Source organism: Nocardioides sp. (genome assembly GCF_035503875.1).
GTDB lineage: Bacteria > Actinomycetota > Actinomycetes > Propionibacteriales > Nocardioidaceae > Nocardioides.
The window spans coordinates 111,148-153,862 of record NZ_DATJTA010000091.1; the positions used below are offsets into that span (position 1 = coordinate 111,148).

Sequence of the window (42,715 nt, forward strand, 5' to 3'; positions counted from 1 at the left end):
GTCGTCGGGTACGTCGGCTCCACCGGCTGGTCGACCGGCTGCCACCTGCACTTCACCGTGCTGGCCAACGGCAACGCCGTGAACCCGATGAACTGGATCTGAGTCGCTGGTTGAGGTGCTCCGGGACGCTGGTTGAGGTGCTCCGGAGCGACGGGTCGCTGGTTGAGGTGCTCCGGAGCGACGCAGGAGTGGAGGAGCCTCGAAACCCGGTGAGTCGAGAAGCGGCGCCGATCGGGGCCGTCTGTCGTCGTACCGGGTTTCGAGGCTCAGGACTTCGTCCTTCGCGCCTCAACCAGCGTCGGGGCCTGCTTCGGGACGCTGGTTGAGGTGCTCCGGAGCGACGAAGGAGTGGAGGAGCCTCGAAACCCGGTGAGCCGAGAAGCAGCGCCGATCGAGGCCGTCTGCCGGCGCACGGGGTTTCGAGGCTCAGGACTTCGTCCTTCGCACCTCAACCAGCGTCAGGGCCTGCGTCGGGACGCTGGTTGAGGTGCTCCGGAGCGACGTAGGAGTGGAGGAGCCTCGAAACCCGGTGAGCCGAGGAGCAGCGCTGATCGGGGCCGTCTGTCGTCGTACGGGGTTTCGAGGCTCGGGACTTCGTCCTTCGCACCTCAACCAGCGTCGGGGAGCGGTGACTATCTAGGGTGTCCCCTGTGAAGCAGCGTGTGGTGGCGGTGGTGGTGACCTTCAACCGCCGGGAGCTGCTGGAGCGGCTGCTCATCCGCCTGGGCGAGGTCGAGGGGCTGGTCGAGGTGCTGGTGGTCGACAACGCCTCGACCGACGGCACCGGCACCTGGCTCGCGTCGTACGACGACCCGCGGGTGCAGGCCCGCACGCTTCCGGAGAACCGCGGTGGCGCGGGCGGCTTCCACGCCGGCCTGGCCTGGGCGATGGAGCGCGGGGCCGACCTGGCCTGGCTGATGGACGACGACGGGCTGCCCGACCGCGACTGCCTGGCGCTGCTGCTGGCCGAGCGCGACCTGGACTTCTGGGGCCCGGTCGTCGTCGACCAGGACGACCCCGAGCGGCTGGTCTTCCCGATCCGGCTGCCCGGCTCGGCGAGCGTCGCGCACCGGGTGTCCGACGTCGACCGCGCGGCCCGGGGCGGCCGCCTCGACGACATCGTGATCCCGTTCAACGGCGTCCTGGTGACCCGTGAGCTGGTCGAGCGGATCGGCCTGCCCCGCGAGGAGTTCTTCATCTGGGGCGACGACCACGAGTACCGCCTGCGCGCCGAGGCCGCCCACGCCCGGATCGCTACGGTCCCCGCCGCGCGGGTCCGGCACCCCAGCGTGGGCGAGCTCGGCACCCCGATGGCGTTCGGGCGGACGACGTACAACCACAGCCCGAGCGACCTGAAGCACTACTGCATGGCCCGCAACAACCTGGTCAACCTGCGCACCTACCGCGGCTGGCCGCACGCGCTGGCCTTCGTGGCCAAGACGCTGTGGTTCTACACCCTGACCCGCCCCAGCGCGGCGCGGCTGCGGCTCAGCGCCCGCGGCATGTACGCCGGCCTCCGCGGCGACTTCACCGGACACCGGAGGTACCTGTGAGTGAGACCGTCGCGGTCGTCGTGGTCACCTACAACCGCGCCGACCTGCTCGAGGGCATGCTCGCGGGGCTGGCCGCCCTGGAGCGCCTGCCGGACGGCATCGTCGTGATCGACAACGCCAGCACCGACCACACCCCCGACGTGCTGGCCCGCGCCACCAACCCCGGCCTGGTCGTGCTGCGCACCGACGAGAATCTCGGCGGGGCTGGCGGCTTCCACCTCGGCGTCCAGATCGCCCACGAGAAGGGCTTCGACCGGTTCTGGCTGATGGACGACGACGTCGTCCCCGCGCCCGACTGCCTCACGGTGCTGATGGCCACCGACGAACCCTGCCTGGCCGCCGTCCGCGAGGACCGGAACGGCCACCTGGTCGAGAAGGCCGCGCTCCGCTTCGACCTGCGCAACCCGCTGGCGATCAAGCCGAAGACCGCCATGGTCGAGACGACGTACGGCGAGCGCTCGCGGATGCCGGAGCGCGTGGAGCTCGAGAACGTCGCGTTCGAGGGGTTCCTGGTCCGCCGCGAGGTGATCGACCGGGTCGGGCTGCCAGACCCGTCGTACTTCATCTTCTACGACGACGTGGACCTGGCGATCCGCGCGCGGCGGGCCGGCTACCGGATCTGGGGGGTGCGCGACGCGGTCCTGGTGCGCCAGCTGGACTTCGACCAGCAGCACGACCTCTCGGGCTGGAAGGGGTTCTACATGTACCGCAACCTGTTCGTCGTGCACTTCCGGTACGGCGAGAACCTCCCGGTCCGCCTCAAGCCGTGGCTGGTCGCGGCGGTGGTCGTGGCGCTCAGCCCGGTGCGCGGGGGGCGGGGTGAGGCACGCAACGTGATCCGTGCCATCCGCTCGGCGCGCGGAATGCGGAGGCTTCCCTCGTCGTCCGTAGACTGACGGATCGTGTCCACCGCTGATCTCTCCGACCTCCCCGACCTCGTCGTCGTCGGCTCCGGCTTCTTCGGCCTGACCGTCGCCGAGCGCTGCGCGACCGAGCTGGGGCTGCGGGTCCTGGTCCTGGAGCGTCGTTCCCACCTCGGCGGCAACGCCTACTCCGAGCGGAACGCCGAGACCGGCGTCGAGGTGCACAAGTACGGCGCGCACCTGTTCCACACCTCCAACGAGAAGGTGTGGGAGTACGTCAACCGGTTCACGAGCTTCACCGACTACAAGCACCGCGTGTTCGGGAAGTACCAAGGTCAGGTCTACTCCTTGCCCATGAACCTGGGGCTGATCAACCAGTTCTTCGGTCAGTCCCACACCCCCGACGAGGCCCGGGCGCTGATCGCCGAGCAGGCGGCCGAGTTCGAGACGTCGGAGGCGACCAACCTCGAGGAGAAGGCGATCAGCCTGATCGGGCGCCCGCTGTACGAGGCGTTCATCAAGGGCTACACCGCCAAGCAGTGGCAGACCGACCCCACCGAGCTGAGCGCGGACATCATCACCCGCCTCCCGGTGCGCTACACCTTCGACAACCGGTGGTTCAACGACACCCACGAGGGCCTGCCGGTCGACGGCTACACGGCCTGGCTCACGCGGATGGCCGAACACCCCAACATCGAGGTCCGCCTCGAGACCGACTTCTTCGACGTGGCCGACACGTACAAGGGCCAGGTCCCGATCGTCTACACCGGCCCCGTCGACGAGTACTTCGGCAACGCCGAGGGCCGGCTCTCCTGGCGCACCGTCGACCTGGAGGAGAGCGTCGTCGACGTCGACGACTTCCAGGGCACGGGCGTGGTCAACTACAACGACCGCGAGACGCCGTACACGCGGATCATCGAGTTCAAGCACTTCCACCCCGAGCGGACCACGACCCACCTGCCCGGCAAGAGCGTGATCGTGCACGAGTACAGCCGCTTCGCCGAGGAGGGCGACGAGCCGTACTACCCGGTCAACACGGCCGAGGACCGCGCCACGCTGCTGAAGTACCGCGAGCTGGCCAAGCGGGAGCCGATGGTGCTCTTCGGCGGCCGGCTGGGGACCTACCAGTACCTTGACATGCACATGGCGATCGGCTCGGCGCTCTCCATGTTCGAGAACAAGCTCAGGCCGCACTTCGCGGAGGGTGCCCCCCTGACGAGCGGAGGAGTCGACGAGTGAGCAGCCCTGACATCAGTACCGCCACGACCACGAGGCTGCTGCAGCGGCAGATCATGCCGCTCGACCGGGACTTCGACGTCCTGGCGCTCTACCTCGACCCCGAGGAAGCCCGGCTGGACGCCGACAAGTACGAGGTCGGCGGCAACCAGGCCGCCAAGGACCTCAACAACGCGGCGCTGCGCCAGTCGACCTCGACCGGTCGGACCATGCATCCCGACCAGATCGAGTCGCGCACGGCCTTCCGGGTCCGGTCGGGGGAGCGGGTCTCGTTCGGCAGCTACTTCAACGCCTTCCCCGCCAGCTACTGGCGGCGCTGGACCATCGTCGACGAGGTCTCCCTGACGGTGCGGCTCGTCGGGCGCGGAGCCACGGTCCTGGTCTACAAGTCGACGGCCAACGGCCGCTCGCAGCGCATCGACGCCGCGACCACCGAGTCCGCGGAGGGCGGCTCCTTCACCTTCGACCTGACGCTCAAGCCGTTCGTGGACGGCGGCTGGTACTGGTACGACGTGGTCGCGAGTGACGAGGACGTCGTCGTCGAGTCGGCCGAGTGGACCGCGCAGGTCCCCGCCGACCGCGCCGCCCACGGGACGGCCGACATCGCGATCACCACGATGAACCGGCCCGACTTCTGCGCCAAGCTGCTGGGCCAGCTGGGCGACGCCGAGGAGCTCCAGCCCTACCTCGACACCGTCTTCGTGATGGAGCAGGGCACCGACAAGGTCGTCGACTCCGAGCACTACGCGAAGGCCGCGGGCGCCCTGGGTGACACGCTGCGGATCGTCGAGCAGGGCAACCTCGGCGGGTCCGGCGGCTATGCCCGCGGCCAGCTGGAGTCGGTCCGCAAGGGCACCGCGACGTACGCGCTGATGATGGACGACGACGTCGTCTGCGAGACCGAGGGCATCATCCGCCAGGTCACCTTCGGCGACCTGGCTCGCCGCCCCACGATCGTGGGCGGCCACATGTTCAGCCTGTTCTCCCGTTCCAGCCTGCACAGCTTCGGCGAGATCATCCAGCCGTGGCGGTTCTGGTGGCAGACGCCGACCGACGGCTACAAGGACTGGGACCTCGCGGCGCGCAACATCCGCTCCGCCCGCTGGCTGCACAAGCGGGTCGACGTCGACTTCAACGGCTGGTTCTCCTGCCTGATCCCGCGGGTCGTGCTCGAGGAGGTCGGCCTGTCGCTGCCCCTGTTCCTGAAGTGGGACGACTCCGAGTTCGGCCTGCGGGCCAAGGCGGCGGGCTTCCCCACGGTCACCTTCCCGGGCGCGGCGGTCTGGCACGTCCCGTGGGTCGACAAGAACGACGCCCTCGACTGGCAGGCCTACTTCCACGTCCGCAACCGGTTCGTGGCGGCGCTGCTGCACTCGACGTACCCCCGCGGCGGGCGGCTGATCCGGGAGAACCTCAACCACTCGATCGCCCACCTGGTCTCGATGCAGTACTCCACGGTCGCGATCCGGCACCTGGCCCTGGAGGACGTGCTCGCCGGCCCCGACGGGCTGCACGCGATGCTGCCGACCCGGCTGGCCGAGATCAACGCGTTCCGCAAGGAGTACCTCGACGCGCAGCTGCACGAGGACCTCGACGACTTCCCGCCGGTACGCCGCGACAAGCTGCCGCGCAAGGGTCGTGACATCTCCGAGGTCCCGAGCCGGCTGTCCCGCCTGATCACGGCCGGCCTCGCCCCCGTGCGCCACCTCAAGCCGGCCCGGGCGCTGTCCCGGTCGCACCCCGAGGTGGAGGTGCGCGCGATGGACGCCAAGTGGTACCGCCTGGCGGCCTTCGACTCCGCGATCGTGTCCATGAACGACGGCACCTCGGCCGCGCTCTACCGGCGCGACCCGGAGCAGTACCGCGACCAGCTCAAGCACACGCTCGAGATCCACGAGCGGCTGCGGCGCGAGTGGCCGCGGCTGGCGCGCGAGTACCGCGAGAAGCTGGGCGAGGTGACCTCGCCGGAGGCCTGGGACCGGACGTTCGCGCCCTGGACCGGCGAGGAGCAGACGGAGGCACGATGACCACCGACACCGTCACCCAGCGCCACGACCTCGCGCACGTCCCGCTCGCCCCGCCGGGGACGACCAGCGGGCTGCTCGAGGCCTTCCGCCGGCGCTACCTGCTCCGGCTGATGGTGCGCCGGGAGATCCAGGCGCGCTACGCCCGGTCGTTCTTCGGCCTGGCCTGGTCCTACATCAACCCGGCCATCCGGTTCATGACGTTCTACTTCGTCTTCGGCATGGTGCTGGGCCGCGGTCTGGGCGTCGAGAACTTCGCCATCCACCTGTTCGCGGGGATGGTCCTGGTGCACTACTTCACCGAGACGGTGATGTCCGGCACCCGCTCGCTGCTGAAGAACAAGGCCGTCGTGCAGAAGATGGCGATGCCCCGCGAGCTCTTCCCGTTCGCCTCGATGCTGGTCTCGCTCTACCACACGCTCCCGCAGCTGATCATCCTCAGCGGGGCCTGCATGATCGCCGGCTGGGACCCGGACCTGGTGGGCTTCGCGGCCGCCCTGCTGGGCTTCGCGCTGATGCTCGTCATCGGCACGGCGCTGGGCCTGATGTTCTCGGTCTTCAACGTGCTGCTGCGCGACTTCGGCCGGATCGTGCAGACCTTCATCAACATGCTGCCGTTCACCGTGCCGATGATGTACCCGTACTCCCTGATCGACGAGCGGTTCGGCGGCGACCTCGGGCACACGATCTACATGCTGAGCCCGGTCACGGAGGCGGTGCTGCTGATGCAGCGGGGCTTCTGGTACACGACGACCGACGAGACGACGTACGCCGAGTCGTTCCCGCCGGACCTGTGGTCGCGCGGGTTCATCATGCTGGCCGTGGGTCTGGTGCTCCTGGCCGTCGCCCAGTGGGTCTTCACCCGGCTGGAGAGCAAGGTGCCGGAGATGATGACGTGAGCGTGACCTCGATCGTCGTCGACGACGTCTCCAAGCAGTTCTCGCTGCAGTACCAGCGCACGCTGAAGAAGAAGATCATGGCCCGCATGCAGGGCGCGGAGACCGGCGACACCTTCTCCGCGCTCTCGAACGTCTCCTTCGAGGTGCCGCAGGGTCAGTCGATCGGACTGATGGGGCTCAACGGCTCCGGCAAGAGCACCCTGCTGAAGCTGATCTGCGGCGTGATGCGGCCCGACCAGGGCCAGGTGCTGACCCGGGGGCGGATCTCCGGGCTGATCGCCACCGGCGCCGGCTTCCACCCGCAGCTCACCGGGCGCGAGAACATCTACATGAACGCCGCCATCCTGGGGATGAACCAGCAGGAGACCGACGCCAAGTTCGACGACATCGCGGGCTTCGCCGACGTCGGGCGGTTCCTCGACACCCCCGTCGGCAACTACTCCTCCGGCATGTTCGCGCGGCTCGGGTTCTCCGTCGCCGTCCACGTCGACTGCGACATCTTCGTCGCCGACGAGGTGCTCGCGGTGGGGGACCGGCCCTTCAAGCGCAAGTGCCTCAAGCGGATGCAGGAGATCCGCGAGAGCGGCATCACGATGTTCTACGTCTCCCACTCCGCCGGCTCGGTCCGCCGGATGTGCGACCGGGTGATCGTCCTGGAGAAGGGTCGCGTCGGGTACGACGGCGCGGTCGCCGAGGGCATCCGCTACCTGCACTACGACGGCTCCGACGACGAGCCGGACACCGAGGACCAGATGGACGAGGAGCTCGCCTCGGATATCTGAGGCAGAGCTCGACAACGCCGGCCCGGCGCGCAGACAAGCGCGCTGGGCCGGCGTTTTTCGCGTCTCCGGACCCCCTCCGGCTTGACAAATCTGAAACTCGTCGGCGTGTCGACTGGAAATTACACGATTGTAGTTACTCAGTTCTCCTTCCTTCGTGCCTGTTACTCATGTGAAAGTTGCGTCACGTGTGAACTTCCCCGCGCACTAGAAGGACCCCCGCATGCCTGCTTCCAAGACCCGGTTCGTCACCGCCTGCCAGCAGCTCCTGGCGCTCGGTGTCGTCCTCGCCGTACTCACCCCCGCCGCCAGCGTGGTCACGCTCGACGTGATCCACAACGACCCCGCGGTGAGCTCCTCCGGCCCCGCGACCGCCGGCCTGGCGGCGTACACCGCCGCGTCCGCGGAGCCCTCCCTGGTGCCGACCGCGCCGGTCGAGGCCACCGTGGAGGAGATCCCGCTGACCGCCCCGGAGACGTCGGTCGTCGGGCGCGCCAAGGCCGCCAAGGCGCCGGCGCTCCAGGCCCGCCAGCGGGCCGCCGGCGCCGGCCGCGCCGCGCTGGTCAGCACCCCCCAGGACGTCACGGGCTACGGCACCGTCGGCGTCACCTGGGGGCACGGCGAGCAGATCCCCGAGGAGGAGATCAGCCTCGAGGTCCGCACGCTCGAGGCGGGCGCCTGGTCGGACTGGAAGCCGCTGACCTACCACGACGAGCACGCCCCCGACCCCGGGAGCGCCGAGGCGCTGCGGGCACGTCCCGGCACCGACGAGCTGATCGTGGGCGACGTCGACCAGGTCCAGGTCCAGGTCACCTCCGAGACCGGCACGATGCCCGCCGACATGCGGCTCGCGGTCATCGACCCGGGCGTCGCCGCGGGCGAGGAGTTGGAGAAGCCGGCGATCGACACCGGCAAGGACGTCGCCCCGTCGTCCGCGCCCGAGCCGTCGGCCGCTCCCGACGGCGAAGCCGCCGACGGTGCCCAGGACGGCCTGCAGCTGCAGGCGGCGCGGTTCACGCCGAGGCCGACGATCTACTCGCGCGCCCAGTGGGGGGCCGACGAGCGTTTGCGTGACAAGAGCTCGCTGCGCTACTACGAGGTGCACGCCGGCTACGTCCACCACACCGTGAACGCCAACAACTACAGCAGGGCCGAGGTCCCGGGCATCCTGCGCAGCATCTACGCGTACCACACGAAGTCGCGGGGCTGGAGCGACGTCGGCTACAACTTCCTCGTCGACCGGTTCGGCCGGATCTGGGAGGGCCGTGCCGGTGGCGTCGACCGACCCGTCGTCGGCGCGCACACGCTCGGCTACAACGACTACTCGTTCGCGATGTCGGCCATCGGCAACTTCGACGTCGTCAAGCCGACGGCGGCGATGGTGCAGGCGTACGGCGCCCTGTTCGCCTGGAAGCTCTCGCTGCACGGTGTCTCGGCGGGCTCGACGAGGCAGCAGGTCGGCCCGAAGGTCTTCCAGGCCATCAACGGCCACCGCGACGCGGGCTCCACGGCCTGCCCGGGCAGGTACCTCTACGCCCAGATCCCGCAGATCCGGGCGCTGGCCGCCGCGGCCCAGCAGGGCTGGAGCGGTCGCGAGCTCGAGTCCAACCTCGCCCGCACGCCCCAGCCGGACCTCGTCGTACGGCGGGCCTCGGACAAGCAGCTGATGGTCTGGCCGATCAGCCTCAACCGCGGCAAGGTCAAGATGGGTACGCCGCGCGACTCCGGCCGCCGGGTCGGTCGTGCCGACACGCTGCTCAACGCCGGCGACTGGAACCGCGACGGCTTCGGAGACGTGATCATGCGCCGCAAGTCCGGCGTGCTGGTCCTGCTGCTCGGTGATGGCAAGGGCCGGTTCCCGAAGGCCGTGCGGATCGGCAGTGGGTTCAAGGGCGTGAAGCTCCTAGCAGCGGTCGGCGACATGACCGGCGACGGCTACCCGGACCTGATGGGCCAGAGCGGCAGCACGATGAAGCTCTGGCCCGGGCGAGGGGCGACCGCGCTCGGCGCCCCCTACGTCGCCAGCAAGGCGATCTCGGCCCGCAGCCAGGTCGGCATCGGCAAGTGGGACGCGGACGGCGCGCCCGACACGTTGACCCGCCGGGGCGGCAAGCTCATCTCCTACTCCGGCAACGGACCGGGTGGGCTGACCTCCGCGCGGGTGGTCCCCGGCATCAAGCTCGGGCCGTACGACTGGATCATCGGGATCTCCGACGTCGAGCTCACCGGGCACGCGGACGTGGTGGTCCGGGGCCGGAAGTCCGGCCGGATCTACCTGCTGCCCGGATCGACCACCGGGGTCGGTGCCCCGATCCGGCTCGGTGCGGGGGGCAAGGCCTTCGACCTGGCGGGCTGACCAGGTCGGCCCGACCGATCTTCCCCGATCAGTCCTGGTCCGCCGTGCGTGGGAAGCGGGCCGTGGCGCGCTCGGCGACGTACGTCGTCTCGAGCCGCTCCGGCGCGGCGCGCGCGACCAGGACGAGAGAGCCGCTCCTCGCGAGCGGCTCCGTGAAGGAGGCGATCCCCGGTGGGGAAGCCGGGTTCGCCTCCGACAGGAGGCGGCCGCCGTCGGTGAGATGACTCCCGGCGGCGGCTGCCTCCCAGACCTCCGCCTGGGTGGCGGTCGCCCCCGCCCAGGCCAGCGCGGCGTCGTCGTCGGTGGCGGGGTCCCACGGGATGAACGAGTCCGGCTGCGACCAGACGTCCACCCCGACGTCGTACACCCCGTCCGGCAGGGGCTCGCGGAACCGGACACCGAGCGGCAGCAGCGAGCAGGCCAGGACCGGCAGGTCGGCGGCGTGCGGCGCCCAACGCGCCAGGCCGTCCGGGCCGCAGACCACGGCGTCGGGTGCCTCGTCGTCGGTGACGACCAGACCGGCGGTCCAGGCGGCGCCGAGGAAGACGGTGCCGAGCCAGTGGGGCGGCAGGTCGACGCGCAGGCGCGCGCCGCGCTCGAGGTCGTGCTCCTCGACGAGCAGCGAGGCGACCTTCGCGACCCAGTTGGCGTACGTCGTCACCGAGAGCTCGACACGCTCGTCGGTGCTGTGGTCGTAGAAGGTCACCAGGGGGCGGCCGCCGTCGCGGCGCAGCTGGTCGGCGAGCAGCTGGGAGAAGGTCGTCACACTGGCCAAGACTAGGGACCGGTGGCTGCGGCGAACCCCTAGGCTCCTCGCCATGACGACCGGGGGAGACGCGTTGGCGGAGATCGACGGCTTCTGGGCGGTGATCCCCGCGGGCGGCGCCGGCACCCGGCTCTGGCCGCTGTCGCGGTCCTCCTCGCCGAAGTTCCTGCGCGACCTCCGCGGCAGCGGACGCTCGCTGCTGCAGGAGACGTACGACCGCCTCGCCCCGCTCGTCGGCGACCGCTTCCTGGTCGTCACCGGGGCCGCTCACCGGGACGCGGTGATCGACCAGCTCGACGGGCTGGAGGCCGGCTCGATCCTCGGCGAGCCGTCGCCGCGCGACTCGATGGCCGCGATCGGCCTGGCCGCGGCCCTGCTGGAGCGCACCGACCCGGACGCGGTGATGGGATCGTTCGCCGCGGACCACGTGATCGCCGATCAGGCGGCGTTCGGCGCGGCGGTCGCCACCGCGACGGCCGCCGCCCGGGACGGCTGGCTGGTCACCCTCGGGATCGAGCCGACCTTCCCGTCCTCGGCGTTCGGCTACATCCACCTCGGTGACGGCCTCGCCGGCCACGACGGCACCTTCCGGGTCGTCGAGTTCGTCGAGAAGCCGGCCACCGACGTCGCCGAGACGTACCTCGCCACCGGCCGCTACCGCTGGAACGCCGGCATGTTCGTCGCGCGCCCGACGGTGCTCCTGGACCTGCTCGCCGAGGGCGACCCGGCCTTCGCGGCCGACCTGCGCGCGATCGCCGCCGACCCCGCGCTGCTGGAGGAGGTCTGGCCCCGGCTGCCGAAGATCGCCCTGGACCACGCCGTCGCCGAGCCCGCAGCCGCCGCCGGCCGCGTGGTCACCGTCCCCGCGGCCTTCGGCTGGGACGACATCGGCGACTTCGACTCCCTCGCCACCCTCCTCGCCAACGACTCGGCTGCCACCACGGTCCTCGGCGACGACGCGCTCGTCCACGCCCTCGACTCCACCGGCCTGGTCGTCCCCCGGACCGGCCGCACCATCGCTGTGGTGGGTCTCGACGACGTCGTCGTCGTCGACACCCCCGACGCCCTGCTGGTCACCACGCGCGCCCGCGCGCAGGAGGTCAAGCAGATCGTGGCCGCGCTGAAGGACAGCGGCCGGGCCGACCTGACCTGAGGTCGTCGTTCGGGGGCGGACCCCTCAAGCACCACGCGGCCCCGGTGGCATCGCCACCGGGGCCGCGCGTCAGGCGGCTGAGCCGGGCTACATCACGTTCGGCTCGGGGGAGTCGAGGTACGGGTAGTCGACGGTGAACTTCTCGAAGGCGGCGCCGGAGACGTCGCTGCAGTACTGCCAGACGCCGACCTGCTTGGAAGTGTCGGTGACGCCGACGCCGCCGACCGACCAGTGCGTGAAGGCGATGTGCTGACCCTCGGGGAACTCGCCGCCGTGCTCCTTGTCGTCCTCGGCGGTGAACGGCGCGACGATGACCTTCTGGCGGAAGTTGCCGGTGCCGGCGTACTTCTTCGCGATGGCGCGCAGGTCCTTCATCGCGTCGTCGTCGTCGGCGATCGTGTCGTCGTACCAGATGATGTTGTAGCCGTGCTCGGAGTTGTGCACGAGGGACTCCAGCTCGGGCCGGTCCGCCTCGGTGTAGAACTTCCGCTCGAACGGCGCGGGCGAGCCGATCGCGTTCCAGTGCGGGCCGAAGGCCGGCGGGGAGTGGTCGTAGGTGACCTGCTGGCCCTCGGGGACGTGGTCGCCGGAGCCGGCCGCGCTCGCGGTGGTGACCGGCTGGCAGACGTCGGCGGCCGCGCCGATGTCCTTGAGTGCGACGTCGGTGTACTCCCGCTCGTCCCACTTGTCCTTCAGCGGTCCGTACGCCGCCGCCCCGATGATCAGGAGAGCAACGGCGGCGCAGACGCCGACGATGGCGAAGCCACGGCGCTTCTCGGCGCCCTTCTGCTTCTTACGGATCTCGTCGATGACCGCCTGGCGGTCGGACTTGGCGGACTTGGTTGTCTTGGCCACGGCTGAGCATTCCTCGCGGTCGGTGATCGGCAGGGACGTCCAGGCGTTGCCGCAGTGGGGTCCAGCGGGAGAGTCTACGGACCCGGCGGTAGCAGATGTGCAACGTTCGGATCTTGGTTGTCACCGACCACCCATCCGTGGGCGAAAGCCAGGGCCGCCACGGCTCCCGGCCAGGCCCCGGAGTGGGGTACGGCGACCCGCAGCCCGCCGTCCTCGAGGCGTACGTCGGCGCCGGTGACGAGCCGCAGCGCGTCGGCCAGCTCGTCGGCGCTCGCGGGCGCGCCGAACGGGCGGCGGTCGGCCGGGTCGCCGGCCAGGGCGCGCACCACCGCCTCGCGCGCGCCGAAGCCGAAGAGGTCGCCGCCCTCGGCCCGGACCAGGGCGACGGCGCCGGGACCGTCCTCGCCCGCGGGCAGCACCAGGTCGGCCCGCCCGCGGACGAGCGCGAACGGCCGGCCCGCGAGCTTGCCCTGCGCGAGCTCGGCTGCGCCCGCGATCTCGTCGGCGACGGCGGGTGCCGTCACGGCCAGCGGGTTGCCGTGCGGGTCGGTGCGGCCGGCGTACTCCTCGGCGACCAGCAGGCCCGCGGCGCCGACGGCCATGTCGGTCTGCCCCTCCCGCCAGGCCCGCCCGGCGGTGTCGGTCACGATGACGCCGACGTTGCGGCCGGTGCGCTCGCGCAGCGTCGCGCGCAGCGCGCGAGCCGACGCATCGGGATCCAGCGGCAGCAGCACGATCGAGCCGAGCTCGACGTTCGAGGCGTCGATGCCGGCGGCGGCCATGGTGAAGCCGTGCCGGGTGCGGACGATCGTCGTCGGTCCGCGGCGCGCGACGACCCGTGCGGTCTCGGCGGCGAGCGCGCCGTCGCGGTCCCCGCTGCGGACCCGGCCCTCGGCCTTGCTCACGACCTTGCTGGTCACGACGACGACGTCGCCGTCCGCGACCTCGACCTCGCCGTCGATCGCGGTCAGGAAGAGGTCGACGAGGTCGTCGCCGGCGCGGACCTCGGGTACGCCGTCCGGCGAGAGCACCTCGAGCCGGTTCACGCGCGTCCCTGCCCGGTGACGAGCCCGACCGCCGCGGCGGCCATCGCGGCGGTGGCGTCGTGGTCGGTCATCATCAGGGGTACGGCGGCCGCGGCCAGCCCGGCCTCGTGCAGCCGGGCCAGCTGCCCGGCGTCGCGCTCGTCGACGAGCCAGCCGTCGAGGACGCCGCCGGCCGAGCGGGCGCCGTAGTGCAGCCCGACACCGGCGGCGCTGACCTCGACGCCGATCGAGGTCAGCATCTGCTCGGCCATGCCCCGCACGTGGCTGGTGCCGACGATGGGGGAGAGCCCCACGACCGGGGCGCGCGTCGCGGCGAGCGCCTCGCGCACCCGCGGCACGCCGAGGATGGTGCCGACGCTGACGACCGGGTTCGACGGCGGCAGCACGACCAGGTCGGCGTCGGTGATCGCGTCGATCACACCCGGCCCCGGGGTCGCATCGTCGAGACCGACCACGATCACCGCCTCGGCGGGGACCGAGGCCCGCAGGCGCACCCAGTACTCCTGGAAGTGCACGACCTTCCGGCCGCTCGGGGAGTCGGGGTCGGCGATCGCGACGTGCGTCTCGACCCGGTCGTCGGTCATCGGGAGCAGGCGTACACCGGGCTCCCAGCGCCGGCAGAGCGCCTCGGTCACCTGCGACAGCGGGTAGCCGGCGTCCAGCATCTGGGTGCGGACGAGGTGGGTCGCGACGTCGCGGTCGCCGAGGCCGAACCAGGTCGGCTCGACGCCGTACTCGGCGAGCTCGGTCTTGACGCTCCAGGTCTCCTCGCGCCGGCCCCAGCCACGCTCGGGGTCGATGCCGTCGCCGAGGGTGTACATGACCGTGTCGAGGTCGGGACAGACCTTCAGGCCGTGCACCCAGAGGTCGTCGGCGGTGTTGGCGACCACCGTCACGGTGGCGTCGGCGGCGATGCCCGGCAGGGTCCCGGTGGCGATGCCGTGGAGGAGGCCCTGCAGGAAGCGGGCCCCGCCCATGCCCCCGGAGAGGACCGTGATGTTCTGCATGCGCCTACTCTCTCGCACCGGCTCGTCGCGACCGGTGTCGGGACAGGGGTCCGGACCAGTGCGGCCCATACCAGATGCGCGCTTGACTAAGTGGGTACGACAGGCATGTAATTCCACCAGTGTTGTGAGGATGTTGGGTCCGTGCACCACCAGGTCGCTGGGTCGACGTAAGAAGGGGCGATAGCCGTGAGAGAACTTTTTCTCCTCGACGGGAACGCCGAGGAAGAGGCGGGATGGCAGGAGCGCGCGTTGTGCGCTCAGACCGATCCCGAAGCGTTCTTCCCCGAAAAGGGAGGATCGACGAGGGAGGCCAAGAAGGTCTGCCTCACCTGCGAGGTGCGTGACGACTGCCTGGAGTCCGCACTGATGAACGACGAGCGCTTCGGCATCTGGGGCGGCCTCTCCGAGCGGGAGCGGCGCAAGCTGAAGAAGCGCGCAGTCTGAGCATCACTGAGAGGGAGCCCCGGTCGACGCCCGGGGCCTTCTCTCATTTCGGGGTCCCTCCACGGACCCTCTAGGGTCGGTGACCGTGCCTGGTCCCCGTTCCGTCGCCGTGCTGCTGGTCAGCCACGACGGTGCCCGCTGGCTGCCGGCCGTCGTCGACGGGATCCGCAGCCAGACCGTCCCGGTGGACCGGGTCGTGGCGATCGACACCGGCAGCAAGGACGAGAGCGCCGAGCTGGTCGAGCAGGCCTTCGGTGCCGTACGCCGCGTCGGCGGCGGCACGTCGTACCCCGAGGCCGTGCGGCTGGGGCTCGAGGCGCTGGGGGCGGCCGGGGAGGACGGACCCGAGTGGGTCTGGCTGCTCCACGACGACAGCAACCCCGACCCGACCTGCCTCGAGGCCCTGCTCGCCGCCGCCGACGAGGATCCGGGTGCCGACGTGCTCGGGCCGAAGCTGCGCGAGTGGCCCTCGCTGCGCCGGCTGCTGGAGCTGGGCGTCACGATCTCAGGGACCGGCCGGCGCGAGACCGGGCTGGAGCGCGGCGAGTACGACCAGGGCCAGCACGATGAGGTCCGCACGGTGCTCGCCGTCAACACGGCCGGGATGCTCGTGCGCCGGTCCGTGCTGGAGGCCCTCGGCGGCTTCGACCCGCACCTGCCGATGTTCGGCAACGACCTCGACCTCGGCTGGCGCGCGGCGCAGGCCGGGCACCGGACCCTCATCGTGCCGCAGGCCGTCGTCTTCCACGCCGAGGCCGCCCACCGCGGCATCCGCCGGACCCCGCTGACTGGGCGGCACACGCACTACCAGGAGCGCCGGGCCGCGTTGTGGACCCTGCTCGCGAACGCCCCCGGGCGCACCCTGCCGTTCCAGGTGGTCCGGCTGGCCCTCGGGACCGTGCTGCGGGTGCTGGGCTTCCTGCTCGTCCGCTCGGTCGGCCAGGCGCTGGACGAGCTCGCGGCGCTGGTCTCGGTCTACTCCCACCCCGGCGAGCTCCGCGCGGCCCGCCGGTCGCGGGGGGCGGGCCGGGTCGCGGAGCACGAGGAGGTACGCCGCCTCCTCGCGCCCTGGTGGCTCCCGTACCGGCACGGCCTCGACTTCCTCGGCGATCTCCTCTCGGCCGCGACCGACCAGGCGGCCGATGTCGCGGAGCGCCGGCGCGCGGCCCAGGCCGAGGCCGATCCCTCCTCGTTCGCCGCCCGACGGGTCGCCGTCGACGACGAGGACGCGCTGGGCGAGGACACCGGTCTGGTCGCTCGCTTCTTCACGAACCCGGTCGCCCTGCTGCTCACCGTCTTCCTCCTGGTCGCCCTGGTCGCGGTCCGCGAGGCCTTCGGCCACGTCTCCGGCGGCGGCCTCTCGCCGGCGCCGGACTCCGCCGGCGACTGGTGGGACCTGCACCTGGCCACCTGGCACCCGCTGGGCGTCGGCACCGCCGTCCCGGCCCCGGCGTACGTCCTGCCCCTGGCGCTGCTCGCGACGCTGCTGCTCGGCAGCGCCGGGGCCGCCGTCAGCGCCGTCCTCGTCCTTGCCGTGCCGGTCGGACTGTGGGGTGCCTGGCGCCTGCTCCGGGTGGTCGGCCGCCTGGTCTCGCCGCAGGGCGCGCCGCGCTGGCTGATCCTGTGGGGTGCGGCGACGTACGCCCTGGTGCCGGCGGTGAGCGGCGCCTGGGGCGACGGGCGGCTCGGCCTGGTCGTCGCCGGCGCGCTGCTGCCCTGGCTGGTCCATGCCGCGCTCGGCTTCGCCGACCCGGACGCCGACCGGCGCTGGCGGGCCGCGTGGCGCGTCGGGCTGCTGCTGGCCCTGGTGTCGGCCTTCGCCCCGGTCGCCTGGCTGCTGGCCGTGGCCGTCAGCCTCGTCGTGGTCGCGACCGCGACGCTGGTGGTCCGCTCGGCCGTCCGGGACCGGTCGGTCTGGGGACCGCCCGCGACCGCGATCGGGGTCGTGCCGGTGCTGCTCGCGCCGTGGTGGATCCCGGCGATCCTGGAGCGCGCCGCCGAGGGCCTCGTGCTCGACGCCGGTCGGCTCCCGGGCCTGACGGCCACCGGCCTGGACCTGCTGACCGGGCGGTTCCACGACCTCGGTGCGCCCGCCTGGGTCGGGCTGGTCCTCCCGGTCCTCGCCGCCCTCGCCCTGGTGCCCCGCGCGACCCGGATCCCCGTGCTCGTCTGCTGGGTGGTCGCGCTCGTCACCGCCGTGTTCACCGTCGTGCTGTCCGCGGTCACCCTCGACCTGGCCGCGGTGTCCGTGCCCGCGGCCACCGGCCTTCCCCTGATGGTGGTGCAGGGCGTCCTGGTCGTCGCCGCCACCCTCGGCGGGCAGGGCCTGGTGATGGCGGCCCGTCGCGACGGATGGCCGGGGCTCCTCCGCGGCACGGCCGCCGTGCTCGCGGCCGCCGCCGCGCTCGTCCCGCTGGTGGGCCTCGGCTGGTTCGCGGCCGGCGGCCACGACGAGCTGACGACCGAGGCGGAGGGCGGCATCCCGGCGTACATGGTCCAGAGCTCCGAGACCGGACCCGAGCACGGCATCCTGGTGATCCGCGGTGACGTGGCGACCGGCCTCGACTACGTCGTACGACGCGGGGACGGGGTGACGATCGGCGAGGACGAGGTCCTCGCGCTGACGCCCGAGGACGAGGACCTGACCCGGGTCGTCCGCACCCTCGTCTCGCGGCCCACCGGCGGCGAGGTCGCCGAGCTCGCCGGCTTCGGGATCGAGTACGTCGTCCTCCCGAGCCCCGCCGACCCCGAGGTGGCCGGCACCCTCGACGCGACGGCGGGGCTGGTGCAGGCCAGCGCCGAGAACCGCTCGACCCGCGCCTGGCAGGTCGAGCAGGCGCTCGACCCGGACGCCGTCGACGGGCCGCGCTCCTGGCTGCGGGTCGTGCTGCTCGTGGTCCAGGGGGTGGCGATCGTGGTCGTCTTGGTGCTCTGCGCGCCGACCACGGACCGGAGGAGGCAGTCGTGACCGAGACTCCCGCACCCGGCCGCCGCAGTCGCGCCGGCTCGTCCGGGCGACGCCTCGACCTCACGGTCGTGCTGGCGGTCCTGCTGCCCGTGGCCGCGGTCGGGCTGCTCGCCACGGCGGGCACCGAGCCGGTCGAGCCGGAGCCGCGGCCGCCCGCGACCGTCGAGCTGACGAGCGCGACCCTGGGCTGCCCGACCGGGCTGCCCGGCGCGCCGGGCGTCCGGGTCGCGAGCACCGGGGACGTCGCCGGCGAGGTGAGCGTCGGCGAGGAGCAGGCCACGCTCGAGGCCGGTCGCTCCCTCCGGGTGGACGCGCCCGATCCCGCCGTCGTCCGGGCGGGCGGCGACCTCGCGCCCGGCCTGGTCGCCGGGCGCAGCGGTACGGCGCCGCTCGTGGCCACGGACTGCCCCCGGCCGGTCGCCGAGCAGTGGTTCACCGGCGTCGGTGCCGGCGCGCGCCACTCCTCGGTGCTGGAGCTGGTCAACCCCAACACCGGTCCCGCCGTCGCCGACGTCGTCGTGCTCGGCAGCGCCGGCCAGGTCGAGGCCCGCGAGCTGCGCGGTGTGCTCGTCCCGGGAGGAGCCACCCGCCGCCTGGAGCTCGCGACCCTGATCCCGCAGGAGGGCGAGCTGGCGCTGCAGGTCTCGACCACGCGCGGCCGGCTCACCGCGTCGGTCGAGGACACCGAGGACCGGCTCGGGTCGGCCGAGCCCGTCACCGACTGGCTCGGGGGACAGTCGGAGCCACTGGCCACGAGCACGCTGCTCGGCCTGCCGTCCGGGCCGGGGCAACGCAGCCTGGTGCTCGCGAACCCGGGCGACGACGAGCTCCGCGCCGAGCTCCGGATCGTCACCGCCGACTCGGTCTTCGCCCCGCAGGGCCTGGACGAGGTGCGCATCGCCCCTCGGTCCACGACCCGGGTGCCGCTGACCTCCCCGCTCCAGGGCGCGATCGCCGACGGGGCGTACGGCGTCCAGGTCGATGCCACCGGACCGGTGACGGCCAGCCTGCGCAGCGTCGTACGACGCGACGTGTCGCACGCCGTCCCCGCCGACCCGGTCAGCGGCCGCACGGTCGCGGTCGTGCCCGAGGGACGCAAGCAGCTCCAGCTGGCCGGCGCGTCGGCGGTCGGTGCGGTCGGGGTGGTCGCGCGGGACGCCGACGGTCGTGAGGTCGCGAGCGAGAAGGTCGAGGTCACCCCGGGGGCGGGCGGGACGCTCGACCTGCCGGACAGCGCCGTCGTCGTCGAGGTGACGCCGCGCCGGGTCTCGGTGCTGGGCTCGGTGCTGGTCACCGGCACGGGCGCGGCCGTCATCCGGCTGCACGAGCCGACCACGGCCGGTCTGGTGCCGCAGGTCGACCCGGGCCTGCCCGCTCGCTAGTCGTCGCCCTCGTATCGCGGGTCGACCTCGGAGGCGTCGATGCCGAGCAGCTCCGCGACCTGCTCGACGACCAGGGTGAGCACGAGTGCCTCGAGATCGCCGCGGGTCTCGCAGCGGTGCTCGATCGGGCGGCGGAACAGCACGAGCCGGGTCGGGGCGCCTCCCGTGCCCCGCACCAGGGACGCCAGCGGGACGGTGGGGGAGTCCCAGTCGTCGGGCACCTGGGGCGTGTCCTCGACGGCGTACTCCACCAGCCCGAGGCGGTCCTGCCAGCGGCCGTCGACCTCGGTGACGATGCCGAGCACGAGGTCGTCGAAGCGCTCCCGCTTCGTCCGCAGCGCCGGGGTGCCGGGGTCGCTCGGCAGCACGCCGGGACCGCGCATGCCGCGTCCGCGGCGGTCGCGGGTGCGCCGCTTCCGCTCCGGGGGGAGGGTGCCGGTCCTGTCCACGCCGCGAGCCTAATCGGGGCCGCTCGGGGAGGAAGGTAGCGTTCGCCGCGTGAGTCCCACCCGTCGCTGTTCGCGCACCGCGTGCGGCCGTCCCGCGGTCAACACGCTGACGTACGTGTACGCCGACCAGACGGCCGTCCTCGGCCCGCTCGCGACGTACGCCGAGCCGCACGCCTACGACCTGTGCGAGACCCACTCCGAGCGGCTCTCCGCACCCCGCGGCTGGGAGGTGCTCCGGCTGGCGCCCGACCCGAAGGCCCAGGGGCCGTCCAACGACGACCTGCTCGCCCTGGCCGACGCCGTCCGCGAGGCCGCCCGCCCGGCTCCGCCGCCGCGGACCGCGCCCACCGAGGAGACCGGACGCGAGACGGGCCGCAAGGGTCACCTGCGCGTCCTCAGCACCGACTGATCCCCAGCCGACCCATCAGCCCCGCTAGGGTTCGGCGCATGGCCGACACCCTCGACCCCGCCAACGTCCAGGCGATCTTCAAGGCGTACGACGTCCGGGGGCTGGTCCCCGAACAGATCGACGAGGAACTGGCCCGGGCGACGGGGCGCGCCTACGTCCAGGTCGTGGGGGCCGAGACCGTGGTGGTCGGGCACGACATGCGACCCAGCTCGCCCGGCATGGCCGGCGCGTTCGCGGAGGGCGCGACCGAGGCCGGCGCCGACGTCGTCCTGATCGGGCTCGCCTCGACCGACCAGCTCTACTTCGCCTCCGGCCACCTCGGCCACCCCGGCGTGATGTTCACCGCCAGCCACAACCCGGCGCAGTACAACGGCATCAAGATGTGCCGCGCCCACGCCGTCCCGATCGGGCTGGAGACCGGCCTGGCGGAGATCCGCGACCTCGTCATCGAGCCGAAGCCCGTCGACGGCGCCCCGGCGGGCGCGATCTCGGAGCACGACGTCCTCGAGGCGTACGCCGCCCACCTGCTCTCGCTCGCGCCGGTCCAGGGCCGCCCGCTGAAGGTCGTCGTGGACGCCGGCAACGGCATGGCCGGCTACACCGCGCCCGCCGTGTTCGACCGGCTCGGTGCCGACCGGGTCGAGGTCGTGCCCATGTACTTCGAGCTCGACGGCACCTTCCCGAACCACGAGGCCAACCCGATCGACGCCGAGAACCTGCGGGACCTGCAGGCCAAGGTGCTCGAGGTGGGGGCCGACGTCGGCCTCGCCTTCGACGGCGACGCCGACCGCTGCTTCCTGGTCGACGAGCGGGGCCAGGCGGTCTCGCCCTCGACGCTGACCGCGCTGATCGCCGCCCGCGAGCTGGCCAAGGAGCCGGGCGCGACGATCATCCACAACCTGATCACCTCGCGCGCCGTACCCGAGATCGTCGCGGAGCTCGGCGGCAGGCCGGTGCGCACCCGGGTCGGCCACTCGTTCATCAAGGCCACCATGGCCGAGACCGACGCCGTCTTCGGGGGCGAGCACAGCGGCCACTTCTACTTCCGCGACTTCTGGCGCGCCGACTCGGGCATGCTCGCCGCGCTGCACGCCCTCGCCGCGCTCGCCGAGACCGACCGGCCGCTGTCGGAGCTGCTGGCGTCGTACGAGCGCTACCCGGTCAGCGGGGAGATCAACTCCGAGGTCGCCGACCAGGTCGGGATGATGGCCGCCCTGGAGGAGGAGTACGCCGGACGCCCCGGGGTGAGCACCGACCGACTGGACGGGCTTACGGTGTCCCACGCGGACTGGACGTTCAACGTGCGGCCCTCCAACACCGAACCGCTGCTCCGGCTGAACGCCGAGGGGAAGGACCAGGACACCATGGCGACCATGCGCGACGAGGTGCTGACGAAGATCCGGGGTGCCCGGTGAGCGAGCAGGGCGGCGCGGCCGCGCAGCTGGACCCGGCGCTGCTGGCGATCATCGTGTGCCCCCAGTGCCACGGCCGGCTGGCCCCGGTCGCGGACGAGTTGGCCTGCCAGGGCGAGTGCGGACTCGTCTACCCGGTCCGTGACGGCATCCCGGTCCTGCTCGTAGACGAAGCCCGCAAGCCGGGCTGAGCGCGGGCGGACGAGGCATGGCGACCTGGTTCGACGAGTCCCGCCTGGACGACGAGCGGGCGATCGGCGCGGCCGACCTCCGGCTGCGCACGTTGGCCGAGTCCGGCGCGCGGGTCCGCCGGGAGGTCGGCGCGGCCGCGGAGGCCATCGAGGAGGCCGTGTCGCGCAGCCTCTCGCAGGCCCGGCCCCGTGCGGTGATCGCCGCCGGGCCCGACTCCCGCCTCCTGCGGGCGGTGCTGGAGCCGTGGTGCCCGGTGCCGTTCGTCGCGTGGCCCGGTCCTGCCCTGCCCGGCTGGGCGGGCAGCCTCGACCTGGTGGTCGTGCTGGCGCCCGAGGGCTCCGACACCGGGACGGCGTCCGCCGTCGCCGAAGCCGTACGCCGCGGCTGCCAGGTCGTGGTCGCGTGCCCGCCCGGCTCGCTGGTCGCCGAGCACGCCGCCGGCCGCTGGAGCACGATCCTGCCGACCGCGACGGCCGACCAGCTCGCGACCGCGGTGGCGATGCTGACCTTCCTGGACCGGGTCTCGCTGGGTCCGGCCGCCGACCCCGAGCAGGTCGCGAACGCCCTCGACGAGGTGGCGACCAGCTGCTCGCCGCACCGCGACATCGCGGTCAACCCCGCGAAGGTGCTGGCGATCGCGCTGGCCGACGCCAACCCGCTGGTGTGGGGCGGCTCGGTGCTCGCGGCCCGCGCCGCGCGCCGGGTCGCCGAGTCCATCCGCCGGGCCAGCGGCCGCGCGGCCCTCGCCGGGGACGCCGAGCACCTGCTGCCGGTCCTGGAGGCCGCCCGCCCGCGCGACGTCTTCGACGACCCGTTCGCGGGGGAGGGCGGCGAGCTGCGGCCGGTGCTGCTGGTGCTGGACGACGGCGCGGAGGACCCCGTCGTACGCGAGCAGCGCGGACGGCTCCAGGCCGCCGCGAACGCGCGCGGCGTCCGCGTGGAGACCGTGACGACCGAGGCCCCGAGCGAGGTGGCCCGCTACGCGTCGCTGCTGCTCAGCGGCACCTACACCAGCGAGTACCTCCGCCTGGGTCTCACCGAGGACTGACCGCTTTCGGGAACGGGTACCCCTGTACCCGTGCCATCGCCCTCGACCGCCGCCTCGAAGCCCCGGACCCGGGACCCCTGGTTCGACAACGCGAAGATGGCCCTGGTCACCCTCGTGGTGGTCGGGCACACCATCCCGCTGCTGCCGAGCACCGGCCTCAACGACCACCTCTACGACTTCCTCTACGCCTGGCACGTGCCGGCGTTCGTCCTGGTCACCGGCTACCTCTCCCGCTCCTTCGAATGGGAGCGCCGCCGGATGTGGCAGCTGGTCCGCACCGTCGTGGTGCCCTACGTCATCTTCGAGTGCGCCCTCGCGCTGTTCCGGATCCACGTCGGCGGTGAGCAGCTGGAGGATCTGTTCTCCGATCCGCACTGGCCGATGTGGTACCTCTCCGCCCTCTTCTTCTGGCGACTGCTGACGCCGGTGTTCAAGCGGCTCCCGGCGGCACTGCCGGTCGCGCTCCTGATCAGCCTGGCCGCGGGCCTGTACGCCGGCGACACCCTCGACCTCGCGCGCGTCCTCGGCCTGCTGCCGTTCTTCGTGATGGGCCTGCTCGCGACTCCCGAGCGCTTCGAGCGACTGCGCACCGCGAAGGTGCAGGTCGCGGCCGTGCTGGTCTTCGCGGGGATCTGGGTGCTGACCACCTGGACCGACCGGTGGGCGGCCACCGAGTGGCTCTACTACCGCTCGCGCTACGCCGACCTCGACGTCAGCGACTCCGAGGCCTTCGTGATCCGGGCCGTCGTCCTGATGGTCGGCACCCTCGGTGCCTGGGCCTTCCTCGCGCTGGTGCCGCGGGTCGGCGGCTGGTTCACGCGGATGGGTGCCTGGACGCTCGTGGTCTACCTCTTCCACGGCTTCGCCGTGAAGGGCGCCGACTACGCCGGCTACCCGGACTGGGCCGCCGACCACGGCACCTTCGCGCTGCTGGTCACGGTGGTGGCCGCGGTCGCCCTCTCGTTCCTGCTGGCCTGGGAGCCGGTCGCCCGCCGCCTGAACCACCTCGTCGACCCCGTCGGGTACGCCGAGCGGCACCTGCACCAGGCGCACGCGACCGCGAATGCCAAGGCCGAGGCGGACGTCATCAGCGAGGCGGTGGAGGACGCCGCTACGATGCGCGCCATGCCTGTTGACGCCTCCTCCACCCGAGCCTCGCGGTGAGCGCCGGTCTCTTCGGGCTCCTCGACGACGTCGCCGCGATCGCCCGGCTCGCCGCGGCCTCGGTCGACGACGTCGGTGCGGCCGCCGCCAAGGCGACCGCGAAGGCGGCGGGGGTGGTCGTCGACGACACCGCCGTCACGCCGCAGTACGTCCACGGCGTCACCGCCGACCGCGAGCTGCCGATGATCAAGCGGATCGCCATCGGCTCGATCCGCAACAAGCTGCTGATCATCCTGCCGGTGGCGCTGCTGCTCAGCCAGTTCCTCCCGGACCTGCTCACCCCGATCCTGATGCTCGGCGGCGCGTTCCTGTGCTACGAGGGGGCGCACAAGGTCTGGGGCAAGATCCTCGGGCACGAGGGGCACGCCGTCCCCGTCGCCGAGGCGGGGCCGGAGGCCGAGAAGACGATGGTCGCCGGTGCTGTCCGCACCGACCTGATCCTCTCAGCCGAGATCATGGTCATCGCCCTCAACGAGGTCGCCGACCAGAGCTTCTGGTCCCGGGCGGCGATCCTGGTGGTGGTCGCCCTCGTCATCACCATCGTCGTGTACGGCGTGGTCGCGGTGCTGGTGAAGGTCGACGACGTCGGCCTGCGCCTGGCCCAGCGCTCCTCGCCGACCTCGCAGAAGGTCGGTCGCGGCCTCGTCACGGCCATGCCGCGGGTCCTGACGGTCATCTCCGTCGTCGGCACCGCCGCGATGCTCTGGGTCGGTGGCCACATCCAGCTCGTCGGCCTCGACGACCTGGGCTGGCACCCGCTCTACGACTTCGTCCACCACCTGGAGGAGGACGTCGAGCACGCCGTCGCCGGCATCGGCGGGGTCCTCGGCTGGCTGGTCAACACCGCGGCGTCCGCGGTGTACGGCCTGGCCCTCGGCTCGGTGATCGTCGGCGTGCTGCACCTGCTGCCGTTCGGGAAGAAGAAGCACGCCGCTCACTGATCCGGCTGAGCGGGACCCGCTCGACCTGTGCGGGGGCGCGACCGAGGATTCCTCGTTGACCGGGGGGCCGTTCTAACCTCGGACGAAGCGAACCGCCGCCACCACAGGAGCACTCCATGGACTACAAGGTCGCCGACCTCAGCCTGGCCGACTTCGGCCGCACCGAGATCCAGCTCGCCGAGCACGAGATGCCCGGCCTGATGGCGATGCGCGAGCGCTACGGGGCCGAGCAGCCGCTGGCCGGCGCCCGGATCGCGGGCTCGCTGCACATGACGATCCAGACCGCCGTGCTCATCGAGACGCTGGTCGCGCTGGGCGCCGAGGTGCGCTGGGCCTCCTGCAACATCTTCTCCACGCAGGACCACGCGGCCGCCGCGATCGCGGTCGGCCCGAACGGCACCCCCGAGAACCCGCAGGGCGTCCCGGTCTTCGCCTGGAAGGGCGAGACCCTGGAGGAGTACTGGTGGTGCACCCAGCAGATCCTCGACTGGCCCGGCGACCAGCTGCCGAACATGATCCTCGACGACGGCGGTGACGCCACCCTGCTGCTGCACCTCGGCGTCCAGGCCGAGAAGTCCGGCCAGGCGCCCGACCCGGCCACCGCCACCAGCGGCGAGCAGCGGATTATCTTCGAGGTGCTCAACGAGGTGCTCGCGAAGAGCTCCAACCACTGGACCCCGATCGCGAACTCGGTCAAGGGCGTCACCGAGGAGACCACCACCGGCGTCCTGCGCCTGTACGACATGATGCGCGACGGCACGCTGCTGTTCCCGGCCATCAACGTCAACGACTCGGTCACCAAGTCGAAGTTCGACAACAAGTACGGCTGCCGGCACTCCCTCATCGACGGCATCAACCGTGCCACCGACGTCCTCATCGGCGGCAAGGTCGCGGTCGTGTGCGGGTACGGCGACGTCGGCAAGGGCTGCGCGGAGTCCCTGCGCGGCCAGGGCGCCCGGGTCATCGTCACCGAGATCGACCCGATCTGCGCCCTGCAGGCCGCCATGGACGGCTACCAGGTCGACACCCTCGAGAACGTGCTCGACATCGCCGACATCATCATCACGGCGACCGGCAACAAGGACGTCGTCACCCTCGACCACATGCGGTCGATGAAGCACAACGCGATCGTCGGCAACATCGGTCACTTCGACAACGAGATCGACATGGCCGGCCTGGAGGCCGAGGGCGTCGCGACCCGCAAGAACGTCAAGCCGCAGGTCGACATCTGGACCTTCCCGAACGACAAGGCGATCATCGTCCTGTCCGAGGGCCGGCTGCTCAACCTCGGCAACGCGACCGGCCACCCGTCGTTCGTGATGTCGAACTCCTTCACCAACCAGGTCCTGGCGCAGATCGAGATCTTCACCAAGACCGAGGAGTACCCCACCGGCGTCTACGTGCTCCCGAAGCACCTCGACGAGGAGGTCGCCCGGCTGCACCTCGGCGCGCTGGGCGTGAACCTGACGACACTGAGCGACTCGCAGGCGTCGTACCTCGGCATCCCGGTCGAGGGCCCGTACAAGACGGAGCAGTACCGCTACTGAGCACCACGCTCGCCGCGGTGGCAGGATTGGGGACATGAACCAGTCCGTCGGAGGTCAGACCGGCCTGTCCGCCGGGCAGCCGAGCAACCTCACCAGTGACTACGCGACCAAGGGACGCGTCCTCGTCGTCGACGACGACGCGTCCCTCGCGGAGATGCTGACGATCGTCCTGCGCCAGGAGGGCTTCGACAGCCGGATGTGCGTGCGCGGCGACCAGGCGCTCGCCGAGTTCCGCGACTACAAGCCCGACCTGGTCCTGCTGGACCTGATGCTGCCGGGCAAGGACGGCATCGACGTCTGCAAGGAGATCCGCGCGGAGTCGGGCGTCCCGATCGTGATGCTCACCGCCAAGGGCGACACCGTCGACGTGGTCGTCGGGCTCGAGTCGGGCGCCGACGACTACGTCGTCAAGCCGTTCAAGCCCAAGGAGCTCATCGCCCGGATCCGGGCGCGGGTACGCCGCCACGAGACCACGCCGCAGGAGACGCTGACCATCGGCGACCTGGTCATCGACGTCGCCGGCCACGCGGTCGCCCGGGACGGCGTCCCGATCAGCCTGACGCCGCTGGAGTTCGACCTGCTGGTCTGCCTGGCCCGCAAGCCCTGGCAGGTCTTCACCCGCGAGGTCCTGCTCGAGCAGGTGTGGGGCTACCGGCACGCCGCCGACACCCGGCTGGTCAACGTGCACGTCCAGCGGCTGCGGTCCAAGGTCGAGCACGACCCCGAGAACCCCGAGATCGTCGTCACCGTCCGGGGGGTCGGCTACAAAGCCGGCCGGGCATAGCCATGCGGGTCCGCTCGCCGCTGGGGATGCCGCCCGGTCTCCGGCGCGGGCTGACCTTCTGGCGCCGCTCGATCCAGGCCCGGGTGGTCGCGTCCACCCTGGTCCTCTCGGCGGCCGTGGTCGGGGTCGTCGGCTGGTTCCTGCTCCAGCAGACCCGCGAGGGCCTGCTCGAGCAGCGGGTCGACGCGGTCGTGGCCGAGGCCAACACCGAGCGCGCCGACGCCGAGACCCGGCTCGGGTCGGTTCCCGGCACCGACGTGGACGCGACCGCCCAGCAGGCGGAGCTGATCGACCCCATCATCCAGCGCGGTCTGACCCGCGGCTTCTCCGTCGTACTCGCCGGCCCGATCGGGCAGAACACGGGCCGGATCGCCCAGCGCGGCACCCGTTCCTCACCCGGCCTGGACACCGCCAGCGTCCCGGGCTCGCTGGAGAGTCGTTTCCAGGAGCCGGCCGCGACGGCGTGGACCTACACCACCATCCGGACCGTCGGCCAGGACGGAGCCGTGGTGAGCGAGCAGCCCGGCATCGCGGTCGGGACCCAGGTGACCCTGGTGGCCGACGGCGGCACCTACACCCTCTATTTCCTCTTCCCGCTCGACGAGCAGCAGGAGACGCTCGCCCTGGTCACCCGGGCACTGCTCACCGCGGCCGCGCTGCTGCTGGTCCTGGTCGCCGGTGTCACCTGGCTCGTGACCCGCCAGGTGGTCACCCCGATCCGGATGGCCCGCCGGGTCGCCGAGCGGCTGGCCGCCGGGCGGCTGCAGGAGCGGCTCCGGGTCTCGGGCGAGGACGACCTGGCCCGGCTCGCGACGTCGTTCAACCAGATGGCGAGCAACCTGCAGCGCCAGATCCGGCAGCTGGAGGAGCTGAGTCGGGTCCAGCACCGGTTCGTCTCCGACGTCTCCCACGAGCTGCGCACCCCGCTGACGACGGTGCGGATGGCCGGGGACGTGCTGTACGACTCCCGTCTCGACTTCGACCCGGTCACCTCGCGGGCGGCCGAGCTGCTGCAGACCGAGCTGGACCGGTTCGAGACGCTGCTCTCCGACCTGCTGGAGATCAGCCGCTTCGACGCCGGCGCGGCGGTGCTCGAGGCCGAGGACCTCAACCTGGTCGACGTCGCGCACCGCGTGGTCGAGGCGACCCGGCCGCTGGCCGAGCAGCGCGACGTGCGGATCGTCGTACGCGCGCCCGACCATCCCTGCCTCGCCGAGGCCGACGCGCGCCGCGTGGAGCGGATCGTCCGCAACCTGATCAGCAACGCCATCGACCACGCCGAGACCGGCCGGGGGGACGAGATCGTCGTCCAGGTGGCCGGCGACGACCACGCGGCCGCGATCACCGTCCGCGACTTCGGCGTGGGCCTCGGGCCGGGGGAGTCGGCCCTGGTCTTCAACCGGTTCTGGCGCGCCGACCCCGCCCGCGCCCGCACCAGCGGCGGCACCGGGCTCGGCCTGTCGATCTCGCTGGAGGACGCCCACCTGCACGGCGGCTGGCTGCAGGCCTGGGGACGGCCCGGCGAGGGTGCCCAGTTCCGGCTGACCCTCCCGCGTCGTGTGAACGCCCCGCTGCGCCGCAGCCCGCTGCCGCTCGTGCCCGCCGACGCCCGGGAGCCCGTGACATGACGCCGCGGAGGAGACGTCCCACGCGCGTCGCCGCGGCGTTCCTGGCGGCGGCGCTGCTGGCCCCGGTCGCGGGGTGCGTCAGCCTGCCCGAGAGCGGCCCGGTCGTCGAGACCGACGAGTCCCGCGGCACGCCCGTGACGTCGGGGGTGAAGTACGACCCGCTGCCGCCGCTCCCGGACGCCTCGCGCTCGGAGATCGTGAAGGGGTTCCTCGACGCGATGACGGCCGTGCCGATCCAGACGACCTCGGCCGCGGAGTTCCTGACCCAGGAGGCCCGGGCGTCGTGGCGCCCGGAGCGGGAGACGATCACGTACGGCGACCGGGCGCCCGCCCTCGACACGGGCTCCGTCGTCCGCGTGCGGATGCTCGACGGCAGCAACCGGTTCGACGCGCGCGGAGCCTGGCGCGGCTCGCTCTCCGGCGCCGCCCTCGACCTGAGGTTCGGTCTCGAGATGGAGGGCGGGCAGTGGCGCATCGCCGACCCGCCCGACGCGCTGATCGTGCCCGAGTCGTGGTTCGAGTCGCGGTACCGCCGGCTGTCGATCTCCTTCTTCGACCCCAGCGCCCAGATCCTGGTGCCCGAGCCCGTGTTCGTCGCCGACGACGACGCCCTGGCCACCCGGCTCGTCGAGGGTCTGCTCGACGGTCCCGGCCCGGCGCTCGCGCCCAGCTCCCGCAGCTTCTTCCCGCCGGGTGCCCGGCTCGGTGACCTCTCGGTGCCGGTGTCCGCGGACGGCGTGGCCGAGGTGTCGCTCAGCGACGTGGGGCAGCAGCCGCCGGCGAGCCAGCGACTGATGATGGTGCAGCTCGCCTCGACGCTGCGGCAGGTCGTTGGCATCACCGCCGTGCGCGTCACGGTCGACGGCGAGCTCCTGCAGCTGCCGGGCAGCGACGAGGGCCGGTTCCCGGTCAACCTCGGGGCCGAGTTCGATCCCGCGGTCCCCGCTGCGAGCGCGGTCGTCTTCGGCATCCGCGACGGGCAGCTCGTCTCGGGCATCCCCGACGACCTCGACCCGGTGGGCGGGGTGCTCGGCACGGGCGAGGTCCCGCTGCGCTCGGCGGCGGTCAACCTCGACGGCAGCACCGCGGCGGCCGTCACGACCTCGGACGCCGTGCTGGTCGGCCCGCTCAACGGCGGCCTCACGGAGATGCGCGGGATCCTCGACCGCAGCGCCGACCTGCTGGAGCCCGCCTGGGACTTCACCGACCGGATCTGGCTGATCGACCGGCGGTCCGACGGCGCGCGGGTCCTCTACTACGAGAACGACCGGCTCCGGACGCTGGAGGTCCCGGGGGTCACCGGCGAGGCGATCCGGTCCTTCCTGGTCTCCCGGGACGGGTCGCGCCTGGTGGCGGTCGTCGCCGGCCGGACGGGTGACGAGCTGGTGGTCAGCCGGATCCGGCACCGGGCCGAGGGCGACGTCCGCAGTGCCACGCCCGCCCAGACGATCCTCCAGACGGCACCGGAGGCGCAGACCATCAAGGACATCGCCTGGCGCTCGCCGACCAGCGTGGCGGTGCTGACCGGCGTCGCCGGCGAGCTGTGGGAGGTCCGCTCGATCGCCGTCGACGGCGCACCGACCAGCATCGAGAGCATCGCCAACCTCAACGGGCCGGTCCGCTCGATGGCCGGCTCGCCCGTCCCGGACCAGGGCCTGCTGGTGCTCGCCCCCGACGCGGCGCTCGACCTGTCGCGCCCGATCGCGCGGGAGATCGAGCTCGGCGACGAACGGCGCCTGCGCTCGCTCGGCTACGTCGGCTGACGACTCCCTCCACAGGCCGACCCGACCCCGGTTGAACGGGCGCGTTCGGACTGGTCCGCTGGACGGGTGCGCGATGCCGTCACCGACCTCCTCCTCGGCGGCCGGTGCGTCGGGTGCGGCGTCGCGGGCCGGCTGCTGTGTCTGCGGTGCGCGGCCGGTCTCCCGACGGGAGCCCACCCGGCGTGGCCGGAGCCGACCCCGGCCGGGCTCGTGCCTCCCTGGGCGGCGGCGTCGTACGACGGGGCCGCGCGGGCCATGGTGCTGGGCCTGAAGGAACGCCGGCTGCTCGGCCTGGGCCGACCGATCGCGGGCCTGCTCGCCCAGGCGGTCGCGGCGGCGGCCCCGCCCGGCCCGGTCGTGCTGGTGCCCGTGCCCTCGCGGCCCGCGAGCGTGCGCGCCCGCGGCCACGACCCGACGTACACCGTGACCGCGGGCGCGGCCGTCCGCCTCCGGCGGGAGGGGTACGACGTCCGCGCGGCCCGCCTGCTCCGTACCCGACCGGGCCTGGTCGACCAGGCCGGGCTGGACGCTGCCGCCCGTGCCCGCAACCTCGCCGGCTCGATGACCTGCCCGAGCGGAGCGCTGCACCGGCTCGCGGCGGCGGTCCCGCGCGCCCGGTTCGTCATCTGCGACGACGTGCTGACCACCGGCGCGACCGCACGCGAGGCCCAACGAGCCCTCGAAGCGGTCGGTCTGCAGGTGTCCGCGGTGGCCGCCGTCGCGGCGACGCGCAGACGTCACGTCGAAGTGGGGACCTCTGTCCCTTTAATGCGGGACGGGAAGTGACTACGTTCTCTGCATGGAGTCCGTCCGGGTCCGTGGTTGCACCGCTGGTGCGCCGCAGGCGCGCCGGTGGCTAGCCGAGGCCAGTCGCAGGCGAAACGGTCCACGTAAGGGCGCCTCCGGGCGTCTGATCACGGTGCGGCTTAGAGGTAAGTCCTGCCCCGCCCTCTCCGTCAGACACGGAGGACGGTGGGAGAAGGCCGGTAGTGGCAGAGAAGCTGCGGAAGCCTCAGCAGGCGGTTGTGGGGTCGAAGACCAGGTCGGCCGGACGGGCTCCATCTCTCGTCCACGAGCGGAGTGCGGGCCGTCACGGCCCGGGCTGCGCTCTGCCCTCGGATGGCACGGACGGGCTGAATGAGGAAACCAACTGTCTAACGGGAGGTTCACATGGAAGTTGTGGTCACGGGTCGTCACTGCGAGATCTCGGACAGGTTCCGGGAGCATGCGGCCGAGAAGCTGACTCGACTGGAGAAGCACGACCACCGGATCATGCGGGTGCATGTGGAGGTGGACTGTGAGCCCAACCCGCGCCAGCACGACCGGTCCGTCCACGTGGAGCTGACGGCGTTCTCCAAGGGGCCGGTCATCCGGGCCGAGGCCGCCGCCGACGACAAGATGGGCGCGCTCGACCTGGCCCTGGACAAGATGGCCTCCCAGATGAGGCGCGCGGCCGACCGCCGCCGGGTGCACCGGGGGCAGAAGACCCCGGTCTCGGTGGGGCAGGCCCTCGCCGACACCCCGGCGCCGATGGTCGCCACCGTGGAGGAGGAGCTCTCGACCACCCAGGAGCGGCACGTCGGGCCGATCGCGGTGACCGGCGACGGACCGCTGGTGGTCCGGGAGAAGACCCATCCGGCGAGTCCGATGACCCTCGACCAGGCCCTCTACGAGATGGAGCTCGTGGGCCACGACTTCTACCTGTTCGTCGACAAGGAGAGCGAGCGCCCCTCCGTCGTCTACCGGCGCCGCGGGTACGACTACGGCGTGATCTCGCTCGAGCTCGGCGAGGACTGAGCGGCGGATCGCCTGACGAGCCGGCACCGTTGAGGAGGCCGGGGTGGCCCGTTCGGGCCACCCCGGCCTCTCGTCATGTGGTCCGGACGGGCGCCACGGGGGGTCCGTCCGTGCCATGATCTGCGCGTGGCCGATTCAGACACAGACGGCTCGGAGCCCATCCGGGTGCTCGTGGTCGATGACCAGGAGCTGTTCCGGCGCGGGCTCACGATGCTGCTGGGCGTCGAGTCGGGCATCGAGGTGGTCGGCGAGGCCGGCGACGGCGTCGAGGGCACCAACCTCGCGACGACGGCCGCCCCCGACGTGGTGCTGCTCGACATCCGGATGCCGAAGCGCTCCGGGATCGAGGCCTGCCTGGCCATCAAGGAGGCCGTGCCCTCGGCCAAGATCATCATGCTCACCGTCTCCGACGAGGAGGCCGACCTCTACGAGGCGGTCAAGAGCGGCGCCTCCGGCTACCTGCTCAAGGACTCCTCGATCGAGGAGGTCGCCCAGGCGGTCCGCGTGGTCGCCGACGGCCAGTCCCTCATCAGCCCGTCCATGGCGGTCAAGCTGATCGACGAGTTCAAGCAGATGTCGCGTCCCGAGCGCGACCACGTCCCGGGCCTGCGGCTGACCGAGCGCGAGCTCGAGGTGCTGCGGCTGGTCGCCCGCGGCATGAACAACCGCGAGATCGCCCGCCAGCTCTTCATCTCCGAGAACACGGTCAAGAACCACGTGCGCAACATCCTGGAGAAGCTCCAGCTGCACTCCCGCATGGAGGCGGTCATGTACGCCGTCAAGGAGAAGCTGCTCGACCTGCCTTAGTCCGACCGAGGAACGAGCTCGCGATCTGACCGATGACTGAACGCTGCTTCTCGGCCTGCGGGGGTTTCGAGGCCCCTGCGCTCCTGCGTCGCTCCGGGGCACCTCAACCAGCGTGACGCTGGTTGAGGTGTGAGGGACGGAGTCCCGAGCCTCGAAACCGGGTGGGCCGAGAGTCGGCCTTGAACCGCCCAGGTGTGAGGGACGAAGTCCCGAGCCTCGAAACCCGGTGGGCCGAGAGTCGGCCTCGCTCCGGGGGACCTCGACCAGCGTGACGCTGGTTGAGGTGTGAGGGACGAAGTCCCGAGCCTCGAAACCCGGTGAGCCGAGAGTCGGCCTCGCGCCCCGGCTGTCTCCACCCCGTTGTCGGCGCCCCGTCGTACGCTCCGGCGTATGCCACCCGAGTCACTGAGCCAGGCCCAGGCGCGGCGGGTCGCGCTGGGCGCCCAGGGCTTCCTCGACCGGCGGCACGCGGTGCCCACGATGCGCACCCTGCACCGCACCCTGAGCCGCACGGGCGTGCTCCAGGTCGACTCGGTCAACGTCCTGCAGCGGGCGCACTACATGCCGCTCTACTCCCGGATGGGGCCGTACGACGTCGAGCTGCTGAGGCGGGCGTCCGAGCGGCGGCCCCGTCGCCTGGTGGAGTACTGGGCGCACGTCCAGGCCTTCATGCCCGTCGAGCTGTGGCCGCACATGCAGCACCGCATGGAGGCCTACCGCGAGCGTCGCGGCAAGTGGATGGTCCTGGAGGAGAACCCCCAGCTGGAGGCGTCGCTCCTGGAGGAGATCCGCGAGCGTGGCGCCTCGACGGCCCGCGAGCTGGACGACGGGCTCCCGCGCGCCAAGGAGGAGTGGGGCTGGAACTGGTCGCTGACCCGACAGGTGCTCGACTACCTCTTCACCGTGGGCGACCTCGCCATCGCCGGGCGCAACAGCCAGTTCGAGGTGCTCTACGACCTGCCCGAGCGGGTCATCCCCGCCGAGGTGCTGGCCCGGCCCACGCCCACGCGGGCCGAGGCGTCGCTGGAGCTCGTACGACGGGCGGCGGTCTCGCACGGCGTCGCGACCGCGCAGTGCCTGAAGGACTACTTCCGGATGCACGTCGACGACGTCCGCCCGGCCGTGACGGCGCTGGTCGAGTCCGGGGAGCTGGTCCCGGTGACGATCGAGGGCTGGAAGCGGCCGGCGTACCTCCACCGCGACGCTCGGCTCCCGCGGCGGGTCGGGGCGCGGGCGCTGCTCAGCCCGTTCGACCCGGTGGTGTGGGAGCGCGAGCGTACCGAGCGGATCTTCGACTTCCACTACCGCATCGAGATCTACACCCCGGCCGAGAAGCGCGTCTACGGCTACTACGTGCTGCCGTTCCTGCTCGGCGACCGGATCGTCGCGCGGGTGGACCTCAAGGCCGACCGCAAGGCCGGGGTGCTGGTCGTCAAGGCCGCGTACGCCGAGCCCGGGGCGCCCGTCGAGACGGCCTCCGAGCTGGCCGCAGAGCTGGCGGTGCTGGCGGGCTGGCTCGGGCTGGGGGCGGTGGCGGTCGAGCCGCGGGGCGACCTGGCACCGGCGCTGGCGGCGCTGGCGGCGCTGGGCGTCTGAGGGTCGTCCAGCGACCGTCCAGACGGTTGCAAGCGACGCCCGGGACCGTGGTGCCCTCCCCGGCCGACCGGCCGGGACCGCGAGAGGGAGACCCCGATGAACCACGTCCTGCGCGCCTCCGGCTGGCGCCTCGCCCTCGTCACCTCGGGGGTCCTGCTGGCGCTCGGCGGGCGGATGCACCCCGAGGCCGACGCCGCCGACTCCGCGACCCAGGAGCTCGCGACGATGACCGCCGACGAGCGGTGGGTGCCGGGCCACACCCTGATCCTGGCCAGCACCGTGCTGCTGGCCGCCGGCCTGTGGCTGGTGCTGCGCGGGCGGGTCTGGCCGCGCCGCGTCGACGGCACGCTGCGGATCGCGGCGGTGACGATCTCGCTCTACGTGGTGGAGACGGTCTTCCACCTGGCGGCGTCGGTCGACTCCGACGAGCTGGCGGCGGGGGAGTCGGCCCCGATCGCGTGGGCGCATCTCGGACTCTCGGCGTTCCTCTATCCCGCGAGCGGGCTGGCGCTGGCCTACCTCGGCGCGTCGCTGTTCGCCGCCTGGCGCGGGCCGCGCCGGCTGCTCGCGCTGCCCGGGATCGTGGCCGGAACCGCGCACGCCCTGTCGGTCCCGGCCACGATCCTGCTGCCGGATGCGGAGCTGAGCCCGGTCTTCGCGGGCGCGGCCCTCACGCTGGCCCTGTGGTCGGTGCTGCTGGGGCTCGCGAGCGCGCCGTACCGCCGGCCCGTTGTCGCCGTACCAGCCCCCGAGGCGGCGTCCCAGCACTAGCCTGCGCGAATGCGGATTCGCGTGCTGGGCGACGTCGAGGTCGAGGTCGGTGCCGCCGCGGTCGACCTGGGCGGCCCGAAGCCCCGTGCCCTGCTCGCGCTGCTGGTCGCCGCCGACGGGCGGGCGGTACCCGTCGAGACGCTGATCGACCAGATCTGGGGCGACGAGCCGCCGGGCCGGGTCGAGGCCTCGCTCCAGACGTACGTCGCCCGGCTGCGCAAGGCGCTCGAGCCCGAGCGCGGCGTACGGCGGCCTGCCGATCGGCTGCGCACGCGTGCCGGGGGCTACTCCCTCGACGTCGAGGCCGAGGACGTGGACGCCCGCCGGATGGCCCGTCTCGTCGAGGAGGCGCGACGGTCGCTGGGCGACCGTCCGGACCGGGCCGCCGAGCTGCTGGTCGAGGCGCTCGAGCTGTGGCGCGGCGAGCCGTACCCCGGTCTGGAGAGCCCGTCCCTGCGCGCCGAGGCGGTGCGGCTGACCGAGCTGCGGCTGAGCGCGCTGGAGGATCTCTGGGACCTCCGGGTCGCCGCCGGCCGCCACGCCGAGGCGGTGCCGGAGCTGGAGCAACTGGCCCGGCTGCACCCGCTGCGCGAGCGGCTGTGGGGCCTGCTGGCCCGGGCGCAGTACGCCGCCGGCCGGCAGGGCGACGCCCTGGCGACGCTGCGCCGGGCACGCGAGCACCTCGCCGAGGAGCTGGGCATCGACCCGGGACCGGAGCTGCGGGCGCTGGAGGAGGCCGTGCTGCAGCAGGACCCGGCGCTCGACGCGCCCGAGCGGCCGGGGCCGAGCCCGGCGGCCTCGGCCCCGCCGTCGGCCACGGGTGACCCTGGTCCTGCACTTCCCGGGCGCCAGGCGGCGCTGGCCGCGGCAGACGGTGTCCTGGACGCGGCGCGCCGGGGTCGCGGCGGCGTGATCCTCGTCAGCGGCGAGCCGGGCATCGGGAAGACCCGCTTCGCCGAGACGCTGGTCTCCCGGGCCGAGGCTGCGGGCTTCCGCACCGGTCGCGGTGGGTGGGAGGCCGAGGCCTGCCCGCCGATGTGGGGTTGGACCCGGGCCGTCGAGCGGCTGCTGGGCGACGCCGGGCTCCTCGACCCGGGGCCGGCCGACGCCGACGCCGCCTCGGTCGGCTTCCGGCAGGCCGGAGCCCTGGCCGGGGTGCTCCGCGACGGCCCGCCGGCGATGCTCGTGCTCGACGACGTGCACTGGGCCGATGTCGAGAGCCTGCGCCTGCTGCGGCGGTTCGCGGCCGATCTCGCCGGGCTGCCGGTGGTGCTGGTCGTCGCGGTCCGCAGCACGACCGCCGACATCGGCGAGCCAGTCGCCGACCTGCTCGCGGCCCTGGCCCGCCTGGACGCGCACCGGGTCGAGCTGGCGGGCCTCGACGCCGACGCGGTGGGTGCCTGGGTCGCGCACCAGACCGGGATGACGCTGAGCGCCCCGGTGACGGCCGGACTGGTCGAGCGCACCGACGGCAACCCGTTCCACGTCGCGGAGCTGGTGCGGCTGCTGGTGAGCGAGGGGGCGCTGTCCGATCCGACCGCGCCGGCGTGGCGCGCCGTCCCGACCGGCGTGCGCGACGTCGTACGCCAGCGGCTGACCCTGCTGGAGCCCGAGGCCGGCGAGGTGCTGGCCCTCGCGGCGGTGGCGGGGCGCTCCTTCGACCTCGCGGTCGTCGCCGCGGCCGCCGGGCTCGCCCCGGAGCGGGTCGACGAGGCGGTGGAGAGCGCGCAGATGCTGGGACTGGTCGACGAGGAGTCGCCGGAGCGCTACCGGTTCGCCCACGCCCTCGTCCGGGACGCGGTCCGCGGCCGGCTGACGGCTGCCGCCCGGTCCCGCGCTCACGCCCGGGTCGCCGCCGCCGTCGAGCGGGTGCACGCGGGCCGGATCGCCGACCACCTGCCCGAGCTCGCCGAGCACTACCGGCTGGCCGGCCCGGCGTACGCCCGCTCCGGGTGGGTCTTCGCACGCAAGGCCGCCGAGCGGGCGGCCGCGGCCTCCGCCCACGACGAGGCGGAGCGGCTCCTCGCCCAGGCCGCCGACCTCCAGGACCGGGACCCGACCACGACCGACCCCGAGCGGGAGACGGTGCTCCTGGGGCGCGCACGTGCGCTGAGCCGCATCGGGCGGCCGATCGACGCGTGGCCGCTGGTGGAGCGGGCGGCCCGGTCCGCCCTGGCGCGCGGCGACGCGTCCGCAGCGGCCGCCGCGCTGCTCGTCATCACCGAGGGCCTGGTGTGGGGCTGGCGCGCGCATCCGCAGTACGACGACGACTCGGTCGCGCTGTGGGAGGAGGTCTGCGCCGCGCAGCCGGCCGACGAAGCGCTGGTGCGCGCCCACCTGACGGCGGCGACCGCGTTCGAGCTGCTCTACCGGCCCGGCGCCGCCGACCGGGCGACCCGGCTCTCCGACGAGGCCGTCCGGCTCGTCCGCGCGACCGGCCGCCGGGGGGAGCGCGAGCTGGAGGTGCTGCGGCTGGCCCAGGCGGCCCTGCTGCGTCCCGACCTCCTCCATCACCGGACCCCGCTCGTCGACGAGATCGTCGAGATCGCGACCGCCGTCGGCGACCCGGCCCCGCTCGCCGGGGCGCTGGCCGGCCGCGCCCAGGACCGGTTCGAGCTCGGCCGGCTCGACGCGGTCCGGTCCGACGTGGTCCGGGCCCACGAGCTCGCCGAGCGCCACCACCTGTCGCAGCAGTGGCTGGTGACCGGGTGGTACCGCACCACCCTCGCCCTGCTCGATGAGGACTGGGACACCGGCGAACGCCTGATCGCCGAGCTCGAGGCGTTCGCGGCGACGCTGGCCATGTCCGGTGGCGGCATCGAGACCGCGCAGCTGTTCTCGTTGCGCGACGGGCAGGGCCGGGCCGCCGAGCTGGAGCCCGCGCTGCGCCCGCTGGCGCCGTACCACCCGGCGTACCGCGAGGTGCACGCTCTCGCCCTGGCGCGCACCGGCGCGCTCGACGAGCTGCGGATGCTGCTCGGGCCGTGGTCCGAGCAGCCGGCGCTGCCGTGGGACTACATGTGGCCGTTCCTGGTCGCGGTCCGCGCCGAGATCTGGGTCGCGCTCGGCGACGCCGGGGCGGCGCGCGACCTGCTCGCCACGCTCGGTCCGTACGCCGACCGCCTGGCCGTCACGGGGCCGGTCGGGTTCCGCGGCAGCATGCGCCTGCACCTCGGCGAGCTCGCCCGGGTCGCGGGTGACGACGTCGCCGCCCGCGACCACCTGGAGGCGGCACGCCGCGTGCACGAGGAGCTCGGCCTCCCGCTCTGGGTCGCCCGCACCGACGCGACCCTGGCACGCCTGGGGCGCTAGGCAGGTCCTAGGGAGTCGGCGTGCCGTGCACGGCGGTGGCGTGCCGCCGGAACGCGCGCCGGCCCAGCCGCGGGACGAGCCAGCGCACCGGAGCCGGCGCCCGCGAGAGCATGCCCGCGACGACCTCCGGGTCGCCGTCGTACTGGAACATGCCGAAGGCCAGGCTCCGCTTCGACCGCGGCGCCTCGGCCTCGGCGTGCTCGCCGATCGCGTCCCACTCGGCCTGGGTGACGGTCCGCGCGGCGATCGGCAGGAGCCGCTCCTCCTCGGCGTCGAGATGCTCGACGAGGTGCACGTAGAGGGTGTCGAGCACGTCCGCGAGCCGGTCCCGTACGTCGGGTGCCGCCTCGGCGCGCAGCCGGGGGACCAGGGTCGCGACCTGCGCCAGCAGGTGGTCGACCTGCTCGTGCTGCGACTCCATGAGGCGCACGATCGGAGCCAGCTCGTCGGGCACCCGCTCCAGCAGCAGCGGCCACAGGTGCACGTCCTCGGTGGTGTGGTGCTGGTGCAGGGCGAGGCCGAGGAAGTCGAGGTGGTCGGCCACCACGGCGGCGCGCGCGACGTCGCCGGCGGGTACGCCGCGGACGACCCCGCCGGCGAGCCGGAACTCGCGGCGGAAGAACGAGTGCAGCACCAGCATCACCCGGGTGTCGGTGAGCGGTGCGGTCTCGGGACTGGTGGACATGAGGACTCCTGGGGACGGACGGTCGGCGGACGACGACCACCGTGCGCGCGACCGCTTGCAACGGCCTTGACCCGCAATTGCACGCGGGTCGGACCGGCGGTTTCCGGATCGCGGGCTCCCGGCATTCGGATCCCCCGATAGCATGGTCCGCGGCCCGGTCCGGGCCTGCCCGAACTACCCAGGGAGATCCCTCTCGTGCCTGCCATCCTCGACAAGCTCCTCCGCATCGGTGAGGGCAAGATCCTGCGTCAGCTCGAGGCTGTCGCGAAGGCCGTCAACGCCATCGAGGACGACTTCGTCGCGATGAGCGACGAGGAGCTGCAGGGCATGACCGCGGAGTTCAAGCGGCGCCTGGAAGCCGGCGAGACCCTCGACGACCTGATGCCGGAGGCCTTCGCCACCGCCCGCGAGGCGGCCAAGCGGGTCCTGGGCATGCGCCCGTTCGACGTCCAGATCATGGGCGGCGCGGCCCTGCACCTCGGCAACATCGCCGAGATGAAGACCGGTGAGGGCAAGACCCTGGTCGCGGTGCTGCCGTCGTACCTCAACGCCCTCGCGGGCAAGGGCGTCCACGTCGTCACCGTCAACGACTACCTCGCCAAGTACCAGTCCGAGATGATGGGCCGCGTCCACGGCTTCCTCGGCCTGACCACCGGCGTGATCCTCCCCGAGATGCGGCCGGCGCAGCGTCGCGAGCAGTACAACTGCGACGTCACGTACGGCACCAACAACGAGCTCGGCTTCGACTACCTGCGCGACAACATGGCCGGCTCCATCGAGGAGTGCGTCCAGCGCGGCCACGCCTTCGCCGTCGTCGACGAGGTCGACTCGATCCTCATCGACGAGGCGCGGACCCCGCTGATCATCAGCGGTCCGACCCAGGACGAGGTCAAGTGGTACGGCGAGTTCGCCAAGATCGTCATGAAGCTCGAGAAGGACGTCGACTACGAGACGGACGAGAAGAAGCGCACGATCTCGGTCCTCGAGCCGGGCATCACCAAGGTCGAGGACCACCTCGGCATCGAGAACCTCTACGAGGCGGTCAACACGCCGCTGATCTCCTTCCTGAACAACTCCATCAAGGCCAAGGAGCTGTTCCGCCGCGACAAGGAGTACGTCGTCATGAACGGCGAGGTGCTCATCGTCGACGAGCACACCGGTCGCATGCTGTCGGGCCGCCGCTACAACGACGGCCTGCACCAGGCGATCGAGGCCAAGGAGGGCGTGCAGGTCCGCGAGGAGTACCAGACCCTCGCCACGGTCACCCTGCAGAACTACTTCCGCCTCTACGACAAGCTCTCCGGCATGACCGGTACGGCCATGACCGAGGCCTCCGAGTTCGACAAGATCTACCAGCTCGGCGTGGTCCCGATCCCGACCAACCGTCCGATGCAGCGCGTCGACCAGCCCGACCTCGTCTACCGCACCGAGGAGGCGAAGTACGACGCGGTCGCCGACGACATCGCCGAGCGCAACGAGAAGGGCCAGCCGGTCCTGGTCGGCACCGTCTCGGTGGAGAAGTCCGAGTACCTCTCCGACCTGCTGAAGAAGCGCGGCATCCCGCACACCGTGCTGAACGCGAAGGTGCACGCCGAGGAGGCCAAGATCGTCGCGATGGCGGGCCACAAGGGCGCCGTCACCGTCGCGACCAACATGGCCGGTCGAGGCACCGACATCATGCTGGGTGGCTCGGTGGAGTTCCTCGCCGACGCCGAGCTGCGCAAGCAGGGTCTCGACCCCGTCGAGCACGTCGAGGAGTACGACGCCGCCTGGCCGGAGATGGTCGAGAAGATCAAGGCCCAGGTCGGCGCGGAGCACGACGAGGTCCGCGAGCTCGGCGGTCTCTACGTCGTCGGCACCGAGCGCCACGAGTCGCGCCGGATCGACAACCAGCTGCGTGGTCGTTCCGGCCGTCAGGGCGACCCGGGCGAGTCCCGCTTCTACCTGTCGCTGCAGGACGAGCTGATGCGGCTGTTCAAGTCCGAGTGGGTCGACCGCGTCCTGACGATGCTGAAGATCCCGGACGACGTCCCGATCGAGAACAAGCGCGTCACCAACGCCATCGCGAACGCGCAGGGCCAGGTCGAGTCGCAGAACTTCGAGTCCCGCAAGAACGTCCTGAAGTACGACGACGTCATGGACCGCCAGCGCAAGGTCATCTACGGCGAGCGGCGCCAGGTGCTCGAGGGCGCCGACCTGCAGGAGCAGATCAGCACCTTCCTCGACGACGTCGTCGCCGGCGTCGTCACGGGTCACACCCAGGGCTTCGCCGAGGAGTGGGACCTCGAGCAGCTGTGGACCGACCTCGGCCAGATCTGGCCGGTCTCCGTCAGCCTGGAGAAGGTGCTGGAGGACGCCGACGGCCAGGTCGCCCACATCGACCGCGACGAGCTCATCGAGGAGCTCCGGGCCGACGCCCACGCCTGCTACCAGCAGCGCGAGGCCGAGGTCGGCGAGGAGGTCATCCGCGAGCTCGAGCGCCGCGTGCTGCTCTCGGTGCTGGACCGCAAGTGGCGCGAGCACCTCTACGAGATGGACTACCTGCGCGAGGGCATCTACCTGCGCGCCTACTCCCAGCGCGACCCGCTCGTCGAGTACCAGCGCGAGGGCTTCGACATGTTCGCCGCCATGATGGACGGCATCAAGGAGGAGGCGGTCGGCTACCTGTTCAACCTCGAGGTCTCCGTCGAGGAGGAGGACGAGGTCGAGGAGGACGAGCTGGAGGAGGCCTACGAGCCGCTCCTGCAGCCCGAGGGCACGATCCCGCAGCGGGCCGTGCCGACGATCAAGGCCAAGGGTCTCGAGCGTCCGTCGCAGCCGCAGAACCTCACCTACTCCGCCCCGGACGAGGACGGCGAGGCCGAGGTCCGTGGCACCACGGTCAGCAACGCCGACGACGAGTACGCCGGCGTCGGGCGCAACGATCGGTGCCCCTGCGGGTCCGGCAAGAAGTTCAAGCAGTGCCACGGCGCTCCGGGCGGCCCCACGGGCCTGACGGCCCGCGCCTCCGGCTGACCCCACCGCCACCGCCGACCCGGCGTGAGTGTGTCGCCGACCCGGCGCGAACTCGCGCCGGGTC

General features: G+C 72.4%; 35 protein-coding genes (1 of these 35 cut by a window edge). 29 read left to right on the forward strand and 6 right to left on the reverse strand.

The window, feature by feature from the left end; all coding sequences use genetic code 11:
• The 8 genes from VMF51_RS22270 to VMF51_RS22305 all read left to right on the forward strand — a co-directional run.
• Positions 1 to 102: the 3' end of a M23 family metallopeptidase gene (locus tag VMF51_RS22270; RefSeq protein ID WP_325476669.1), read on the forward strand. Its footprint begins 1,167 nt before the window's first position; the window shows 102 of its 1,269 coding nt (coding positions 1,168-1,269); its start codon lies beyond the left edge, outside the window; it ends in the stop codon at positions 100 to 102.
• Positions 103 to 650: 548 nt separating this feature from the next.
• Complete coding sequence (locus tag VMF51_RS22275) at positions 651 to 1,553, forward strand: glycosyltransferase (protein ID WP_325476670.1); 903 nt, start codon at positions 651 to 653, stop codon at positions 1,551 to 1,553.
• Positions 1,550 to 2,449: a glycosyltransferase family 2 protein gene (locus tag VMF51_RS22280; protein ID WP_325476671.1), complete on the forward strand. Its 900-nt coding sequence runs from the start codon at positions 1,550 to 1,552 to the stop codon at positions 2,447 to 2,449. The genes VMF51_RS22275 and VMF51_RS22280 overlap by 4 nt, the downstream gene beginning before the upstream one ends.
• Before the next feature lie 6 nt (positions 2,450 to 2,455).
• Positions 2,456 to 3,655, forward strand: coding sequence for a UDP-galactopyranose mutase (gene glf, locus VMF51_RS22285; RefSeq protein ID WP_325476672.1), 1,200 nt, complete (start codon positions 2,456 to 2,458; stop codon positions 3,653 to 3,655).
• Positions 3,652 to 5,679, forward strand: coding sequence for a glycosyltransferase (locus tag VMF51_RS22290; protein WP_325476673.1), 2,028 nt, complete (start codon positions 3,652 to 3,654; stop codon positions 5,677 to 5,679). Before glf ends, VMF51_RS22290 begins: the two co-directional genes overlap by 4 nt.
• Complete coding sequence (locus VMF51_RS22295) at positions 5,676 to 6,575, forward strand: ABC transporter permease (protein WP_325476674.1); 900 nt, start codon at positions 5,676 to 5,678, stop codon at positions 6,573 to 6,575. The genes VMF51_RS22290 and VMF51_RS22295 overlap by 4 nt, the downstream gene beginning before the upstream one ends.
• A complete protein-coding gene (locus VMF51_RS22300; protein WP_325476675.1) occupies positions 6,572 to 7,357 on the forward strand; it encodes an ABC transporter ATP-binding protein in 786 nt (261 codons plus the stop codon). The genes VMF51_RS22295 and VMF51_RS22300 overlap by 4 nt, the downstream gene beginning before the upstream one ends.
• 220 nt (positions 7,358 to 7,577) lie before the next feature.
• Entirely contained in the window at positions 7,578 to 9,710 is a 2,133-nt protein-coding gene (locus VMF51_RS22305) for an N-acetylmuramoyl-L-alanine amidase (protein ID WP_325476676.1), read from the forward strand.
• Between the two features lie 28 nt (positions 9,711 to 9,738).
• Here VMF51_RS22305 and VMF51_RS22310 read toward each other — a convergent pair whose 3' ends face one another.
• A complete protein-coding gene (locus VMF51_RS22310) occupies positions 9,739 to 10,476 on the reverse strand; it encodes a TIGR03089 family protein (protein WP_325476677.1) in 738 nt (245 codons plus the stop codon).
• A 52-nt stretch (positions 10,477 to 10,528) separates the two neighbouring features.
• Here VMF51_RS22310 and VMF51_RS22315 point away from each other — a divergent pair, with 52 nt between their 5' ends.
• Complete coding sequence (locus VMF51_RS22315) at positions 10,529 to 11,629, forward strand: mannose-1-phosphate guanylyltransferase (RefSeq protein ID WP_325476678.1); 1,101 nt, start codon at positions 10,529 to 10,531, stop codon at positions 11,627 to 11,629.
• An 87-nt stretch (positions 11,630 to 11,716) separates the two neighbouring features.
• On the opposite strand, the gene VMF51_RS22320 is transcribed toward VMF51_RS22315, so the two are convergent.
• The 3 genes from VMF51_RS22320 to cofD all read right to left on the reverse strand — a co-directional run bounded on the left by VMF51_RS22320 (position 11,717) and on the right by cofD (position 14,537).
• Positions 11,717 to 12,484, reverse strand: coding sequence for a DUF3105 domain-containing protein (locus VMF51_RS22320; protein ID WP_325476679.1), 768 nt, complete (start codon positions 12,482 to 12,484; stop codon positions 11,717 to 11,719).
• Positions 12,485 to 12,558: 74 nt separating this feature from the next.
• A complete protein-coding gene (cofE, locus tag VMF51_RS22325) occupies positions 12,559 to 13,530 on the reverse strand; it encodes a coenzyme F420-0:L-glutamate ligase (protein WP_325476680.1) in 972 nt (323 codons plus the stop codon).
• Positions 13,527 to 14,537 (reverse strand): 2-phospho-L-lactate transferase, encoded by a 1,011-nt coding sequence (gene cofD / locus VMF51_RS22330; RefSeq protein ID WP_325476681.1) that lies wholly within the window; start codon positions 14,535 to 14,537, stop codon positions 13,527 to 13,529. Before cofD ends, cofE begins: the two co-directional genes overlap by 4 nt.
• A 186-nt stretch (positions 14,538 to 14,723) precedes the next feature.
• Here cofD and VMF51_RS22335 point away from each other — a divergent pair, with 186 nt between their 5' ends.
• The 3 genes from VMF51_RS22335 to VMF51_RS22345 all read left to right on the forward strand — a co-directional run bounded on the left by VMF51_RS22335 (position 14,724) and on the right by VMF51_RS22345 (position 19,331).
• Positions 14,724 to 14,981: a WhiB family transcriptional regulator gene (locus VMF51_RS22335; RefSeq protein ID WP_325476682.1), complete on the forward strand. Its 258-nt coding sequence runs from the start codon at positions 14,724 to 14,726 to the stop codon at positions 14,979 to 14,981.
• Positions 14,982 to 15,066: 85 nt separating this feature from the next.
• The gene (locus VMF51_RS22340; protein ID WP_325476683.1) at positions 15,067 to 17,949 is read left to right on the forward strand and encodes a glycosyltransferase family 2 protein; all 2,883 of its coding nucleotides are present in this window, start codon (positions 15,067 to 15,069) and stop codon (positions 17,947 to 17,949) included.
• A complete protein-coding gene (locus VMF51_RS22345; RefSeq protein WP_325476684.1) occupies positions 17,946 to 19,331 on the forward strand; it encodes a DUF5719 family protein in 1,386 nt (461 codons plus the stop codon). The genes VMF51_RS22340 and VMF51_RS22345 overlap by 4 nt, the downstream gene beginning before the upstream one ends.
• On the opposite strand, the gene VMF51_RS22350 is transcribed toward VMF51_RS22345, so the two are convergent.
• Complete coding sequence (locus VMF51_RS22350) at positions 19,328 to 19,780, reverse strand: metallopeptidase family protein (RefSeq protein WP_325476685.1); 453 nt, start codon at positions 19,778 to 19,780, stop codon at positions 19,328 to 19,330. The two genes, VMF51_RS22345 and VMF51_RS22350, sit on opposite strands and share 4 nt — an antisense overlap.
• Before the next feature lie 49 nt (positions 19,781 to 19,829).
• On the opposite strand from VMF51_RS22350, the gene VMF51_RS22355 reads away from it, so the two are divergent.
• From VMF51_RS22355 to VMF51_RS22430, 16 genes are all read left to right on the forward strand, one after another.
• Complete coding sequence (locus VMF51_RS22355) at positions 19,830 to 20,189, forward strand: DUF3499 domain-containing protein (protein ID WP_325476686.1); 360 nt, start codon at positions 19,830 to 19,832, stop codon at positions 20,187 to 20,189.
• A gap of 38 nt (positions 20,190 to 20,227) precedes the next feature.
• Positions 20,228 to 21,604, forward strand: coding sequence for a phosphomannomutase/phosphoglucomutase (locus VMF51_RS22360; protein ID WP_325476687.1), 1,377 nt, complete (start codon positions 20,228 to 20,230; stop codon positions 21,602 to 21,604).
• Positions 21,601 to 21,792, forward strand: a complete 192-nt coding sequence (locus VMF51_RS22365; protein ID WP_325476688.1) for a Trm112 family protein — start codon at positions 21,601 to 21,603, stop codon at positions 21,790 to 21,792. The genes VMF51_RS22360 and VMF51_RS22365 overlap by 4 nt, the downstream gene beginning before the upstream one ends.
• 17 nt (positions 21,793 to 21,809) lie before the next feature.
• A complete protein-coding gene (locus tag VMF51_RS22370) occupies positions 21,810 to 22,841 on the forward strand; it encodes an SIS domain-containing protein (protein WP_325476689.1) in 1,032 nt (343 codons plus the stop codon).
• Between the two features lie 30 nt (positions 22,842 to 22,871).
• Positions 22,872 to 24,005 carry an acyltransferase family protein gene (locus VMF51_RS22375; RefSeq protein ID WP_325476690.1) on the forward strand — a complete coding sequence of 378 codons (1,134 nt, stop codon included), beginning with the start codon at positions 22,872 to 22,874 and terminating at the stop codon, positions 24,003 to 24,005.
• Complete coding sequence (locus VMF51_RS22380) at positions 24,002 to 24,946, forward strand: DUF808 domain-containing protein (RefSeq protein ID WP_325476691.1); 945 nt, start codon at positions 24,002 to 24,004, stop codon at positions 24,944 to 24,946. The genes VMF51_RS22375 and VMF51_RS22380 overlap by 4 nt, the downstream gene beginning before the upstream one ends.
• 116 nt (positions 24,947 to 25,062) lie before the next feature.
• A complete protein-coding gene (ahcY, locus tag VMF51_RS22385) occupies positions 25,063 to 26,493 on the forward strand; it encodes an adenosylhomocysteinase (RefSeq protein WP_325476692.1) in 1,431 nt (476 codons plus the stop codon).
• Positions 26,494 to 26,527: 34 nt separating this feature from the next.
• Complete coding sequence (gene mtrA, locus VMF51_RS22390) at positions 26,528 to 27,277, forward strand: MtrAB system response regulator MtrA (protein ID WP_325476693.1); 750 nt, start codon at positions 26,528 to 26,530, stop codon at positions 27,275 to 27,277.
• A gap of 2 nt (positions 27,278 to 27,279) precedes the next feature.
• A complete protein-coding gene (gene mtrB / locus VMF51_RS22395; protein WP_325476694.1) occupies positions 27,280 to 28,905 on the forward strand; it encodes an MtrAB system histidine kinase MtrB in 1,626 nt (541 codons plus the stop codon).
• Positions 28,902 to 30,668 (forward strand): LpqB family beta-propeller domain-containing protein, encoded by a 1,767-nt coding sequence (locus tag VMF51_RS22400; RefSeq protein ID WP_325476695.1) that lies wholly within the window; start codon positions 28,902 to 28,904, stop codon positions 30,666 to 30,668. The genes mtrB and VMF51_RS22400 overlap by 4 nt, the downstream gene beginning before the upstream one ends.
• A gap of 66 nt (positions 30,669 to 30,734) precedes the next feature.
• On the forward strand, positions 30,735 to 31,454 hold the full coding sequence (locus VMF51_RS22405; protein WP_325476696.1) for a ComF family protein: 720 nt from the start codon (positions 30,735 to 30,737) through the stop codon (positions 31,452 to 31,454).
• Positions 31,455 to 31,838: 384 nt separating this feature from the next.
• Entirely contained in the window at positions 31,839 to 32,465 is a 627-nt protein-coding gene (gene hpf / locus VMF51_RS22410) for a ribosome hibernation-promoting factor, HPF/YfiA family (protein WP_325476697.1), read from the forward strand.
• 126 nt (positions 32,466 to 32,591) lie between these two features.
• Positions 32,592 to 33,272 carry a response regulator transcription factor gene (locus tag VMF51_RS22415; protein WP_325476698.1) on the forward strand — a complete coding sequence of 227 codons (681 nt, stop codon included), beginning with the start codon at positions 32,592 to 32,594 and terminating at the stop codon, positions 33,270 to 33,272.
• 390 nt (positions 33,273 to 33,662) lie between these two features.
• Positions 33,663 to 34,868: a winged helix-turn-helix domain-containing protein gene (locus tag VMF51_RS22420; RefSeq protein WP_325476699.1), complete on the forward strand. Its 1,206-nt coding sequence runs from the start codon at positions 33,663 to 33,665 to the stop codon at positions 34,866 to 34,868.
• A gap of 96 nt (positions 34,869 to 34,964) precedes the next feature.
• A complete protein-coding gene (locus tag VMF51_RS22425; protein WP_325476700.1) occupies positions 34,965 to 35,639 on the forward strand; it encodes a hypothetical protein in 675 nt (224 codons plus the stop codon).
• Positions 35,640 to 35,648: 9 nt separating this feature from the next.
• Positions 35,649 to 38,951: a BTAD domain-containing putative transcriptional regulator gene (locus tag VMF51_RS22430; protein WP_325476701.1), complete on the forward strand. Its 3,303-nt coding sequence runs from the start codon at positions 35,649 to 35,651 to the stop codon at positions 38,949 to 38,951.
• Between the two features lie 7 nt (positions 38,952 to 38,958).
• On the opposite strand, the gene VMF51_RS22435 is transcribed toward VMF51_RS22430, so the two are convergent.
• A complete protein-coding gene (locus VMF51_RS22435; protein WP_325476702.1) occupies positions 38,959 to 39,636 on the reverse strand; it encodes a hemerythrin domain-containing protein in 678 nt (225 codons plus the stop codon).
• A gap of 195 nt (positions 39,637 to 39,831) precedes the next feature.
• Between VMF51_RS22435 and secA the strand changes: the two genes are divergently transcribed.
• The gene (gene secA, locus VMF51_RS22440; protein ID WP_325476703.1) at positions 39,832 to 42,651 is read left to right on the forward strand and encodes a preprotein translocase subunit SecA; all 2,820 of its coding nucleotides are present in this window, start codon (positions 39,832 to 39,834) and stop codon (positions 42,649 to 42,651) included.
• Positions 42,652 to 42,715: the final 64 nt, after the last annotated feature.

What these genes read in the sequence shown, in the direction of transcription:
- VMF51_RS22295 (WP_325476674.1), top strand. Translation starts at nt 5,676, where the DNA reads ATGACCACCGACACCGTCACCCAGCGCCACGACCTCGCGCACGTCCCG.
- VMF51_RS22305 (WP_325476676.1), top strand. Translation starts at nt 7,578, where the DNA reads ATGCCTGCTTCCAAGACCCGGTTCGTCACCGCCTGCCAGCAGCTCCTG.
- VMF51_RS22315 (WP_325476678.1), top strand. Translation starts at nt 10,529, where the DNA reads ATGACGACCGGGGGAGACGCGTTGGCGGAGATCGACGGCTTCTGGGCG.
- cofD (WP_325476681.1), bottom strand. Translation starts at nt 14,537, where the DNA reads ATGCAGAACATCACGGTCCTCTCCGGGGGCATGGGCGGGGCCCGCTTC.
- VMF51_RS22360 (WP_325476687.1), top strand. Translation starts at nt 20,228, where the DNA reads ATGGCCGACACCCTCGACCCCGCCAACGTCCAGGCGATCTTCAAGGCG.
- VMF51_RS22370 (WP_325476689.1), top strand. Translation starts at nt 21,810, where the DNA reads ATGGCGACCTGGTTCGACGAGTCCCGCCTGGACGACGAGCGGGCGATC.
- ahcY (WP_325476692.1), top strand. Translation starts at nt 25,063, where the DNA reads ATGGACTACAAGGTCGCCGACCTCAGCCTGGCCGACTTCGGCCGCACC.
- mtrA (WP_325476693.1), top strand. Translation starts at nt 26,528, where the DNA reads ATGAACCAGTCCGTCGGAGGTCAGACCGGCCTGTCCGCCGGGCAGCCG.
- mtrB (WP_325476694.1), top strand. Translation starts at nt 27,280, where the DNA reads ATGCGGGTCCGCTCGCCGCTGGGGATGCCGCCCGGTCTCCGGCGCGGG.
- VMF51_RS22400 (WP_325476695.1), top strand. Translation starts at nt 28,902, where the DNA reads ATGACGCCGCGGAGGAGACGTCCCACGCGCGTCGCCGCGGCGTTCCTG.
- hpf (WP_325476697.1), top strand. Translation starts at nt 31,839, where the DNA reads ATGGAAGTTGTGGTCACGGGTCGTCACTGCGAGATCTCGGACAGGTTC.
- VMF51_RS22420 (WP_325476699.1), top strand. Translation starts at nt 33,663, where the DNA reads ATGCCACCCGAGTCACTGAGCCAGGCCCAGGCGCGGCGGGTCGCGCTG.
- VMF51_RS22425 (WP_325476700.1), top strand. Translation starts at nt 34,965, where the DNA reads ATGAACCACGTCCTGCGCGCCTCCGGCTGGCGCCTCGCCCTCGTCACC.
- VMF51_RS22430 (WP_325476701.1), top strand. Translation starts at nt 35,649, where the DNA reads ATGCGGATTCGCGTGCTGGGCGACGTCGAGGTCGAGGTCGGTGCCGCC.
- VMF51_RS22435 (WP_325476702.1), bottom strand. Translation starts at nt 39,636, where the DNA reads ATGTCCACCAGTCCCGAGACCGCACCGCTCACCGACACCCGGGTGATG.